48 protein-coding genes (2 of these 48 cut by a window edge) are annotated in these 57,671 nt (G+C 73.8%); 32 read left to right on the top strand and 16 right to left on the bottom strand.

All coding sequences use genetic code 11. The features are described from left to right. From paaC to ACIG47_RS18015, 6 genes are all read left to right on the top strand, one after another. Nucleotides 1–494, top strand: partial view of a 1,2-phenylacetyl-CoA epoxidase subunit PaaC gene (paaC, locus tag ACIG47_RS17990; RefSeq protein WP_397432387.1) — the 3' portion only. The gene continues 442 nt to the left of window position 1, outside the view; the window shows 494 of its 936 coding nt (coding positions 443–936); its start codon lies beyond the left edge, outside the window; its stop codon occupies nt 492–494. A gap of 68 nt (nt 495–562) precedes the next feature. Then, nucleotides 563–1,105 (top strand): 1,2-phenylacetyl-CoA epoxidase subunit PaaD, encoded by a 543-nt coding sequence (gene paaD / locus ACIG47_RS17995; protein WP_397432536.1) that lies wholly within the window; start codon nt 563–565, stop codon nt 1,103–1,105. Nucleotide 1,106: 1 nt separating this feature from the next. Then, a complete protein-coding gene (paaE, locus tag ACIG47_RS18000; protein ID WP_397432388.1) occupies nt 1,107–2,192 on the top strand; it encodes a 1,2-phenylacetyl-CoA epoxidase subunit PaaE in 1,086 nt (361 codons plus the stop codon). After that, entirely contained in the window at nt 2,189–2,932 is a 744-nt protein-coding gene (locus tag ACIG47_RS18005; RefSeq protein ID WP_397432390.1) for an enoyl-CoA hydratase/isomerase family protein, read from the top strand. Before paaE ends, ACIG47_RS18005 begins: the two co-directional genes overlap by 4 nt. Beyond that, entirely contained in the window at nt 2,929–3,831 is a 903-nt protein-coding gene (locus tag ACIG47_RS18010) for a 3-hydroxyacyl-CoA dehydrogenase family protein (RefSeq protein ID WP_397432391.1), read from the top strand. Before ACIG47_RS18005 ends, ACIG47_RS18010 begins: the two co-directional genes overlap by 4 nt. A gap of 29 nt (nt 3,832–3,860) precedes the next feature. Further along, a complete protein-coding gene (locus tag ACIG47_RS18015) occupies nt 3,861–4,652 on the top strand; it encodes an enoyl-CoA hydratase/isomerase family protein (protein ID WP_397432392.1) in 792 nt (263 codons plus the stop codon). An 86-nt stretch (nt 4,653–4,738) separates the two neighbouring features. Here ACIG47_RS18015 and ACIG47_RS18020 read toward each other — a convergent pair whose 3' ends face one another. Next, complete coding sequence (locus ACIG47_RS18020) at nt 4,739–4,888, bottom strand: hypothetical protein (RefSeq protein WP_397432394.1); 150 nt, start codon at nt 4,886–4,888, stop codon at nt 4,739–4,741. A gap of 278 nt (nt 4,889–5,166) precedes the next feature. Continuing rightward, nucleotides 5,167–6,201: an acetylxylan esterase gene (locus ACIG47_RS18025; protein WP_397432395.1), complete on the bottom strand. Its 1,035-nt coding sequence runs from the start codon at nt 6,199–6,201 to the stop codon at nt 5,167–5,169. Nucleotides 6,202–6,282: 81 nt separating this feature from the next. On the opposite strand from ACIG47_RS18025, the gene ACIG47_RS18030 reads away from it, so the two are divergent. Then, nucleotides 6,283–7,074, top strand: a complete 792-nt coding sequence (locus ACIG47_RS18030; protein WP_397432397.1) for a DeoR/GlpR family DNA-binding transcription regulator — start codon at nt 6,283–6,285, stop codon at nt 7,072–7,074. 49 nt (nt 7,075–7,123) lie between these two features. On the opposite strand, the gene ACIG47_RS18035 is transcribed toward ACIG47_RS18030, so the two are convergent. The 7 genes from ACIG47_RS18035 to ACIG47_RS18065 form a co-directional block, all read right to left on the bottom strand. Beyond that, entirely contained in the window at nt 7,124–7,978 is an 855-nt protein-coding gene (locus tag ACIG47_RS18035; protein WP_397432398.1) for a LacI family DNA-binding transcriptional regulator, read from the bottom strand. Between the two features lie 89 nt (nt 7,979–8,067). Continuing rightward, nucleotides 8,068–10,350 carry an FAD-dependent oxidoreductase gene (locus ACIG47_RS18040; RefSeq protein ID WP_397432399.1) on the bottom strand — a complete coding sequence of 761 codons (2,283 nt, stop codon included), beginning with the start codon at nt 10,348–10,350 and terminating at the stop codon, nt 8,068–8,070. A 78-nt stretch (nt 10,351–10,428) separates the two neighbouring features. After that, a complete protein-coding gene (locus ACIG47_RS18045; protein ID WP_397432400.1) occupies nt 10,429–12,288 on the bottom strand; it encodes a BNR-4 repeat-containing protein in 1,860 nt (619 codons plus the stop codon). A gap of 56 nt (nt 12,289–12,344) precedes the next feature. Continuing rightward, the gene (locus ACIG47_RS18050) at nt 12,345–13,661 is read right to left on the bottom strand and encodes an extracellular solute-binding protein (RefSeq protein WP_397432401.1); all 1,317 of its coding nucleotides are present in this window, start codon (nt 13,659–13,661) and stop codon (nt 12,345–12,347) included. A 77-nt stretch (nt 13,662–13,738) separates the two neighbouring features. Beyond that, on the bottom strand, nt 13,739–14,665 hold the full coding sequence (locus ACIG47_RS18055) for a carbohydrate ABC transporter permease (protein ID WP_397432402.1): 927 nt from the start codon (nt 14,663–14,665) through the stop codon (nt 13,739–13,741). Then, on the bottom strand, nt 14,662–15,588 hold the full coding sequence (locus ACIG47_RS18060) for a carbohydrate ABC transporter permease (RefSeq protein WP_397432403.1): 927 nt from the start codon (nt 15,586–15,588) through the stop codon (nt 14,662–14,664). The genes ACIG47_RS18055 and ACIG47_RS18060 overlap by 4 nt, the downstream gene beginning before the upstream one ends. Nucleotides 15,589–15,802: 214 nt before the next feature. Continuing rightward, nucleotides 15,803–17,119, bottom strand: a complete 1,317-nt coding sequence (locus tag ACIG47_RS18065; protein ID WP_397432405.1) for a cytochrome P450 — start codon at nt 17,117–17,119, stop codon at nt 15,803–15,805. Between the two features lie 170 nt (nt 17,120–17,289). On the opposite strand from ACIG47_RS18065, the gene ACIG47_RS18070 reads away from it, so the two are divergent. Next, nucleotides 17,290–18,489, top strand: a complete 1,200-nt coding sequence (locus ACIG47_RS18070; RefSeq protein WP_397432406.1) for a sulfotransferase family protein — start codon at nt 17,290–17,292, stop codon at nt 18,487–18,489. A gap of 87 nt (nt 18,490–18,576) precedes the next feature. Here ACIG47_RS18070 and serA read toward each other — a convergent pair whose 3' ends face one another. Both serA and ACIG47_RS18080 read right to left on the bottom strand, forming a co-directional pair. Beyond that, nucleotides 18,577–19,815 (bottom strand): phosphoglycerate dehydrogenase, encoded by a 1,239-nt coding sequence (serA, locus tag ACIG47_RS18075; protein WP_397412834.1) that lies wholly within the window; start codon nt 19,813–19,815, stop codon nt 18,577–18,579. A 109-nt stretch (nt 19,816–19,924) separates the two neighbouring features. After that, nucleotides 19,925–22,207 (bottom strand): HelD family protein, encoded by a 2,283-nt coding sequence (locus ACIG47_RS18080; RefSeq protein ID WP_397432408.1) that lies wholly within the window; start codon nt 22,205–22,207, stop codon nt 19,925–19,927. 122 nt (nt 22,208–22,329) lie between these two features. On the opposite strand from ACIG47_RS18080, the gene ACIG47_RS18085 reads away from it, so the two are divergent. The 5 genes from ACIG47_RS18085 to ACIG47_RS18105 all read left to right on the top strand — a co-directional run bounded on the left by ACIG47_RS18085 (nt 22,330) and on the right by ACIG47_RS18105 (nt 27,499). Then, nucleotides 22,330–23,712 carry a PP2C family protein-serine/threonine phosphatase gene (locus ACIG47_RS18085; RefSeq protein ID WP_397412832.1) on the top strand — a complete coding sequence of 461 codons (1,383 nt, stop codon included), beginning with the start codon at nt 22,330–22,332 and terminating at the stop codon, nt 23,710–23,712. Further along, a complete protein-coding gene (locus ACIG47_RS18090; RefSeq protein ID WP_397432410.1) occupies nt 23,709–25,358 on the top strand; it encodes an ATP-binding protein in 1,650 nt (549 codons plus the stop codon). The genes ACIG47_RS18085 and ACIG47_RS18090 overlap by 4 nt, the downstream gene beginning before the upstream one ends. Nucleotides 25,359–25,454: 96 nt before the next feature. Further along, the gene (locus ACIG47_RS18095; RefSeq protein ID WP_397413054.1) at nt 25,455–25,874 is read left to right on the top strand and encodes a response regulator; all 420 of its coding nucleotides are present in this window, start codon (nt 25,455–25,457) and stop codon (nt 25,872–25,874) included. Nucleotides 25,875–26,009: 135 nt separating this feature from the next. After that, nucleotides 26,010–26,939: a proteasome assembly chaperone family protein gene (locus ACIG47_RS18100; protein WP_397412830.1), complete on the top strand. Its 930-nt coding sequence runs from the start codon at nt 26,010–26,012 to the stop codon at nt 26,937–26,939. 356 nt (nt 26,940–27,295) lie between these two features. Further along, the gene (locus ACIG47_RS18105; protein WP_020016705.1) at nt 27,296–27,499 is read left to right on the top strand and encodes a cold-shock protein; all 204 of its coding nucleotides are present in this window, start codon (nt 27,296–27,298) and stop codon (nt 27,497–27,499) included. A 137-nt stretch (nt 27,500–27,636) separates the two neighbouring features. Here the strand turns inward: ACIG47_RS18105 and ACIG47_RS18110 are convergent, their stop codons facing one another. Then, entirely contained in the window at nt 27,637–28,563 is a 927-nt protein-coding gene (locus tag ACIG47_RS18110) for a spermidine synthase (RefSeq protein WP_397432411.1), read from the bottom strand. A gap of 100 nt (nt 28,564–28,663) precedes the next feature. Here ACIG47_RS18110 and ACIG47_RS18115 point away from each other — a divergent pair, with 100 nt between their 5' ends. The 3 genes from ACIG47_RS18115 to ACIG47_RS18125 all read left to right on the top strand — a co-directional run bounded on the left by ACIG47_RS18115 (nt 28,664) and on the right by ACIG47_RS18125 (nt 31,038). Further along, nucleotides 28,664–29,131: an SAV_6107 family HEPN domain-containing protein gene (locus ACIG47_RS18115; protein WP_397432412.1), complete on the top strand. Its 468-nt coding sequence runs from the start codon at nt 28,664–28,666 to the stop codon at nt 29,129–29,131. 130 nt (nt 29,132–29,261) lie between these two features. Next, on the top strand, nt 29,262–30,503 hold the full coding sequence (gene dinB, locus ACIG47_RS18120; protein WP_397412827.1) for a DNA polymerase IV: 1,242 nt from the start codon (nt 29,262–29,264) through the stop codon (nt 30,501–30,503). Between the two features lie 106 nt (nt 30,504–30,609). Continuing rightward, entirely contained in the window at nt 30,610–31,038 is a 429-nt protein-coding gene (locus ACIG47_RS18125; protein WP_397412826.1) for a DUF3040 domain-containing protein, read from the top strand. Between the two features lie 215 nt (nt 31,039–31,253). On the opposite strand, the gene ACIG47_RS18130 is transcribed toward ACIG47_RS18125, so the two are convergent. The 3 genes from ACIG47_RS18130 to ACIG47_RS18140 are packed head-to-tail and all read right to left on the bottom strand — an operon-like array spanning nt 31,254 to nt 35,936. Further along, nucleotides 31,254–33,545 (bottom strand): transglutaminaseTgpA domain-containing protein, encoded by a 2,292-nt coding sequence (locus ACIG47_RS18130; RefSeq protein ID WP_397432414.1) that lies wholly within the window; start codon nt 33,543–33,545, stop codon nt 31,254–31,256. Further along, nucleotides 33,542–34,867: a DUF58 domain-containing protein gene (locus ACIG47_RS18135; protein ID WP_397432415.1), complete on the bottom strand. Its 1,326-nt coding sequence runs from the start codon at nt 34,865–34,867 to the stop codon at nt 33,542–33,544. Before ACIG47_RS18135 ends, ACIG47_RS18130 begins: the two co-directional genes overlap by 4 nt. Before the next feature lie 19 nt (nt 34,868–34,886). Further along, nucleotides 34,887–35,936, bottom strand: coding sequence for an AAA family ATPase (locus tag ACIG47_RS18140; RefSeq protein WP_397412820.1), 1,050 nt, complete (start codon nt 35,934–35,936; stop codon nt 34,887–34,889). Nucleotides 35,937–36,338: 402 nt separating this feature from the next. On the opposite strand from ACIG47_RS18140, the gene mraZ reads away from it, so the two are divergent. The 4 genes from mraZ to ACIG47_RS18160 all read left to right on the top strand — a co-directional run bounded on the left by mraZ (nt 36,339) and on the right by ACIG47_RS18160 (nt 40,643). After that, the gene (gene mraZ / locus ACIG47_RS18145) at nt 36,339–36,809 is read left to right on the top strand and encodes a division/cell wall cluster transcriptional repressor MraZ (protein WP_142033846.1); all 471 of its coding nucleotides are present in this window, start codon (nt 36,339–36,341) and stop codon (nt 36,807–36,809) included. Between the two features lie 200 nt (nt 36,810–37,009). Further along, on the top strand, nt 37,010–38,056 hold the full coding sequence (rsmH, locus tag ACIG47_RS18150; RefSeq protein WP_397432416.1) for a 16S rRNA (cytosine(1402)-N(4))-methyltransferase RsmH: 1,047 nt from the start codon (nt 37,010–37,012) through the stop codon (nt 38,054–38,056). Beyond that, entirely contained in the window at nt 38,053–38,481 is a 429-nt protein-coding gene (locus ACIG47_RS18155) for a hypothetical protein (protein ID WP_397432417.1), read from the top strand. The genes rsmH and ACIG47_RS18155 overlap by 4 nt, the downstream gene beginning before the upstream one ends. Continuing rightward, a complete protein-coding gene (locus tag ACIG47_RS18160) occupies nt 38,478–40,643 on the top strand; it encodes a penicillin-binding transpeptidase domain-containing protein (RefSeq protein WP_397432418.1) in 2,166 nt (721 codons plus the stop codon). The genes ACIG47_RS18155 and ACIG47_RS18160 overlap by 4 nt, the downstream gene beginning before the upstream one ends. Nucleotides 40,644–40,691: 48 nt before the next feature. Here ACIG47_RS18160 and ACIG47_RS18165 read toward each other — a convergent pair whose 3' ends face one another. Then, the gene (locus tag ACIG47_RS18165) at nt 40,692–41,351 is read right to left on the bottom strand and encodes a TetR/AcrR family transcriptional regulator (RefSeq protein ID WP_397432419.1); all 660 of its coding nucleotides are present in this window, start codon (nt 41,349–41,351) and stop codon (nt 40,692–40,694) included. A gap of 90 nt (nt 41,352–41,441) precedes the next feature. Between ACIG47_RS18165 and ACIG47_RS18170 the strand changes: the two genes are divergently transcribed. The 12 genes from ACIG47_RS18170 to murG all read left to right on the top strand — a co-directional run. Continuing rightward, the gene (locus ACIG47_RS18170) at nt 41,442–44,048 is read left to right on the top strand and encodes a beta-glucosidase (protein ID WP_397432420.1); all 2,607 of its coding nucleotides are present in this window, start codon (nt 41,442–41,444) and stop codon (nt 44,046–44,048) included. Nucleotides 44,049–44,102: 54 nt separating this feature from the next. Next, on the top strand, nt 44,103–45,788 hold the full coding sequence (locus ACIG47_RS18175; protein WP_397412810.1) for an ABC transporter substrate-binding protein: 1,686 nt from the start codon (nt 44,103–44,105) through the stop codon (nt 45,786–45,788). Beyond that, nucleotides 45,788–46,903, top strand: a complete 1,116-nt coding sequence (locus tag ACIG47_RS18180; protein WP_397432421.1) for an ABC transporter ATP-binding protein — start codon at nt 45,788–45,790, stop codon at nt 46,901–46,903. Before ACIG47_RS18175 ends, ACIG47_RS18180 begins: the two co-directional genes overlap by 1 nt. Beyond that, nucleotides 46,900–47,883, top strand: coding sequence for an ABC transporter permease (locus ACIG47_RS18185; protein ID WP_397412806.1), 984 nt, complete (start codon nt 46,900–46,902; stop codon nt 47,881–47,883). The genes ACIG47_RS18180 and ACIG47_RS18185 overlap by 4 nt, the downstream gene beginning before the upstream one ends. Further along, nucleotides 47,880–48,797: an ABC transporter permease gene (locus tag ACIG47_RS18190; protein WP_397432423.1), complete on the top strand. Its 918-nt coding sequence runs from the start codon at nt 47,880–47,882 to the stop codon at nt 48,795–48,797. Before ACIG47_RS18185 ends, ACIG47_RS18190 begins: the two co-directional genes overlap by 4 nt. Beyond that, entirely contained in the window at nt 48,794–49,870 is a 1,077-nt protein-coding gene (locus tag ACIG47_RS18195; RefSeq protein ID WP_397432424.1) for an ABC transporter ATP-binding protein, read from the top strand. The genes ACIG47_RS18190 and ACIG47_RS18195 overlap by 4 nt, the downstream gene beginning before the upstream one ends. Nucleotides 49,871–50,116: 246 nt before the next feature. Beyond that, nucleotides 50,117–51,691, top strand: a complete 1,575-nt coding sequence (locus ACIG47_RS18200; protein WP_397432425.1) for a UDP-N-acetylmuramoyl-L-alanyl-D-glutamate--2,6-diaminopimelate ligase — start codon at nt 50,117–50,119, stop codon at nt 51,689–51,691. Nucleotides 51,692–51,751: 60 nt separating this feature from the next. Then, a complete protein-coding gene (gene murF, locus ACIG47_RS18205) occupies nt 51,752–53,206 on the top strand; it encodes a UDP-N-acetylmuramoyl-tripeptide--D-alanyl-D-alanine ligase (protein WP_397432426.1) in 1,455 nt (484 codons plus the stop codon). Next, on the top strand, nt 53,203–54,285 hold the full coding sequence (gene mraY, locus ACIG47_RS18210; protein WP_397412796.1) for a phospho-N-acetylmuramoyl-pentapeptide-transferase: 1,083 nt from the start codon (nt 53,203–53,205) through the stop codon (nt 54,283–54,285). The genes murF and mraY overlap by 4 nt, the downstream gene beginning before the upstream one ends. 5 nt (nt 54,286–54,290) lie before the next feature. After that, nucleotides 54,291–55,823 (top strand): UDP-N-acetylmuramoyl-L-alanine--D-glutamate ligase, encoded by a 1,533-nt coding sequence (gene murD, locus ACIG47_RS18215; RefSeq protein ID WP_397432537.1) that lies wholly within the window; start codon nt 54,291–54,293, stop codon nt 55,821–55,823. Then, complete coding sequence (locus ACIG47_RS18220; protein WP_397412794.1) at nt 55,789–57,021, top strand: FtsW/RodA/SpoVE family cell cycle protein; 1,233 nt, start codon at nt 55,789–55,791, stop codon at nt 57,019–57,021. Before murD ends, ACIG47_RS18220 begins: the two co-directional genes overlap by 35 nt. A gap of 94 nt (nt 57,022–57,115) precedes the next feature. Continuing rightward, nucleotides 57,116–57,671 carry the 5' portion of an undecaprenyldiphospho-muramoylpentapeptide beta-N-acetylglucosaminyltransferase gene (gene murG / locus ACIG47_RS18225; protein ID WP_397432427.1) on the top strand. The gene runs 605 nt beyond the window's last position, so 556 of the gene's 1,161 nt are visible here — the first part of the coding sequence; its start codon is at nt 57,116–57,118; its stop codon lies off the right edge, out of view.

Raw genomic sequence — 57,671 nt, forward strand, 5'->3', positions numbered from 1 at the left:
ACTTCGGGCACACCGTCGCCCGGATCCTGCTGTTCTCGGCCTGGCGGCTGGCCCTGTTCGAGGAGCTGTGCCGCAGCCGGGATGCCGTGCTCGCCGCCGTGGCCGCCAAGGGCGTCAAGGAGCTCACCTACCACCGGGACTTCGCCGCCCGCTGGTTCCTGACCCTGGCCCGAGGCACCGCCGAGTCCCGCCGGCGGCTGCTCGCCGGGCTCGACGCGCTCTGGCCGTACCGGGCCGAGCTGTTCGCGACGCACGACGTCGAGCGCGCGGTCGCGCGGGCCGGCGTCGGCGTCGACCCGGCGGGCCTCACCGCGCGCGTCGACGCGGTGCTCAGCCAGGTGCTGGCCGCCAGCGGCGTCGACCGGCCCGACGTGCCCGCGCTCGCGGGCGTGCTCGGTCGGACGGGCCGCGACGGCCGGCACACCGAGGCGCTCAGCCTGCTGCTCGCCGAGATGCAGTCGGTCGCCCGCGCGCACCCCGGAGGCCGGTGGTGACCGCCGCACCCGCGCGGCAGCGGCTGGCCGCCCCGCACCCGCCGGGGACCCTGCCGGTGGACCAGCCGGTGCACGGTCCGGCGCACAATCCGGCGCACAATCCGGCAGACCCCGGCGCGCTGACCCGCGCCCGCGCGGTCGCCGCCGCCGTCGTGGACCCGGAGCTGCCGATGCTCACCCTGCACGACCTCGGCGTCCTGCGGGACGTCGCGCTCGGTGACGACGGCGCCGTCGTCGCCGCGATCACCCCCACCTACTCGGGCTGCCCCGCCATGGCGACCATGCGCGACGACCTCCTGCACGAGCTGCACGCCGCGGGATTCGCCGACGCGCGGGTACGCGTCGTCCTCGAACCCGCCTGGACCACCGACTGGATCACCCCGGCCGGCCGGGCGGCGCTCGCGGACGCCGGGATCTCCCCGCCGGGCCGCGCACCCCGGCACGCCGGGCCGGTGCCGCTGCGCCTGGGCCCGCCTCGCCGCGCGGTGCGCTGCCCGCGCTGCGGGGCGGACGACGTCGAGGTCACGTCCGAGTTCGGCGCCACGGCGTGCCGGGCCCTGTACCGCTGCGGGTCGTGCCTGGAGCCGTTCGACCACGTGAAGGAGATCTGACGTGACCGCCACCCTGAGCCGCGCCGCCGCCGGGCGCACGGCCTTCCACACGCTCACCGTGCGCGACGTCGAACGGCTCACCGACGACGCGGCCGCCGTGACGTTCGACCTGCCCGCCGGCCTGCGGCACGTGTTCGACTTCGCCGCCGGCCAGTCCCTGACGCTGCGCCGGGTGGTCGACGGCGTCGAGCACCGCCGCACCTACTCGATCTGCGCGCCCGTCGGCAGCCCGCCGCGGATCGGCGTCCGCGAGGTGCCCGACGGGCTGTTCTCGGCCTGGCTCGTGCACGACGTGCGGCCCGGGGACCGGGTGGAGGTGCAGGCGCCGAGCGGCAGGTTCCGGGCCGACCCGGCGGCGGGCGGGCGGCACCTGTGCATCGCGGCGGGCTCGGGCATCACGCCGGTGCTCTCGATCGCGGCCACGCTGCTGCGCAACCCGGACGCCCGCGTGACCCTGCTCTACGGCAACCGCACGACCGCCTCGGTGATGTTCGCCGAGGAGCTGGCGGACCTCAAGGACGCCCACCACGACCGGCTCGACCTGGTCCACGTGCTGTCCCGGGAGCCGCGGGACGTCGACCTGTTCTCGGGCAGGCTCGACGCCGACCGCCTGCGTGCCCTGCTCACCCTCGTGGTGCCGGTCGGCGACGTGGACCACGTGTGGCTCTGCGGGCCGCTCGGCATGCAGGACGGGGCCCGGGCGGTGCTGGCCGAGCTCGGCGTCCCGGCCGACCGGGTGCACGTCGAGCTGTTCTGGGTCGACGAGCCGCCGCCGCAGCTACGGCACGCCGACCGCGTGGCCGACGGCGCCACGAGCCAGGTGACCGTGGTGCTCGACGGCCGGTCCACGACCAGCGCGATGCCGCGGGACACCCGGCTCCTCGACGCCGCGCAGGAGGTCCGTGCCGACCTGCCGTTCGCGTGCAAGGGCGGGGTCTGTGGCACCTGCCGGGCGCGCGTGCGCGAGGGCGAGGTGGACATGGTGCGCAACTACGCGCTGGAGGAGTCCGAGGTGGCTGCCGGGTTCGTGCTCACCTGCCAGTCGTTCCCCGTGAGCGACGAGGTCGTCGTGGACTTCGACGCATGAGCGCGCCCCTGCTGGTCGAGGAGCACGACGACCGGGTGGTGCTGCGCCTGAACCGGCCCGAGGTCCGCAACGCCATCGACCGCGCCACGGTCGAGGCCCTGCACGCCGCCTGCGCCCTGCTGGAGGCCACGCCGCGGGTGGCGCTCGTGGTGGGCTCCGGCGGCACCTTCGCCGCGGGCGCCGACATCGCGGAGCTGCGCGAACGACGCCGGGAGGATGCCCTGGCGGGGATCAACTCCGGGGTCTTCGAGCGGGTCCGCCGGCTGCCGATGCCCGTGGTCGCCCTCGTCGACGGGTACGCCCTCGGCGGCGGCGCGGAGCTCGCCTACGCGTGCGACTTCCGGATCGGCACCCCGGCGACCAGGATCGGCAACCCCGAGCCGGGCCTCGGCATCCTCGCCGCCGCCGGGGCGGCCTGGCGGCTCGCGGAGCTCGTCGGGGAGCCGCTCGCCAAGGAGGTGCTGCTGGCAGGGCGCGTGCTCGATGCGCAGGAGGCCCTCGCCGTCCGGCTCCTCAATGAGGTGGTGGACGCCGACGACCTGGAACCGGCCGGGCACCGGCTCGCCGACCGGATCACCGCGCAGGCACCGCTCGCCGTGCGGCTGACCAAGTCCGTGCTGGACGCGCCCCGCGCCGCCCACCCCCTGATCGACGACGTCGCCCAGGCGGTGCTGTTCGAGACCCAGGACAAGGCGGACCGGATGACGGCGTTCCTCGACCGGCGCAGGGGGCGGCCATGACCGGGGTCCCGGAGGGAGCGGCGCCCGGTCCGGCGGCTGCGGCCGCGCCGTCTGCTCCGCAGCCTGCCTCGGTGGTGGCCGTCCCGGACGCCGTCGGCGTGTACGGCGGCGGGCGCATGGGCGGCGGCATCGCCCATGCGTTCGCGGTGGCGGGCGCCACCGTGACCGTCGTCGAGAGCGACGACGCCGCGGCGCGGTCGGCGCGCGAGCGCATCGAGCGGAGCCTCGCCCGGGCGGTCGCCGAGGGCGCGACGGTCGCGGGCGGGTTCGGCGTCGTGGTGGACGACGCCGCACTGGCCGGCTGCGCGCTGGTGGTCGAGGCCGTGCCCGAGGTGGCCGGCCTCAAGCGTGACGTGCTGGCGCGGGCGGCCGCGGCGGCCCCCGGCGCGGCGTTCGCCACCAACACGAGCTCGCTGTCGATCGATGCGCTGGCCGACGCCCTGCCGGACCCCTCCCGCCTGGTGGGCCTGCACTTCTTCAACCCCGTCCCGGTCAGCTCCCTGGTCGAGGTGGTGGTCGGACGGCGCACCGCGCCCGGCCTCGTCGCCCGGGCCCGGGACTGGGTCGCGGGCCTGGGCCGGACGGCGATCACCGTCCAGGACTCACCGGGCTTCGCGAGCAGCCGGCTCGGGGTGGCGCTCGCCCTGGAGGCGATGCGCATGCTGGAGGAGGGCGTGGCCGACGCCGCCGACATCGACACCGCGATGACCCTGGGCTACCGGCACCCGGTGGGTCCGCTGCGCACCACCGACCTCGTGGGGCTCGACGTGCGGCTGCACATCGCCGAGCACCTCGAACGCGAGCTGGGGCCCCGGTTCGCGCCGCCCCGGGTGCTCCGCGACAAGGTCGCCGCGGGGGAGCTGGGCCGCAAGACCGGGCAGGGGTTCTACCCGTGGTGACACCCGGCACCGATCGTGAAGGAGGAACGATGAGCGACGCTCCCGTCGTCGTCGACCGCGTGGACGCGGTGGCGACGATCACGCTGGACGACCCCGCGCACCGCAACGCCCTGACCGTCGCGGCCAAGGAGGCCCTGCGCGCCGCCGTCGCGGACGTCGCCGCCGACGACGCGGTGCGCGCCGTCGTGCTCGCCGGGACCACGCGGGCGTTCTGCCTGGGCCAGGACCTGGGCGAGCACGCCGCTGCCCTGGCCGACGGGGCGGAGGCGGCCTTCTCCACGGTCCGCGAGCACTACTCGCCCGTCGTGCGCGACCTGCTGACCATGCCCAAGCCGGTGCTGGCCGCCGTGGCCGGAACCTGCGCGGGGGCCGGACTGGGCCTCGCGCTCGCGTGCGACCACCGGGTCTTCGCGACCGGCGTGCGGCTGGCGACCGCGTTCACGGGGATCGGGCTGACCTTCGACACCGGCCTGTCGGTCACGCTGCCGCGCGCCGTCGGGGACGCCCGGGCCAAGGAGCTCGTCCTGTTCGGCCGCACGTTCACCGCCGAGGAGGCCGTCGCCTGGGGTATCGCCGGCGAGATCGTCGAGCCGGACGAGGTGCTGCCCCGGGCCACCGCGCTGGCCCGGCAGCTCGCCGAAGGACCGACCACGGCGTTCGCGCAGACCAAGCGCCTGCTCGCCCGGGCCCCGGGCCTGAGCCTGGACGACGCCCTCGCGGCCGAGGCGGTGGCCCAGACCCGGTGCGGCGCCACGTCCGACCACACGGGTGCGGTCGCATCGTTCCTGACCCGCGAGCCCCCCACCTTCACGGGCCGCTGACCCTCTCGCGGCGCCCGCCCGACGCCCTCCCTGCCTGGCCGAACGTAGGGATGGTCGGCCCATGGGCCCTCATCGACCGACGATCCCTACGTTCGGCGGGGGCTGGAGGGTGCCGGGCCGACGCCGGTCATCGCCGGGCCGACGCCGGTCATCGCCGGGCCGACGCCGGTCATCGCCGGGCCGTCGCCGGTCATCGCCGGGCCGTCGCCGGTCATCGCCGGGCCGTCGCCGGTCATCGCCGGGCCGTCGCCGGGCCGTCGCCGGCCGTCGTCGGCCGTCGCCGACCGTTGCCGACCGGCGTCGGGCCGGCGTCGTGGAGTGTTGAGTGCGGGAGTAGGTGCGTTCTGAGCGCCCGGAGTGCTACCAGGTCCGCGTTCGCCGCCGGCGGCTGGGTGAGGCCGGTGGGTGGGGCCCGTCGGTGAGGCCCGTCGGTGAGGCCGGTGGGTGAGGCCGGTGGGTGAGGCCGGTGGGTGAGGCCCGTCGGTGAGGCCCGTGGGTGGGGCCGGTGGGCCGGTCAGGTCGGGAGGGTGCGGGCGATGTGGGCGCGGGTCGCGGCGAACGCCGCCGCCTGCTCCCGGGACTGGCCGGGGTACTCGGCATGGCCCGCCGTGTGGATCGCCAGCTCCAGGTTCGCCCCCGCGGCCCGGCCCACCCCGTTCGCCACCGCGAACTGTCCTGGCGGCGGCACGTGCGTGTCCCACGCCGCGCACTCGACGCGGGTGGGCACGCGCAGGTGCGTGGCGGCCACCGACGCGTCGTGGAACGCCAGCACCTCGCGTGCCTCCGGGTGGTCCGCGACGTGGTGGCGCACGGCCTCGCCGCTGCCCGTGCACGGCATCGTCAGGCGCAGGTCGTGCTGGCCGAACGTCGGCACCTCGAGCGTGGCGCCCACGAACCGGTCGTCCCACGGCACGGCCAGCGCCCCGATGCCGCCGCCGAAGCTCGTGCCGACGAAGTACAGCGGCAGGTTGCCCAAGGTCCCGTCTTGCCGGGCCAGCAGGTCCAGCAGGGCGGTCCCCGCGTGCCAGAGGTCCACGGCGGACCGCCCGACGGCGTACGTCTCCACCGCCTCGATGCCGTGCAGCACGTGCCGCGAGCTGGTGTCGGGCGCCCCGACACCGGCGTTCAGAGCACCGAGCCCGCGCGCGACCGGGAAGATGACGGCGGCGTCGTGCGGCACCCGTTCGAAGGTCGGGGCGTCCCGCCCGCCGTACCCGTGGCTGTGCACCACGCCCACGCGGGGCCGTGCGCCCACCGGCACCGCGACCCAGGCCCGCAGGCGCAGCCCGCCGTCGGCGGTGTAGATCACCACGGAGACGTCGTGCGTGGACCGGCGAGCCCCACCCGCCGCCTCGACCACCACGTCGGACGGCACCTCCCGCGCCCGGGCGTACCAGGACCGCCACAGCTCGGCGAACCCGTCCGGCTCGGCGGCGGGCACCACGGCGAGCAGCGCGTCGCGGTCGTACCCGTAGGTGCCGTCGAGGGGGCTGCCCGGGAACCACCGGTCGTAGGGGCTCGGCAGGGGCGGGGGTGCGGCAGGGGTCACGTCGGGTTTCCTTCGGCGGGTACGGCGGTGGCCGACGGCGCGGCTCGTGTCACACTGAGCCGGTCGTCGAAAGGGGTAGGTGTGCTGGTCGCTGAGCGCAGGGCGCGGATCGTCGACGAGGTGGCCCGCCGGGGCGCCGCGAGCATCGCGGAGCTCGCCGACGAGCTCGGCGTGAGCGCGATGACGGTCCGCCGCGACATCGAGGTGCTCGCGGACCACGGGAAGCTGGACCGGGTGCGGGGCGGTGCCACGGCGCGGCCGGACGAGACGGTGCGCCAGGACCGCGGGTTCGTGGCCCGCGTGCACCAGCAGGTCGCCCAGAAGCGGGCGATCGCGCGGCACGCGGCGGCCCTGGTGGAGCCGGGTATGGCGGTCGGCCTCTCCGGCGGCACGACGGCGTGGGTGCTCGCGCAGGAGCTCCGCGACGTCGCGGAGCTGACCGTGGTGACCAACTCGCTGCCGGTCGCCGAGGTGTTCCGGCGTCCTGACCGGTCCGACGAGCCGTACACGCAGTCCGTGGTGCTGACCGGCGGCGTCCGGACGCCGTCCGACTCCCTGGTGGGCCCGGTGGCCGTGCGGTCGCTGGAGCACCTGCACCTGGACATCGCGTTCCTCGGCGCGCACGGCATCGACCTGCACGCCGGCCTGACCACGCCGAACCTCCTGGAGGCCGAGACCGACCGCGCGCTGCTCGCGGCGGGTGGCGCCGCCGTCGTGCTGGCCGACCACTCCAAGTGGGGCGTCGTGGGGCTGACCACCGTGGTGGACCTGCGCGACGTGCGCCACCTCGTGGTCGACGACGGGCTGGACGAGGCGGCCCGCGCGACGCTCGCCGAGCAGGTGGGCGAGCTCCAGGTCGTGCCGGTGGACTGAGCCCGGGCGTGCCCGGGAGGCCGGCCGTGCGGCACGGCCCGCCGGGGCCTCACCGGGCCGTGCTGGCCCGGGGCACCACCCGCGCCCCGACCACCACGTGCTCCACGGGCAGGTTGCCGCCGGGCGGGGTGGCGATCTGCCGTTCGAGCTCGCTCAGCGCGCGCTCGACCAGCGCCTCCTTGTCGGGGGCGACCGACGTCAGGGCGGGCACCGTGAACCGCGCGCCGCGCACGTCGTCGATGCCGACCACGGCCACGTCGCCGGGCACCGACCGCCCGCCGGCCTCCAGCGCGACCAGCGCGCCGAAGGCAACGGAGTCGTTCGCGCAGACCAGGCCGTCGAACGCGACCCCCCGGCGCAGCAGGTCGGCGACCGCCCGCAGGCCCTCGTCCGGCGTGAACGCGTCGAGCTGCGCCACCAGGTCCGGGTCCTGCGCCAGCCCCAGGGCTGCGACGGCGTCCCGGTAGCCCGTGTACCGCCGGTCGGCGGCGTCGGACGGGCGCGCGTCCCGGGTGCCCACGTACGCGACCCGGGCGCAGCCGACCTGGGCCAGGTGCTCGGCCGCGGCGTAGGACGCCGCGCGGTTGTCGATGGTGACGTGCGTGAACGGGCTGACCAGGATGTGCTCGCCCAGCAGCACGAGGGGGCCGGGCGTGGCGCGGCGGGTCAGGTCGGCCACCGACAGCGCGCGGGGGATGTGGATCAGCCCATCCGTCGCGGGCAGGCCGATGCCGTTGGCGACGTTGACCTCGCGCTCGTGGTCGCCGGCGGTCTGCTGGATGAGCACCGACAGGCCACGCTGGTCCGCGCGCCGCACCAGCAGCGCCGTCAGCTCGGCGAAGTACGGCTCCTCCAGGTCCGGCACGGCGAGCGCCACGATCCCGGTGCGCTCTTTCCTGTGCACGACCGACAGCGTAGTGGTGCCCGCCCGGCGGCGGGGGACCGGCGACACCGCGGGCGCGGCGCGCAGGGTCCTGTCGTTCCCGGTCGGCATCACCGCTCCTGGACCCGGAACGCGACCACGCGGGCCTGCTCGGCACCGTTGGTGGCGCCGACCACGAGGCGGGCGGAGCGGACGGCGCCGAGGTCGTCCGGCAGGGGGTGCACGCGCAGCCGCTGCCGGTTGCCGGTCACGGCCGCGACGGTGACCCAGTCCGGCCCGTCGTGCGGCAGCACCTCGACGCGGTAGTCCTTCACCAGCGTGGGCAGGATCTCGTGGGGGGTGCGGTGGTGGTGCAGCGTGTTGAGCTCGACGTCGAGGTCGTCGTCGAGCACGACCCGCACCTCGCCCGGGGTCACGGGCTCGTCCCAGTCCAGGCGCAGCCACTCCTCGCGGCCGGGGGACAGGGGCGCCGAGGCCCACATGTTCGGCCCGCCGTGGTTGCGGTGGTAGCCCGACGTCGCCCGCTCGGGCGCGAGCGCGTGCGTCTCGGGGGCGGTCCGGAAGACGACGGACCGGCCGCGCAGCGGCTTGGTGGGCCACTGCACGAGCAGCTCGTCGGTGCTGATCTGCACGTTCTGGTCGTCGCTGTCGACGCGGTGCACCAGGGTGAGCACCCCGGGCGGCAGGGTGGCCGTGGTGTGCACGGCCAGGTCGGGGTTGGCGCGGAGCACCACCACGGCGTTCTGCGGCACCTCCGGGGCGAACGGCACGTGGGCCGTGACCCAGCGGTGGTCACCGGCGGGCACGACGACGTCGGTCGCCGACTCCAGGTGCGCGGGCACCACGTTCTGCTTCTTGCCGGTGGAGTACACCTCCACCCGGAGCGTCGTGTCGTTCCGGGCCGAGACGAGCAGGTCCACGCTGTCCAGGCGCGGGTGCACGGGCAGCGCGATGCCCAGGTCGACGTCGAGGTCGTGCACGTCGAAGTCGTCGTACGGGTCGCCCGTCGTGGCGGCCACCGGGGCGGCGACGGTCGTGGTGGTGCTCGACGCCGTCACGCGGGCGCGCCGGGCCAGGTCCCGCTCGTCGGCGTTCGCGACGCCGACCAGGGGAGCGTCCCAGGCCAGCAGCGTCTGGCGCAGCTCGTCCAGGTGGTCGGTGTACACGCCGCGCGGCGTGGTGCCGTGCTCGACGCACAGGGCCGCCGCGGTGCCCGCGGCCTGGCCCATGGCGCCGCAGGTGGCCATGACGCGCGCGGCGCCGAACGCGATGTGCGTGGCCGAGACGTCACGGCCCGCGAACAGCATGTTCTCCACGTTCACGGAGTACAGGGACCGGTAGGGGATCTCGAAGACGCCGTCGGAGAAGCGCTGCAGGGCCCCGGCACCCGTGGCGTACATGCCCTGTGCGGGGTGCAGGTCGATGGACCAGCCGCCGAACGCGACGCCGTCGGCGAACTCGGTCTGGCCCACGATGTCGCCCTGGTGCAGCGTGTAGTCACCCACGAACCGGCGGTACTCGCGCTTGCCGGGCACGTTGCCGATCCACTCGAGGGTCAGGTTGTCGGCGTCGAACTTCCCGGAGTTCTTGATGTGGTCCCAGATGCCGAGGATGACGCCGCGCAGCTCGTCGCGGATCCGCTCGTTGTCGTCGACCGTGTCGAGCTCGCCGCCCCACTCGATCCACCAGTAGTGCGCGCCGGAGTCGCCGCTGCGGATGATGCGGTGCTCGGGGATGGGGGTGCCCGAGATGTCGATGGCGCTCTCCGGCGCCACGTACTTCACCGGGTGCCCCAGGTCCTTGGTGTAGAACAGCAGCGTCGAGCCGAGGAACTCGCGCACCGCCTCCGGCGGCGCCCACTCCTCGCCGAACTCGGCATGGCTCTCCTTGCCGAGCCGGTACCGGGCCCCGGCGAGGTGGCCCACGAGCCCGTCGCCGGTGCAGTCCAGGAAGACCGGCGCGGTGAACGTCGTCAGGATCTCCGACGCCATGGTCCAGCCGGTCACCGACTCGATACGCCGGGCGTCGTCGGGCCCGGTGGCGCGCACCTCGCGGACGTCGGTGTTCAGGAACAGCCGGATGTTCTGCTCGCGACGCACGGTGTCCAGCACGACGTCGTCCCAGTAGACCGGGTTCCCCTCGGGGTTGCGGTACTGGTTCTCCACGTACATCTCGCCGATGATCCCGGTCTCCCGGGCCCATCGCTGGTTGCCGTGCGCGGTCGCCCCGCACACCCACACCCGCACCTCGGACGACGAGTTGCCGCCGAGCACCGGCCGGTTGTTGATCAGCACGACCTGCCGGCCCGTCCGGGCGGCCGCGACGGCGGCACAGACGCCGGCGAGGCCCCCTCCGACGACGACGATGTCGGCTTCTACCGTCTGGGTGCGCATGTTCTCCTTGTTTCCTCAGTGCTGGTCAAGAGTGCTGGTGGGTGTGCGGGGCGGGGTGGGGCAGGCGTGGGGCAGGGACTAGCCGTCGACGGCCAGGGCCTCGACCTCGTAGACCCGCGCGACGTCGGTGGCCGACGCCGACGGGTCGGTGACCAGCAGCCGCACCTGGTCGGCCGTGGCGGCGGGGAAGGTGAGGGTGACGGTGCCCTGCGTGCTGCCGCTGACCTGGCCCACCGGGACCCAGCCGTCGGCCGTGTGCAGCTCGACGGAGAAGGCGCGCAGCACGTCGGCCGTGCCGGTGGCCTTGCTGTAGCCGCTGCGCACGCGGACCGTGTCGACGGCCGTGGGCGTGCCCCAGTCGGCGGTCAGCACCGGCTGGGTGTCCTCCAGGGCGGAGATCCAGCGGCTGGCGTCCGTGCAGGAGCCGTCCACCGCGAGCTCGCCGCCGGTGTCGGCGCGCAGCGTCGAGGACACGGTCACGTCCGCGCCCCGGGCCACGTTGACCCGGGTGGCCTCCCCGCGCAGGTCCGCCACGACGTCGGCGGCGGTGCCGCCCTCGGGCGTGCCGGCCGTGCGGGGCAGCGCGGCGTGGAACAGCAGCCCGGCGCTGGGGACCGTCAGGTACATCGCGTCCGTGCCGGTCGGCCCGGTGACGGCGCTCAGCCGCTGGGCACCCGTCTGCGGCTCGCCGACCGTACCGAACCGCCAGGTGCTCTCGCCCCGCACCTGCTCGGCGCGCACGACGGCGCTGCGCTGGCCCGTCACGCAGGAGGTGGTCTCCACCACCGCGTACACCCGCGTGGTGGCGCCCGCCGACGTCGTCTCGATGGCCGCCGACGTCTCGACGCCCGGCCCGAGCCCGGCCAGGTCGAGCACGGTCTCGCGCTGCCAGGCGGCGCCGTCCCAGCGGGCGTACCGGACGTCGTAGCCGTCGAACGCGGTGACGCCCTCGGTGCGGAACCGGTAGGCGATGCCGTCCAGCTCGTCACCGTGCACGGCGAGCTTCGCGGTCTGCAGGGCCGGCCAGTACGAGCCGATGTCCTCGCCCGCGGTGTACGGCTGGTAGATCACGGCGCCCGGCGTCGACGGCGTGATCGGGGTGGCGAGAGCGGCGCCCGTGACGTCGCGGAACGAGCCGTCGGCCGGGTCGTACACGGCGTACGAGCCCAGGTGCCGTGACGGGTCGGCGGGCCAGGGCCCCCACTCCCACAGCACGTGCACGCGGCCGTCCGTGCCCACCTTGAGGTCGTCCGGGTAGAACGAGTGGCTCTGCGCGTCGGCGACCACCGCGACGCGCGACCACGTTCCGGCCGAGGTGTCGAAGCGGTACAGGTTGCCCGTCCGGGCCTGCCGCTGGTCCGCACCCGCCCGGGCCATGACGTAGACGTCGCCGTCCGCGCCGCGGGCGGTCACCGGGTAGGTGATGGCGAGGTCCTGGTCCGGCATCTGCGCCGAGACGTCCACCAGCGAGGTGACGTCGCCCGGCGTCGTGGTGCGGAAGTAGTTCCACTGCTCGTGGTGCATGGAGACGAACGCGTGCACGTGTCCGTCGCCGTCCACCACGATCGAGGGCTGGTTGTGGCCGTTGTCGTCCGCGAACGTGGCGCAGCTGCCGTCGGCCGTCCGCAGGCAGCCGTCGGTCCAGTCGCCGTCCGCACCGCGCGCGGCCACGTGCACCTCGTGCGTGGCGGCCGTGGGACCGGGCGCGTTGTAGGCGACGTAGGTGACGCCGCCGACCACGTCGAGCGGCTTCCACCAGCCCGCCTGGTTGGACGAGTCGACGGTGAAGGGCAGCTGGTCGACCTGCGCCGCGTGCCGGGCCGCGGCCGCCGGGACGGGCGCGGCGGCGGCCGGCACGGGCAGGGCGGCGCCGAGGGTCACGGCCGCCGCGAGGGCGGCCGTGACGGCACGGGGACCGGGGTGGTGCTGTCGTCGCATGGTTCCTCCTTGAACCGTGGGGGTGACTGCGGGAACGAACACGTGTCGCGGCGCCGTCAGCCGACGAGCTTCTGAGCGGCCTCGCCGGCCTTCGCCATCGCGGCCTTCGGCTCCGCGCTGCCCACCAGCACCGCCTGGACCTGCTCGGCGATGACCGTCTCGATCTGGGCGTACTGCGGGTAGACCCAGAACGGGTTGGTGGTGGCGGTGGCGGTGATCCGCTCGGCGAACTGCGCGCCGAACGCGTCGTCCGCCACCTCCGGCAGCGCCAGCGCCGACTCGGTGGCCGGCGGCAGACCGCGCGCCGCGAAGTACTGCTTCGCGACCTCGACGTCCGACGTCATCCACTTCGCGAAGTCGGCTGCGGTCTCCGCGCCGTCCCCCTGGACGACGGCGACGGCGCCGCCCCAGACCAGCGCGCGCGGGGTGTCGCCCGCGGCGAGCACGGGACGCGACCAGGCCGTGAGCTTGTCCGCGAGCTTCTTGTCGGGCGACTCGGTGACCACTGCGTCCCGGCCGACGATCGCGTCGTCGTAGATCGCGGCGCGGCCCTGGGCGAACAGCGACCGCGCGTCGAACCGGTCGACGTCGGGCGCGATGAGGCCCTGGTCGTAGAGCGACTTGTACCAGGTGACGGCCTCGACGCTCGCGTCGTCGCCGATCGTCACCGTGTCGCCGTCCAGCAGCGGGCTGCCGAACGTCTCCATCCAGATCAGCACGTCCTTGAGCTGTGCCGCCTTCGTGGACGCCGCGTAGGGGACCACGCCGCCGCCGAGCTTCTTGAGGTCCTTGAGCGCGGCCTCGAACTCGTCGATCGTCGCGGGCACGTCGCCGATCCCGGCCTGCTCCAGCAGGCCCGAGTTGGCGATGAGACCGATCGCGCCGATGTTCCACGGCAGCCCGTACTGCACGCCGTCGAACCGCGACGCCGTGAGCCCCGCCTGCGTGTAGTCGGCGCCCTGGGCGAGCGGGCCCAGGTCCTGCAGCTTGCCGAGCGCGGCCAGCGAGCCGAGCCACGCGACGTCCACGTGCACGGCGCCGGTCACCTGGCCGCCCTTGACCTGGAGCGTGAGCTGGCTGATGTACTCGTTGTACGGGTAGGAGACCTCGCGGACCGTGACGTCGTTCGTCTCGGAGTACTGGCCCAGCAGCTCGCGGATCGCCGGGGCGGCCGTCTCCTCGGTCAGCGACCAGGAGGCGAAGCTGAAGTCGGTCTTCGCCCCGGCGGCCGCGGTGCTCGCGGCCTGGGGCGCGGCGGGGCCGGCCTCGGGCACGCAGGCGGCCAGCGTGAGCGTACCGGCGCCGAGGCCGAGCAGCTGCAGCAGGCGGCGGCGGGACAGGGTGGTGGTGTCGAGGGCGGGGTGAGCGGGCATGGGAATCCTCCACGATGAGGGGTCGGGCATACGGGGACTACGGGCCGGGACTCCGGCGGTGGTGCCGCCGGGCGCCGTCAGCCCTTGACTGCGCCGGCGGTGAGGCCGCCGACCAGGTACTTCTGCAGGGCGATGAAGGCGATGGCCACCGGCAGCGAGACCACCAGGGACGCGGCCATGAGCTCGGGCCAGGCGGTGGACGCCTCGCCCACGAACGTGTTCACGAGGCCCGGCGGCAGGGTCTGCTTCTCGGGGCCGGCGAGCGTGAGGGCGAAGATGAAGTCGTTCCAGCCGCGCACGAAGGCGAACAGCCCGGCGGCGATGAGGCCCGGGGCCGACAGCGGCAGCACGATCGAGTGGATGATCCGCAGCCGCGAGGCGCCGTCGACGCGTGCGGCCTCGACGAGCTCGTCGGGGATGGTGTCGAAGAACCCCTTGAGCATCCACACGCACAGCGGCAGCGTGAACGTGGTGAAGCTCAGCACCAGGGCGGTGTAGGTGTTGAGCAGGCCGTACGCGCTGAACAGCGAGTAGAGCGTCACCAGCAGCAGCGCCTGGGGGAACATCTGCGAGGCGAGCACGAAGTACATGAGCGACCGGCGCCCGCGGTAGCGGAGCTTGGAGAACGAGTAGCCCATGTACGCCGAGACCAGCACCGAGAGCACGGCGGTGAGCACCGACACCAGCAGGCTGTTGCGCAGGTAGACGAACAGCTGCTCGTTGCCGGCCAGCGCGGCGAAGGCGTCGAGCGTCGGCGCCGCGGGGAACAGCCGGGGCGGGTAGGCGAAGACCTGGTCGCGCGGGGTGAGCGCGGTGGCGAGCAGCCAGTACACCGGCAGCAGGGCGAACCCGCCGAAGACCACCACGGTGGACCACGCGGCGATGCGCACGCCGCGCCGCTCGGAACGCAGGGGGCTGCGCCGCACCGGGCGGGGCGGGGGCGTGGTGGCGTCCTGGCCGGCCGGCGCAGGGGCGGGGGTGCGGGTCGGCGTCAGCGCGCTCACTTCGCCTCTCCCTTCTCCGAGAAGCGGATGTACACGACGACGAGGCCCATCAGCAGGACCATCCAGAGCAGCCCGAGCGCGCCGGCGTGCCCGAGGTCGAACCCGTGGAAGGCGGTCTCGTAGACGGCGGTCGCGAACGTCTGCGTGGCGCCGGCGGGCCCGCCGCCGGTGAGCACGTAGATGATGTCGAAGTGCTGGAAGTTCCAGATGAGCTCCAGCAGCAGCACCAGGCCGACGATGCCCTTGACCTGGGGCAGCGTGATCGAGAAGAAGCGGCGCACGGTGCCGGCGCCGTCCATCTCCGCGGCCTCGTGCAGCTCGCGCGGCACCGTCTGCAGGCCGGCCAGCAGCATGACCATCATCCAGGGGAAGGACTGCCAGGTCTTGGCCACCACCACGGCCGTCATCGCGGTACCGGGCTGGGCGAGCCAGGGCACGGCGCCGTCGATGAGGCCGACCGCCTCCAGGAGCGCGTTCAGCACGCCGTAGTTGGCGTTGAAGATCCACATCCACAGGAACGACACGACGACGCCGGGCACCAGCCAGGGGATGAGCATGAGGCCGCGCAGCACCTTGGCGCCGCGGATGCGGGTGTTCAGGGCCAGCGCCAGCGCGAAGCCGATGACGAACGGGAAGACCGTCGTGCCGACCGTGAAGACCAGGGTCTGCCACAGCAGGCGCGGGAAGTCGCCGGTCAGGACGTCGACGATGTTCGCCAGGCCGACGAACGTGCGGCCGGGGACGACCAGGCTCTGCTCGAAGAACGCCGTCACCAGTGCCGCGACGAGCGGGTACAGCACCACGCCGAGCAGCAGGGCGCCGCCGGGCAGGAGCAGGAGCAGGGCGAACTGGCCGTCGCTGAGCCGCCGTGGTGGCGAATGTGAAGTAGTGTGCTGAAGAGTTTCAAACTGTGAAGCTGACATCGCTGATGTTCCTCGTCGTCGAGGGCGGACTGCCGGGTGCGAGCGCAACAATGGCTGACTCTGTGCGGTTCTGTCAATCGGCGCGCCAGATCTCACCGAGGTGCGAGCCGCGAAAGATCACAACTAATAACAGAAGTGATCACAGAATGGTGGCGCGGAACAACCCGGCAGTCGGCGCTCAGCCGGCAGATGTCCTGGTCAGCGTGGTGCGGCGTCAGCGACCGAGCGGGGAGCCCACCGGGTCGTCGTCCTCGGCGTCGGCGCCCCAGCTCCCGTACGGGGGCTGCTGCCGCGGGGAGGGGAACGTCACGGGCAGGCGCGCCGGGAAGCGCATCCACGGGCTGGTGGCCCACTCGACCCGGTCGGGGTCGCCGACCAGCGTCAGCTGCAGGCGCTGCAGCAGCTCGGCCACCGCGATGCGGGCGACGACCCGGCCCAGGCGCGGGGCGGGGCAGCGGTGCGCACCCGCACCGAACGACAGGTAGGCCCGGTTGCCCACGGTCTCCCACGGGTCGTCGGACTGCACCAGCGGGTCGTGGTTGGCCGCGTGCACGGCCACGACCACCGGGTCGCCGCGCTCGATGAGCTTGCCGTCGACCACCACGTCGCGCACCGCGAACCGGGGCATGAGGTTCGGGTTGGTCGTCGAGCGCCACAGCACCTCGTCGAGGGCGTCGTCGATGTGCAGCCGGCCTCCCGAGACCCGGTGGGAGAAGCGCGGGTCGCTCAGGATCAGCACCAGGGTCTGTGCCACCCAGGCCATGAGCGACTCCGTCGCCGCCGCCGTGATGGCCGTCAGCGTCTGCGCGCGCTCGAGGTCGTTCTCGAAGTTCTCGTGCACCGACAGCACGCCGGCGATGTCCCGCGTGCCGCGCTCGCGGCTGTACGCGATGTGCCCCGTGACGATCTCGCGCAGCTCGTCGGTCAGCGCGCGGGCATCGGCTCCGGCCTCGAAGATCGCCCGGGTGATCTCCTGCAGCCGCTGCGCCTGACCCGGTTCCAGGCCGTCCAGCTCGGACAGCACCAGGAACGGGACGACGGCGGCGTACTCGGCCACCAGGTCGGCGCGGCCGCGGTCCTCGAACCGGTCGATGAGCATGCCGCACAGCCGGCGGGTGATGGCGCCGGCCCGGGCCTCGTCGACCTGCTCCAGCGCGTCGTCCACGGGTGGGCGCAGCCGGGCGTGCTTGGCGCCGTCGGCGTCCGCGAGGGTGGGCTTCGGCGCCTGGGCGAGCACCAGGTGCAGGCCCGACCCCGGCCCGAGCAGGCCCTTGCCGTGACCGTTCCAGATCGACGGGTCCTTGATGAAGGTGTGGTCGTCGCGCAGCATCCCGACCGCCGCCGCGTGCCCCAGCACCAGCCAGCCCGGCACGCCGGGCTCCAGGTCGATCGGGGCGATCGATCCCCAGCGCTCACGGAGCTGCTCGTACACCGCGTTCGCGTCGGGCGACGACGTCGTCGCCACGAGCGGGGTGCGTTCGGCGACGTCGCTCAGCCGCACGGGCCGCGGTACCGATGATGCTGGGGTCACGGTTCTCCTCTCGGCGGCGGCCGCGCCCGGCGCATGTGACGCCGGGTACGAGCCTCCGCTCGGGATGCTAACGGACGATCGCTCCGCGGTGACCGACGGCCCAGGTCACGATCCGGAATGACCCTCCTGGCAGCTTGTCGGCACCGGGCGGTATGGGCAGGATGAGCGCCATGCCCCAGGCCACACCCCTGCTCAGACTGCTCAACCTGCTGCTCACCCCCGGGATGCGCACCCGCAAGGACCCCGACGCCGTCTTCGACGGCATCCTGGCCGAGGTGCAGCGCGGACGCGTCCCGCTGACCGAGGCCGACCTCGCGGCCGTCGACGGCCTGCGCCTGCTGCTGGCCGACCACGCGGCCAACCCCGACCTCAGCGGCCTCGGCTGGATGAGCACCCAGGACCAGATCCGGGACCGGCTCCGCAACCGTGCGGTGGTCCGCGACGCCCAGGCGCAGCGCCCCGAGGTGCTCCAGGAGCCGGTGACGGCGCCCGTGTTCGTCGTGGGCCTGCCACGCACCGGCACCACGCTCACGTACAACCTGATCGCCCGGCACCCCGGCAACCGGGGTCCGAAGCTGTGGGAGATGACCAACCTGGGCCTCCCGCTGCCCGAGGCCGAGCGCGCGAAGGTGATCGAGAAGACCCGCAAGCGGTTCGCGACCGTCGGCAAGGTCAGTCCCGCCTGGGCGCACCTGCACCCCCTGGTCGCCGAGAGCGAGGAGGAGGACTTCATGCTGCGCGCGCACACCGAGATGTACGCGACGTGGGGTCCCGCGCCCCGGTACCTGGAGTGGGTGGCGCAGGCCGACCTCACCGAGGACTACCGGTTCCTGCGGGACGCCCTGCAGGTCATCGCCGCCGGCGAGGCGCCGGACCGGTGGGTGCTCAAGCACCCGATGAACCTGTGGCGCATGCCCGAGATCCTCCGGGCCTTCCCGGACGCGCGGTTCGTGTGGACCCACCGTGCGCCCGGTGCGGCCGTCGCCTCCGGCTGCTCGATGGCCGAGGCGACCCACACGATGTACGTCAAGCCCGGCCGCATCGACCTGGAGCGCATCGGCCAGGAGTGGCTGGACATCTCCGCCGGCGGCGTGGAACGGGCGCTGGCGCTGCGCGAGCAGCTCCCGGCGGACGCGGTGATCGACGTCGTGTACGACGACCTGGTGGCCCGGCCCGAGGCCGTGCTGCGCGGGGTGTTCGACCGGCTGGACCTGACGTGGACGCCGGCCGACGCCGCCAACCTCGCTGCCGCGACCGACCGGACGGGCCACCGCCCGCACGCGTACACGCTGGACCGCTACGGCCTGACCGAGTCGCAGGTAGCCGAGGCGTTCGCGGCGTACGACATCCCGACCGCGTCTCGCTCCTGAACCTCGTCGAGTGCGGGATGTTCGCCCTTCTTCGTGTGCCAGAAGGGCGAACATCCCGCACTCGACGGGCAGGCAGGGCGGGTTGGATCAGCGGGCCGCCGGGCCCGGCGGGAACTCCGGCCGGTCGAACGCGTCGCGGATGCGCAGGCGGATCGTCGTGTCCAGGGCCTGGAGCTTCTTGGAGGCGCCGCGCTCGGTCACGTCCGAGATGTCGGTGACCACGTAGCCGATGTCGCCGCGCGTGGCGAGCATCTGGCCCTCGATGTTCGCGCCGTGGTCGGCGAAGATCTGGTTCACCGTGGCCAGCACGCCCGGCACGTTGCGGTGCAGCAGCTTGATGCGGCCCACGCCCGTGTGCTCGAGCTGGAGGTTGGGCAGGTTGACGCTGAGCATCGTCGAGCCGGTGGTCACGTAGTCGCTGAGCTTCTTGGCGACGAACTGCCCGATCGCCTCCTGCGCTTCCTCGGTGGAGCCGCCCACGTGCGGCGTGAGGATCACGTTCGGCAGCCCGCGCAGCACCGACTCGAACGAGTCGCCGCGCTTCTTGGGCTCGGTCGGGAAGACGTCCACCGCGGCGCCGGACAGGTGCCCGGAGGTGATGTGCTCGGCCAGCGAGTCGACGTCCACCACGAACCCGCGGCACAGGTTGAGGAAGATCGCGCCCTGCTTCATGCGCGCGAACTGCTTGGCACCGAACAGCCCCGCGTTGCCGGACCGCCCGTCCACGTGCAGCGTCACGACGTCGGCGGCCTCCAGGAGCTCGTCGAGCGTCTCGGCGCGGCGCGCGTTGCCGAGCGCCAGCTTCTCCGCGGTGTCGTAGAAGATCACCGACATGCCGAGGTTCTCGGCGAGCACGGAGAGCTGCGAGCCGATGTTGCCGTAGCCGACGATGCCCAGGGTACGGCCGCGCACCTCGTGCGAACCCTCGGCGGACTTGTCCCAGACGCCGTCGTGCAGCGCGCGGTCGCGCTCCGTCATGCGGCGCGTCAGCGAGATGATCTCGGCGATCGCCAGCTCCACCACCGACCGGGTGTTGGAGAACGGCGCGTTGAACACGGCGACGCCGCGGTTGGCGGCCGCCGTGAGGTTGATCTGGTTGGTGCCGATGCTGAAGGCGCCCACACCGACGAGGTCGGTCGCCTCCGTCAGCACCCGCGCGGTCACCTCGGTCTTGGACCGGATGCCGAGGAGCTGGACGCCGTCGAGCGCGGAGATCAGCTCGTCCTCGTCCAGGGCTCCCTTGCGGTAGTCGACCTCGTAACCGGCCGACTCGAGGATCGGCACGGAGGTCGGGTGGACGTTCTCGAGGAGGAGGGCTCGCTGCACGGACCCATGGTGCGCCAGGGGGGCCGGATGCACCAAGCGGACCCCGCCGACGTCCCGCCTGCTGGGACGAGGACGGGGCGGCGGGCGGGCGGGCGCCCACCCGCCGCCGTCAGAACCCCTCGGGCAGCGCCCGGGCGTGCACCACGACCAGGCGCTGGGTGGGCCGCGTCATCGCCACGTAGAGGTCGCTCGTCCCGCCCGGGCCCTCCGCGATCGCCGCGGGCTCCACCAGCACCACGGCGTCGAACTCCAGGCCCTTCGTCTCGCGCGGCGTCAGCACCGTGACCTGGGCGTCCTCCGGCCGCTGCGCGGCCAGCCGAGCCGCCTCCTGCGCGCCGACGACGGCGGGCAGCGCCTCGGCCAGCGCCCCCGCCAGCCGTGCCACGCCGTCCGACGGCACGACGACGGCGACGCGGCCGGCGTCGGGCCCCACGAACTCCTTGGCGAGGCGGACGGCCTCGGCGACCACCGCGTCGTCGTCCGGCAGCGCGCCGGGGCCCGCGGGCGTGCGCACGGTCGTGAGCGAACCCTCCACGTCGCGCGCCGCGCGCAGGTCGGAGACGGGCAGGCTCGCGGCGCGCGCCACCCGCTGTGCGGTGTCGGCGACGGTCGCCGGCGTGCGGTAGGACACGGTGAGCTCGGCCAGCCGCCACCCGTCGCGCAGCAGCGGCGTGAGCATGCGGTCCCAGCTCCGCGCGCCCGCGGCGGACGAGGTCTGCGCCACGTCGCCCACGACGGTCATCGACCGGGTCGGCACCCGGCGCACCAGCGCGCGCCAGGCCATGGGGGAGAGCTCCTGGGCCTCGTCGACCACCACGTGCCCGTACGTCCAGCTGCGGTCGGCGGCGGCGCGCTCGGCCGTCGTGAGCGACGGCCCGCCCGCCGCGAACCGGGCCGCGAGCGTCTCGGCGTCCACCAGGCCCGCGTAGTCCCCGAGCATGGACCGGGTGGCGTCCAGGGACTGCTGCGCGTACCGGCGGGCCTGCTCGTCGGCGGCGTCCCGCGCGCGGGCCTCCGCCCGCGCCACGGAGTCGTCCTCGCCCAGCAGCTCGTACGCCTCGTCGAGGATCGGCACGTCGGACTCGGTCCACGGAGCGCCCGGCTCGCGCAGCAGCAGGCGCCGCTCGCGGGCGGTCAGCTCGGGCGCGGCCTCGGCCAGCCGGTGCGGCTTGGCGTACAGGTCGGTGACGAGCTTCTCCGGCGAGATCGGCAGCCAGGCGATGTTCAGCGCCACGCGGACGGCGCGGTCCGAGCGCAGGTCCTCCAGCACGGCCGCCCGGTCCTCGCCGGCGATCGGGTCGCCCGAGAAGTCGCGGTACTGGTCGGCCAGGCGCTCCAGCATGTCGCGCACGAACGTGGCGCGCGCCAGGTTGTGCGGCTTGTGCGTGCGGCGCGCCTTGGCGATGGCGTCGCTGACGTCGCGGGGCCGGATCACGAAGTCGTGCCCCTCGACCCGGACGGCGACCTCCTGCTGCGGCACGCGCTCGCGGGCGCGCACCGCCCGCCGGATCACCTTGCGCCACAGGAGCAGGCCCTTGAGCCGGGCCACCTGCCCCTCGTCGACGGCGGTCGCCCGGATGCCGGGGATCAGGTCGCCGATCGTCGTGGACACCACGCCGGTCTCGCCCAGCGACGGCAGCACCTGGTCGATGTAGCGCAGGAACGCGCTGGACGGGCCCACCACCAGCACGCCCGACCGCTCCAGCAGGCGCCGGTGGGCGTACAGGAGGTAGGCGGCGCGGTGCAGCGCCACCGCCGTCTTGCCGGTGCCCGGCCCGCCCTGCACCACCAGGGCGCCGGTCAGGTCGGACCGGATGATGCGGTCCTGCTCCGCCTGGATGGTCGCGACGATGTCCGTCATGCGGCCCGTGCGGCCCTGGGCCATGGCCGCCAGCAGGGCGCCCTCGCCGGACAGCGCGTCGGCGTCGATCTCGGCGTCGAGGTCCAGCACCTCGTCCTCCAGGCCCGTCACCGACCGGCCCTTGGTCACCAGGTGCCGTCGCCGGCGCACGTCGCCCGGGTGCAGCGCGGTGGCCCGGTAGAACGCCTCCGCGGCCGGCGCGCGCCAGTCGGTCAGCATCGAGCGGTGCTCGGCGTCGGTCAGGCCGATGCGCCCCACGTACCGGGTCACCGTGCCGTCCTCGGACCCCTCCACGAGGTCGAGGCGCCCGAACACCAGGCGGTCCTCGACGGCGTCGAGCTGGGCCGCGCGGTCCTCGTAGAGCGTGGCGAAGGCGTCGCGCTCGCTGCGGTTCTGGTGCGTGCCGACCGCACCGGCCAGCCGGACGTCCCGCAGACGGTCGGCGGTGGTGCCGCGCAGGGTGTCCAGCCGGGCGTACATCGTGTCGACGACCTCTTGCTCGTGGGCGAGCTCGCCCGCGATTCCCGTCACGCCCTACCTCCGTGCCTCACCAGCGAAAATGCGTCGGTCGCGATCAACCGGCCAACCATTATCGCGCACCGCTCGGCGGCCCGCGCTGACACGGCGTCATCTCGCTGGATAGGATCGCCGCCATGGCACTGGGCGGGGTGGGATCTGCGGGGCCCACGAGGGGCTCCGCCTCCCCGGCGCGCCTGTCCCGGATCGACGGCCCCATCTCCGTCCTCCTGGTGGAGGACGACGACGCGGACGCGTTCCTCGTGGCCGAGCTGCTGGCCGACGCCGACGTCGAGGCCGACCTGCGCGCGGACCTGCACCGCGCCCGCTCGATCGACGAGGCCCTGAACATCCTGTCCATGGTCGCGGTGGACTGCCTGCTGCTCGACCTGGGCCTGCCCGACGGCGACGGGCTGGATGCCCTCCGCCGCGTCATCGAGGGCATCGAGGTGCTGCCGGAGCAGCCGGCCGTCGTGGTGCTGACGGGCAACACCGCGCACGACCTGGGCGCGGCGGCGGTCGCCAACGGCGCCGACGACTACCTGGTCAAGGCCGACGTCGACGGCGACGCGCTGGCCCGCTGCCTGCGGTACGCGACGCTGCGGCGCCGGTCGGCCGCGCAGCAGATCGCACTGTTCCGCAGCGAGGTGCGCGCGGCGGAGACCACGCGGCTGGAGCGCGCGCTGCTGCCCAAGGAGCTGGTCACCGACGAGCGGGTCTCCGTCATGGTGGGCTACCTGCCCGGCGGCAACGGCCTGCTCGGGGGCGACTTCTTCGACACCGTCGAGCGCCCGGACGGCACGCTCGTGACGGTGATCGGCGACGTCGCCGGCCACGGCCCGGACGAGGCGGCGCTCGGCGCCGCGATGCGGACCGCGTGGCGCACCCTCGTGCTCGCGGACACCGCGCCCCCCGACGTGCTGCCGCTGCTGGAGCGGGTGCTGCTGGCGGAGCGCGGCCGGCCCGAGGTGTTCGTGACCATCTGCCAGATGGTGATCTCGCCGGACCGCCGGCGCATGGACGTCTACCTCGCCGGGCACCCGCCGCCCCTGCTCGTGGTGCCCCGGGTGGCCGACGGCGCGGCCGTGCTCGTCTCCCACCGGTGCGAGGAGCTGCCGGCGGCCCAGCGCGGCCGCGCCCTGGGCATCCCCGTGGACGGCGGCTGGGTGCCGCACACCGTCGAGCTGCCCGAGGTGTGGACGGCGGTGCTGTACACGGACGGCCTCGTCGAGGCGGCGGTCGGTGCCGACCCGAAGGGCACCCCGGTGCTGCCGCCCAGCGCGCAGGGGCGGATGCCGCGCCTGGGGGCGCACGGGCTGCGCTCCGTCGTGGAGCGGGAGATGGACAAGGGCACGGACGAGGTCGTGACCCGCGTGCTGCGCCGGGTGCGCGAGCTGCACGGCGGCCCGCTCGTCGACGACGCGGCGCTGCTCTTCGTCGGCTGGGCCGGCGCGGGCGCCACGGAGCCCGGCGAGCGCACCTCGACGCTCGCCGACTCGGTGGAGTGGTCGCGCGCATGACCCTGGTGCCCGACGAACACCGGTTCACCGGTGTGTCCATGCGCCGCCGGCTCGCCCGGCTCCTGGGGGCGGTGGCGGCCATGCTCATGATCGCGCTCGCGGTGGCCGTGCTCGCCCTGGTCCAGTCCCGCGGCCTGGACGCCCGCGCGGACGGCCCCTACTACCGGGCCCTGGTCGACGGCGAGCGCGCGTCGCTCGCGCTGGCGGACGCCGATGCGTCGCTGCGCGCCTACCGGGCCACCTGCGACGACGCCGCGCTCGAACCGTGGACCCGGGCGGTCGGCGCGAGCGGCCGCATCATGCTCCTGGCCGACGTCGAGCGGCGCGAGCTGGCGGGCGACGCCGAGGTGATCCGCGCCTACGAGGAGGCCGCGCGCCGTACGGACCAGTGGTTCACGCAGTACGCCGAGCCGGTGGTCGCGGCCGTCGCCGCGGCGCCGGCCGGGCAGGTGGACTGCCGGATGGAGCTGATCGGCACGGCGCCGCCGTCGGCCGAGGGTGAGGCGCTCTACGAGAGCGCCCGGACCGCCCTCGTCCACTACCTGGCCGAGCTGGGCGCGCAGCGCGACGAGATCGTGGCCACCCGGGCGGTCTGGGAGCACCTGCTGCTGGGCGCGGTGGCGACCCTCGTGCTCGTCGTGGTGCTCATGGGCACGATGATGTGGCTCGCCCTGGAGGGCTGGGTGATCCGGCCCCTGACGGAGCTGACCGCGGCCGTGCGCGTGGTGAGCAGCGGCGGGATCCGGCGGGAGATCCGGCCCGCCGGCACGGGCGAGGTGGCCCTGCTCGCCATGCACGTGGAGACCATGCGCCGCGACCTGGTGCACCAGGTGGAGGAGATCCGGCTCTCGCACCAGGAGGTCGAGAACGCGCACACCCTGCTCAGCGAGAAGACGCGCGAGCTGGAGCGGTCCAACCGCGACCTGGAGCAGTTCGCGTACGTGGCCTCGCACGACCTGCAGGAGCCGCTGCGCAAGGTGGCGAGCTTCACGCAGCTCCTGCAGAAGCGGTACGGCGGCGCGCTCGACGAGCGCGCCGACCAGTACATCGAGTTCGCCGTCGACGGCGCCAAGCGCATGCAGGGGCTCATCAAGGACCTGCTGAGCTTCTCCCGGGTGGGCCGCACCGGCGTGCCGCGCGAGGACGTGGACCTGGAGGGCGTGCTGGTGGCCGCGCTGGCCGAGCTCTCCGACCGGATCGCGGAGACGGGTGCCGAGATCGACCACGACCCGATGCCGGAGGTGCACGGCGAGCGGGCCCTGCTCCAGCAGCTCTTCGTGAACCTGGTCGGCAACTCGCTGAAGTTCCGCGACCCGCAGCGCCCGCCCGTCGTGCGGATCGAGGTGCGCAGCATGCGCGCGCACTGGGAGATCTCGGTGGTGGACAACGGCATCGGCATCGACGCGCAGCACGCGGAGAAGGTGTTCGTGATCTTCCAGCGGCTGCACTCGCGCGAGCAGTACGCGGGCAGCGGCATCGGCCTGTCGCTCGTGAAGCGGATCGTGGAGTACCACAAGGGCCGCATCTGGATCGAGCCGGCGGCCGGCGGCGGCACCATCGTGCGGTTCACGCTGGCCCGCCGGCAGGGCCAGCCCGGCCCAGGGCGCCTTTCGACCGAACGCGCGCAGTCGACTACGCTCGGCTGAGACGGCCTGATCAGGGCCGACGGCGGGCCGCGACGACGGTGCCCGGCGCTGCCGAGACAGAAGAAGACAGGTACGTGCGTGAGCGGCAACAAGGTGATGGAGATCCTCCTCGTGGAGGATGATCCGGGCGACGTCCTCATGACCCGGGAAGCGTTCGAGGACCACCGCGTCCCGAACAACGTCTCGGTGGTCGGCGACGGCGTGAGCGCGCTCGAGTTCCTCCGCAAGCAGGGACCGTACGCCCAGGCCCCGACGCCGGACCTGGTGCTGCTCGACCTCAACCTGCCGAAGATGGACGGCATGGAGGTGCTCGCGGTCGCGAAGGGCGACCCGATGCTGCGGCACATCCCCGTGGTGGTGCTGACCACGTCGGACGCGCAGGAGGACGTGGTGGGCTCGTACTCGCTGCACGCCAACGCGTACGTGACCAAGCCCGTCGACTTCGAGCAGTTCATCGCCGCGGTCCGGCAGATCGACGACTTCTTCGTCTCCGTCGTGCGGCTGCCCGGCCGATAAGGTTCCCCGCGACGCCGAGGGCGTAACGGGAAGAGAGCGGACGCTCCCGGCGTTGGACGTAGACGGGCACCTGGTCGTACCTGAACCGGCCGTACCTGGTGCCCGCCGAACACTCCGACGAGCGAGGGAGCGCACGTGCTTGACCCCCAGGGCATCTACGACGTCGACGAGGCAGCGGTCGGGCGCACGCTGGGTCGCAGCGTGCCCGGCAGCACCGACGGGCCAGTCCTCCTGCACGCCGTCCGCGGGTTCGTGGACGCGGGCAGCGCGGGCGACATCGCCGTCGAGCACCTCATCGACGAGTTCCGTGTCGAGCGCCTGGTGACGTTCGACGTCGACCAGCTGCTCGACTACCGCTCCAAGCGAGCGACCATGATCTTCGACTCCGACCGCTGGGCGGACTACCAGGCGCCCTACCTGGCGATCGACCACCTGACCGACGCGGAGGGCACGGGCTTCCTGCTGCTGCACGGCGCGGAGCCCGACCTGCAGTGGGAGCGCGTCGTCGCGGCGGTGATCCAGCTCGTCGAGCGGTTCGGCGTGAGCCTCGTGGTGGGCATCCAGGGCATCCCCATGGGGCTGCCGCACACCCGCCCGCTGTCGCTGACCGCGCACGCCACGCGCCCCGCGCTGGTGGCCGACTACACGTCGTGGTTCGGCAGCGTGAAGGTGCCGGGCTCGCTGGCCGCGCTGCTGGAGTACCGGCTGGGCGAGGCCGGCCGCGACGCGCTGGGCTTCACGGTCCACGTGCCGCACTACCTCGCGCAGTCGCAGTACCCGCCGGCGACTGTGGTCGCGCTCCAGCACACGGAGCGGGCCACAGGCCTGGACCTGGCGATCCCGGCGCTGGAGGAAGCCGCGACCGACGCGAAGATCGAGGTCGAGAAGCAGGTCGCCGAGTCGGCCGAGGTCGCGGCCGTGGTCAAGGCGCTGGAGGAGCAGTACGACGCGTTCGCCCGGTCGGTGGGCCGTCCGAGCCTGCTCGCCGAGACGACGCCCATCCCCAGCGCGGACGAGCTGGGGGCGGAGTTCGAGCGATTCCTCGCTCAGCAGAACGGCGACTGAGCCGGAGGCGCAGCGCAGGGTGCGGGCCGAGGGACGAGGCACGCGCCCGGAGCGGAACCGCAGGCTCAGGCGCCAGAGAGTAGGGACTGAGCCGCAGCGCAACCGCAGGCCGAGCCGCCGGAAGCGGGAGCTGAGCCCGCGGGACCGGGCGCGTGGGGCGGACCGGTGTGTCATAGCTGCGGCAGAAATGTGCGTGTTCCGTGGCACATTTGAGTGGTCCGTGCCACACTGGCGCACGTTGCAGTGACGTACCAAGGCCACGTCCGCCGTGTCGTGAGCAAGTCGGGAAAGCATTGCGGCGCGGGGGCGGGCAACGGGCCCGCCGTCGGATCCCGGACGGAAGGTCGAAGGACAGCATGGCGCAGGGTTCTGTGAAGTGGTTCAACGCGGAGAAGGGGTACGGGTTCATCGCCCAGGACGGCGGCGGCGCCGACGTCTTCGTGCACTACTCCGCGATCCAGTCCAACGGTTACCGGTCGCTCGAGGAGGCCCAGCGGGTCGAGTTCGAGATCACGCAGGGCCCCAAGGGTCCGCAGGCGGAAGCTGTCGTTCCGCTCTGAGGTAGCTGACGAGAAGGGCCGTGCTCCGCGTGGGGCACGGCCCTTCTTCACGTCCGGGCTGCACGTCCGGCCGACCGCCCGATGGCGGCTGTTCGGCTGGCGCGCCCGTGCGGGCCGTCCGTGTGCGTACCGGCCGCTCAGCCGGTGGCAGGCGTGTCCAGGGGAGCCGCGGTGCCCGCGAAGGCGGCGGCGTCCTCGCCCGCCAGGAGGGTCGCCGGGACGGCCAGGGAGCGCAGCGCGCGCGCCAGCCGGGGGTCGTGCAGGTCCGGGGTGGCCGGGCCGTCCTGCGAGTCGTCGCGGGCGGTGTCCTCGGGTATCGCGCGGACGGCCGCGAGGACCAGGTTGCCGTACCGGCGGCCCTTGAGGATCGCGGGCTCGGCGACGGCGGCGAGCCGGCCCTGCGCCGCGGCACCGGGGCCGAAGGCCGCGGCGAGGCTCGCCACCTCGCGCCGGGCGGTGGTCAGCGGCGGCCGGTCCGCGCAGTTGAGGAGCAGCATCCCGCCCGGCCGGAGCACGCGGTGCGCCTGCGCGGCGAAGCCCGTGCCCACGAGGTGCGCGGGTGTGCGGTCGCCCGCGAAGACGTCCCGGACCACCACGTCGTAGGACGCGTCGTGCGCCGAGGCGAGGGCGACCCCGGCGTCCTCGGCGCGCAGCCGCAGCAGGGGCGAGCGGGGCAGCGCGAACCACTCGCGGACGAGCTCCAGGAGGCGGGCGTCGAGGTCGACGCCGAGCTGGCGGGAACCAGGTCGCTCGTGCTCCACGTGCCGGGCGAAGGCGCTCCCGGCCGCCCCGAGGTGCAGCACGCGGAGCGGTCCGGGCGGCAGGAGCGCCACGAAGGCGGCCATCTGCTGCATGTACTCGAAGTCGAGAAAACCGGGGTCGGCGAGGTCGAGGCTGGAGCTCGGCACGCCGTTGACGTGCAGCGTCACGCGCTGAGGGAAGTCCGGGTCGCGCACCACCTCGGCCGTGCCGGTGCTGATCGGCACCTCCCCGTCGGGCAGCTCGCCGGGGAGTGTCAGTGGTGCGGAGGAGGATGGGCGGCGTCGGGTGGAGCGGCGGGCCATGAGGACAGTGTCTCCCGGGTCGGCGGGTCGCTTGACAGGATAGAACGTATGTTCGATAGTGTCGTTCAAGGGGTTCGATCGGAGGTTCGAGATGGGCACCATGCACTCTCAGGGCGCGCGCAACGTGGTCTCCGCGCGGATGCTCGAGCCGCGTGCGGTTCCGCCGGGGGTCAGCGCGCTGCTGCGCAAGGCGGACGCGGAGCTGGCCGAGGCCGCGCGCTCGACCGACCCGGGGGACCGGTTCGTGCACGCGCACCTCTCGGCGATCCGCTCGGCCGCCGCGGTGGTCGCGCTGCGTGGCCGCCCGTCGGCGCGTTCCGGCGCCCGCACGGTCTGGGACATGCTCGCGCACGCCGAGCCGGAGCTCGCGGCGTGGTCCGGGTACTTCGCGTCCGGGGCGCCCCTGCGCGCTGCGGTCGACGCCGGCCGGCCCGAACGGGTGGCGCCTGCGCGCGCCGACGAGCTGCTCGCGTGCGCAGAGGACTTCCGCGACGAGGTGGCGATGCTCGTGGACCCGGACGCGGGGTTCTCGACGCAGCGCCTGACCCTGGTGCCCGAGGCGTCGTGACGCGCGCCGCGTTCCGGCGCCGGGGCTGTCCCGTGCCGGGACGTGCGGCAGTGAGTACGTTCAGCAGTGGGTGCTCGGCAAGGGGTACCAGGAATCGAGCGCCGGATGACGGCAAGGACGGAGCACGTCGGTGAGCAAGGGGCCGCGGTCGGCGGCGGCGAGACGCGACTGGGGGTCGGACGAGTCCGGCTGTTCGGTGCTGCACCTGGACATGGATGCGTTCTTCGCGTCCTGCGAGCTGGCGCGGCGGCCCGAGCTGCGGGGCCTGCCGGTCATCGTCGGCGGGCAGGAGCGGGGCGTGGTCCTGGCCGCGACGTACGAGGCGCGGGCGTTCGGCGTGCGCTCCGCGATGCCGATGACCAGGGCGCGCCTGCTGTGCCCGCAGGCCACGATCGTGCAGCCCGACCACGCCCTGTACCGCGACGTGTCGAGGTCGGTCATGGGGATGCTCCAGGAGGTCACGCCCCTGGTCGAGCAGATCAGCGTGGACGAGGCCTTCCTGGATGTCAGCGGCGCCCGGCGGCGGCTGGGTGCGCCCACGGTGATCGGGGCCGAGCTGCGCCGCCGGATCCAGGCCGAGCACGGCGTCACGGCCTCGGTCGGCATCGCGCGGAACAAGTTCGTGGCGAAGCTGGCCTCGACGCACGCCAAGCCCGACGGTCTGATGCTCGTGCCCGCGGAGGCCACCGTCGACTTCCTGCACACGCTGCCGGTCGGTGCCCTGTGGGGCGTGGGGGAGAAGACGGAGAAGGCCCTGGCGGCCTGGGGCGTCACCACGGTGCGGGAGCTCGCGCACACCGACCTGCCGAGCCTGCAGGCCGCCGTGGGGCGGGTCAGCGGGGCGCACCTGTACGACCTCGCGTGGGGCCGGGACCCGCGTCCCGTGGTGCCCGAGCAGCGCGAGCACAGCATCGGCGCCGAGACGACGTTCGGCACGGACCAGGACGACGCCGCGGCGGTCAGCCGGCGCGTGCTGGAGCTGTCCGACAGGGTCGCGGCCCGGCTGCGCCACCAGGGCGTGCTGGCGCGCACGGTGTCGGTGAAGGTCCGGTCCAGCGACTTCGCGACGTTCAGCCGATCGCGAACGCTGGACGGTCCCACGGACGTCGCCCGGGAGATCTACCTCGTCGCGCGCGAGCTCGTCGCCGGGGTGGACCTGGGTGGGCTTCCGGTCCGGCTCGTGGGCGTCCGGGGCGAGAACTTGTTGCGGCGTGACGGTTCCGCGCGCCAGCCGACGCTGGAGGAAGCGGTCGATCCGCGCTCCGGAGCACAGCGTGACGCGGAGGTCGCGCTCGACGCGGTGCGGGAGAAGTTCGGGCGAACGGCGATTGACCTGGGTGTACATCACAAGAACAGCACGCATCGATACTGATCTGCCCCTATAGTCGCTGGTATGCCCGGGATGTCGACTACCAACGACGGCCGGGTCGTCCTATCCTGGAAGGGACACTGTTCCTTTGCGAGATCCGGGGGTCTCGATGCCTCTGTCCGAGTACGAGCAGCGGGTGCTGGAGCAGATGGAGCGTGCTCTGACGTCAGACGACCCGCGGCTGGCGAACACGCTCCAGTCCACGGGCCGCGGTAACGCGCTGCGTTATGTGCTGTCCGGGGCCGGCGTCGTCGTCGGCCTGCTCCTTCTGGTCGTCGGTGCGGCGACGTCGCGGACCTGGCTCGGGGCCATCGGCTTCGTGCTGATGTTCGCGGGTGTGGTCTTCGCGTTCCTCGGACCGCGCAAGAAGCCGCAGGAGGGCCCGGTCGGTGTCGTCGGCGAAGACGGCACGGTCCAGCCGCCACCGGGGAGGGCCGGTCGGCCCCGTAAGCGGCAGGGCGGGGGCGGGCGTTCCGGCGGCTTCCTCGCCCGTCTGGAGGAGCGCTGGGAGAACCGGCGCAACGAGGGCGGCCGCTAGGCGGCCGTCGCCGGCGGTCCCGTGGGACTGGCGGTACACGATCCGCGACGGTACGACCGGCGTCGTGGAGACACCACAGGAGCCGGGCCCCGAGGGGCCCGGCTCCTGTCTTGTGCCCGTGCTCCCGTCCTGGCGGTGCGCCTCCAGGGCGCCCCGGTCCAGGGGAGCCCCGGGGCCATGGGCGCCCCCCGGCCCGGAGACGCCCCCGAGGACCGTCAGCGGGCCGGCGTGAGCACGGCCGCCAGGGCCGCCGTGAGGGCCGTGGTCAGCTCCTCCAGCTCCGCCGCGGTCGGCGGGGTGGAGTGGCGGGCGTAGCGCTCCTGCTCGGCGGCGTCGGCCAGGGCGGTGAGCCGCTCGGTGACGTCGTCGGGCAGAGGGGTGCCCGTGCGCGCGCGCACCTCGTCCGCGATGGACGCCGGTGCCTGGCGCAGGGTGACGGACGGGCCGAGCCGTACGTCCTGCTCGGCGAGCAGGGCCAGGACGCGGGACCAGGCGAGCTCCGGGTCGAGCACCTCCGGCTCGGTGCGCCGGCGCAGCAGCAGCCACGCGGCGCCGCCGAGCACGCCGAGGGCGAGCACACCGGCCACCACCCAGGTCCAGCCGGGCAGCGTCCGGTCGGACACGGCGTCGCCCGTCGAGGTGCCGGCCGTGGCGGCGGGGTCCGACTCCTCGGGAGCCTGAGTCGGCTGCTGCGACGGCACCTCGGGGGCCCGGCTGGCCGACGGCGCGGTGCTGGGCAGGCTGCCGGCGTCCGGGTTCGCGTACGCGGGCAGCGGGCCGGTCTGCACCTGCGGCGTCGGCTCGAAGCGCACCCAGCCCACGGACGGGAAGTAGATCTCCGGCCAGGCGTGCGAGTCCTGGCCGGTCACCCGGTACCCGCCCTGGCCGTCGGGCCGCCCGGGCAGCCAGCCGACACCGATCCGCGCCGGGATGTCGAGCGTGCGCGCCATGATCATCATCGACAGGGCGTACTGCGTGCAGTAGCCCTCCTTGTCCTGCAGGAAGTCCCAAACGGTGTCGGACGATCCCCGGTAGTCGGCGTCCGGGTCGTAGACGAAGCCCGCCCCCGAGCGCAGGTGGTTCTGCAGTGCGACCACGGCGTCGAAGCGGGTGGGCGCGTCGCCGACGATCTGCTCCGCGTACCGGGCGATGTCCGCGCGGTGCTCGGTGTCCGGCACCTCCGTGTAGCCCGCGGAGCGCGGGTCCCCGGACGTCGGGACGGACCGCAGCAGGTCCGGGGTGAGCTGCCGGTCGACGATGTCGACGCGGTAGGCGGAGCCGGGCTGGGTGCCCTCGGAACCCCGCACCTCGTCGCGGATCGCGTCGTAGGCCCAGTCGCCGTCGGCGTCGACCGACCGGGGTTCGAGCGGCAGCGGCAGCTCGACGCCGGTGAGCTGCCCGATCTCGATGGCGATCCGACGGCTCTCACCGCTCGCACCCTCGCCGGGCGGGGCGAGCAGGGTCGACCGGTCGAACTCCGCCAGGCCGCCCGTCGGCGCGTTCCGGTGGGTCTGCACGCCGTCGAACGCCGTGAGCGTCATGACCCGCAGGGGGCCGACCGAGGTGTCCTCGGGCACCGTGTACCGCAGGACGGTGCTGTCGGAGCGTGCGCTCAGGGGCTGGCGCATGTCGAGCTCGGAGGACAGCTCGACCGTGTCGGACGGCGTGGAGATGAGCTGGCTCCAGGAGCCCGCCAGGGCGGGCAGGGAGGCCGTGCCCGTCGCGACGCCGAGCGACGCGGCGGCGACCGCCGCGGCGGTCGCCGCCGTGATCCACGACCGGAACCGCTGCGCGCGCCGCACGGCTGCCGAGTCGGAGCCGGCGTGCCGGCCCGGCGTGACGCCCGTCGGGTCGACCGTCAGGAGCAGGAGCATCGCGGTGACGCTGACCGCGAAGACGCCCCACGGCACCTCGCCGATGAGCGTGAGGGGCGGCGTCCACAGGAGCAGCAGCGGGATGCCGGCGAAGCCCGGCATCCGGGCACCGGCGAGCGAGTCGACCACGAGCAGCACCAGGAGCGTGCCGCCCACGGCGACCATGCTGATGGCCTCGTCCGGGCCGACCGGTGCGACCTGCGTGCTCATCGTCTCGGTGGCCTGACGGAACCGTTCGAGGACCCGGTCCAGGGCGTCCGGGCCCACGAACGGCTCGAACCGCTGGCCCGGCCCGCCGTAGCGGGCCAGGAGGAACCAGAAGGCGACGACGGCGCCCGCCGCCGTCGCGACGAACGAGGCGCTGCCCGACGCGCGGTCGGCGGCCCGGTCGGCGCTCGGCCCCTGGCCGGCGGCGCGGCGGACGGCCGCGCGGTCCACGGCGTTGCGGATCAGGAAGTACCGCACGAGGGCGCTGGTCGCCGACACGAGGACGACGCCGGTCGTGCCGACGGTGAGCCACGGCCCGGGGTCGATGACGAGGGTCAGCGCGTGCATGGACGCGATGACGGCGATCGCGACGAGCACCGTGGAGGCGACGGTACGGACCAGGGGTCCGCGGTGGGCCGGGATCACAGGGCACGCTCCGCGAGCAGGGCCCAGGCACGCTCCGGGTCGGTGCGGGACCGGGTGGTGCTGACGTGCCAGCCCGAGGTGCGCAGCTCGGCGGAGGTCTCGTCCAGCTCGTGCTGGAACCCCGCTCCCCGGGGCTCCACCAGGAGCGCCCAGCAGGTGCCCTCGGCGCCGAGGGCGGCGAGGCTGTGCCGGGCCTCGGGGTCGTGCGGGCCGAGCACCGCGATGACGATCTCCCCGGCGGTACGAGCCAGCCGGAGTGCCCGGGCGGTGGTGCCGGTCGCGTGGTGGCCCTCGGCACTGCCGCGGTGCCCGCGGATGTCGACGCAGGTGTCCAGCAGGGCCGCCCGGCTCGCCCGGGTGCTCGCGAACCGCGCGCTCTCCAGCGTCGGGGCCACGGACGTCGTGACCAGGCGGGTCGGGTGCCCGGCGTCGAGGAAGGACGTGGCGATCGAGGCCGCGAGCTCCACGGCCCACTCGCCGTCGTCGGTGGCGACGGCGCGGCGCGACCCGCCGGCCTCCTGCCAGTGGGGCAGCAGCGAACGGTCGAGCAGGACGGTGACCGGCCGCACGCCGGCGCTCTCGTCGGCCCGGACCATGAGCTGACCCCGCCGGGCGGCGCTCGCCCAGTGCACGCGGCGCGGGTCGTCGCCGGCGACGTACTCGCGCAGCACGGAGTCGTCCGTCGACTGCAGGCGCGCGCCCGTGGCCGAGTGGTCGACGTCGCCCACCGAGCGGGTGCGCACGGCCAGCTCGACGGTGCGCGGCCACACCGGGACGTGGGTGGCGCTGCCCAGGGGCTGGGTGGCGCGGACCAGTCCGAAGACGTCCGTGCGGGTGGTCAGGAGCGGGCCGAGCGACCAGCGTCCGCGCCGCGTCGGGGTGAGCGAGTAGTGCACCGAGATGCGGTCGGCCCGCGCCGAGACCCGGGCACGGATGCCCTGGTGCCCGGCGAGCTCGTGCGCCGCCTGCTCGGAGAGCCGCAGCCGGGACAGGCGCTCGTACGCGGCGCCGCTGGCCTGGTGGGCGGCGACCAGCAGGCTGACGTCCGCCGTCCGGTCCCGGACCACGGGGTTGGGGGTCACGACCCGGGTCACGCGCAGCGCGCCGCGCCCGGACTCCAGCCGCTGGGTACCGATGGCCACCCCGGCCACCCCGACGGCGAGCAGCGCCGCCGCCCCCAGCCCGACGAGGTCGGGCAGGGCGAGCACCAGCCCGAGGGGGACCAGGCCGGCGCCCAGGGCGGTGGCCCCGATGCCGCGGGGAGTCAGCCGGACCCGGCTGATCCGGACGAGCGTGTCGCGCCACGCCGTGCGAGAGGTCATGCGATCGCCGCCCGGCCGCTCAGAACTGACGCCGGTCGGCAGGCTCGAGGGCCGGGACCGGGGTGCGCTGCACGATCTCGTCCACGACGGACTCCGGCGTCACCCCGCCGAGCCGGGCCTCGGTGGTGAGGATGAGGCGGTGGGCCAGCACGGGGCGGGCGAGGCGCTGGACGTCGTCGGGCAGCACGTGGTCGCGGCCGGCCATCGCGGCGATCGCCTTCGCCGCCCGCAGGAGCTGGAGCGAGGCGCGCGGCGAGGCGCCCAGGCGCAGGCCCGGGTGCTCACGTGTCGCGCCGACCAGGCCCACCACGTAGCGCTTGACCGACGGCGACGCGTACAGGGACCGCACGAGCTGCGCGAAGCGCACCATCGACTGGCCGTCGGTGACGGCCTGGAGGTGCGCCAGCGGCGTGGTGGCCTCCTGGCGGTCGAGCATCAGGATCTCGGCAGCGGGGTCGGGGTAGCCGACGGTGATGCGGGCCATGAAGCGGTCGCGCTGCGCCTCGGGCAGGGGGTAGGTGCCCTCCATCTCGACCGGGTTCTGCGTGGCGACCACGAGGAACGGCCGGGGGAGCTGGTGGGTGGTGCCGTCGACGGTGGTCTGGCCCTCCTCCATGCACTCCAGCAGGGCCGACTGGGTCTTGGGCGAGGCGCGGTTGATCTCGTCGCCGATGACGATGTTGCTGAACACCGGGCCGGGCCGGAACTCGAACTCGTGGCTGCCGGTGCGGAAGATGTTGACGCCCGTGAGGTCGCTGGGGAGCAGGTCGGGCGTGAACTGGATGCGGCCCACGTGGCAGTCGATGCTGCGGGCGATCGCCTTGGCGAGCGTGGTCTTGCCGACGCCGGGGACGTCCTCGACGAGGAGGTGGCCCTCGGCCAGGAGGACGGCGAGCGTGATGTCGGCCAGCCCGGGCCGGCCCGTCACGACCGACTCGACGGCTCCGCGGACGCGGGCCATGGTTTCGACCAGCTCGTCCAGCGCGCCCGGTCCGGGCGCTGCCTGGGTGCCTGGCCCGCCGCCGAACTGTGGTTCCGCGAGGCCGGGCGTGGCGGGTTCCGTGTGCACAGGGAGAGACCTCCATCGGGCCGGGTAGTCAGGCCGTGTCTGGCGCGCGAGCGCGCTGTCTGGGGACGCGGGCGGCTGACGTTCGCCCGGCTGGTCCAGCGTAGTAGAGATGTAAAGCACTCTGTTGTCTGCGTCACGCGGTCTTCACAGTTCCTGGAACGGCTTTTGGCCCGGTGCCGCAGCGCCGCTGCCAGGGCCGGGGAGGCCCGGGGGAGTGCGGCTCCCGGCCGGGGGACTCCGACATTCCACGCCACGCCGGACATGAATTCCCTCCACTTGCTCTTTACCTCTTTGACCTGCGCATTGAGGGCTGGTGGGTAGTTCTCCCCACGGTTTTTCCGAGTGTGGTGGTGGAAAGTGGAGTAGCGTGGAGCATGCGGGAGCGAAAGGAGGTGCTGGCCCATGACTGCGATGGCCGAAGGTTTCGCGGGTCTGGGTCTGCTCCTCGGGACGTACACCCCGAAGCTGGACGAGAAGGGCCGACTGATCCTTCCCGCCAAGTTCCGGGGGCGTCTGTCCAGCGGTCTGGTCATGACCAAAGGGCAGGAGCGGTGCCTCTTTCTTCTCCCGATGGACGAGTTCCAGCAGATCTACACCCAGATCCGGCAGGCGCCGGTGACGAGCAAGGCTGCACGGGACTACACGCGAAACTTCCTGGCGGGAGCGAGCGACGAAGTACCGGACAAGCAGGGCCGGGTCTCCATCCCGACACACCTGCGCGAGTACGCCGGCCTGGACCGCGAGGTGGTCGTGATCGGGGTCGGCACCCGCGTGGAGGTGTGGGACGCGCAGGCCTGGGCCACCTACCAGGAGCAGACCGAACCCGACTACATCGACCAGGCCGAGGAGATCTTCCCCGGGCTGAGCTTCTAGACAGGCTTCCAGACAGGCGTGCAGGGCGAGGCGGACGGCCGTACGGCCAGGCCTCCTCCCGCAGGATCCGGCGCACTTCCCCGCCGCCGGAACCGTGCGGAGGGAGACCCGGCCGGACGGCCCGGCCGGACCCGGCGGCCGCAGGACAGGACGTACGGCAGGACACCACGCAGCAGGGCAGAGCAGGAGAGGAGGCACCGATGAACGCGACCGACGACCGTCCCGGACCCGTCGGCGGCGATGCCGCCGACCGTCACCTTCCGGTGCTGCTCCAGCGCTGCGTCGACCTGCTCGCCCCCGCGCTCACCGAGCCCGGCTCGGTCCTCGTGGACTGCACGCTCGGCATGGGCGGCCACACTGAGGCCGTGCTCGACCAGGTGCCGACCGCGCGCGTCATCGGCATCGACCGCGACCCGCAGGCCCTCGCGCTCGCGGGTGCCCGGCTGGCCCGGTTCGGCGACCGGTTCACGCCGGTGCACGCGGTGTACGACGAGATCACCGAGGTGGTCGACGAGCACGCCGGCGGCGCCGTCCAGGGCGTGCTCATGGACCTCGGGGTGTCCTCGTTGCAGCTCGACGAGACCGAACGCGGCTTCGCCTACGCCCAGGACGCCCCGCTCGACATGCGCATGGACCCCACCCGGGGCCTGACGGCGGCGGACGTGCTCAATACCTACGACGAGCGCGACCTGGCGCGGATCCTGCGCGAGTACGGCGAGGAGCGGTTCGCGGGCAAGATCGCCCGGGCCGTCGTCCGACGCCGGGCCGAGCGGGAGTGGGACCGCAGCGGCGAGCTCGTGGACCTGCTGCGGGCCACGATCCCGGCTGCGACCCGCAAGACCGGCGGTCACCCGGCCAAGCGCACCTTCCAGGCGCTGCGGATCGAGGTGAACGGCGAGCTCGAGGTGCTGGAACGCGCCGTGCCCGCCGCGATCGAGGCGCTCGCCGTGGACGGCCGGATCGTCGTCGAGTCGTACCAGTCGCTGGAGGACAGGATCGTCAAGCGCGCCATCGCGCGGGGCACCACGTCGTCCGCACCGTCAGGGCTGCCCGTCGAACCCGAGACGCACAAGCCCTATCTCGAGGCGCTCACCCGGGGCGCGGAGGAGGCCGACGCGCAGGAGCTGGAGCGCAACCCGCGCTCCGCGTCCGTGCGCCTGCGCGCCGCACGGCGCCTGCGCCCCACGCCCGAGCACCTGATGGACCGCACCACCCAGCACCACACCGCGAAGGAGGACCGCCGATGAGCGCCGTGAACGCTGCGACGGCCCGCGCCGCCCGTCCCGTCGAGCAGCCCCGCACCCGCCGGGCCCCGTTGACCGCGATCTCCGGGGGTGCCGCACAGCGCGGCCGCCGCCTGGACATCGTCCGGGCCCCGTTGCACGCCAAGAGCCGCGTGCCGTTCTTCGTGCTGTGCGCCACCCTGATGATCGTGTCGCTGGTGGCGGTGCTCGTGCTGAACACCACTCTCGCGCGGGGTTCGTACGAGATGGCGCAGCTCCAGAGCGACGTCGCGCAGACCGCCCAGGACGTGCAGGGCCTCCAGGAGGACCTGCGGGCCGCCGAGACCGGCCTGCCGGACAAGGCCCGCAGCCTGGGGATGGTCCCGGCCGAGAACCCCACCATGGTCAGTATCCGTACCGGCAAGGTGGTGAAGGGCGCGAACCAGTGACGCGGCCGACGTCGGACCCGGGCCGGCAGCGCACCCCGACGGGGCGCGCTGCCGGCTCCCGTTCCGCGCAGCCGCGTGCCGGGCAGCAGCGTGCGGGTCAGCCGCGGACCGCGCAGCCGCGCGGGCAGGGCGCGCCCCGCCAGGGCGCGGCGTCGCCGCGCAAGCCGGCCAAGAACCAGCCACGCACGACTCAGCAACGCAAGCCCGAGCCCCGCAAGCCCGAGCCCCGCAAGCCCGAGCCCCGCAAGGCCCAGCCCCGCAAGGCCCAGCCCCGTGCGACCAGCACACGGCTGGGCTTTCAGGCGCCCGGCGGCACCAGGCCGACCGCCAAGGCGACCACCAAGGCGCCCGCCACCCAGACCCGCCCCGCCCGCTCCCGGGTGGCCCGCCCGCTGCCGCCGAGCCCGGGGCGACCGGAGCTGCGGCAACGCTGGCTGGTGGGCATCGCCGCGGTGGTGGTGCTCGTGTTCCTGGTGCGGCTGGTCCACGTGCAGATCATCGAGGGGCCGAGCCTCGCGGCGGACGCCGAGCAGCGCCGGACGGCGACGGCCGTCACGCCTGCCCACCGTGGCGACATCACGGACGCGAACGGCGTCGTGCTCGCGACGTCGGTGGACCGGTACACGGTGATCGGCGACCCCAAGGCGATCAAGGACTTCCGCGGTTCCGGCCGCCCGACCGTGGACGGCAAGGAGGTGGAGGACGGCGCCCTGGGCATCGCCCAGCTCCTGGCGCCGATCCTCGACGTGCCCAAGAACGAGCTCGCGGCCCGGCTGGTGGGCGAGTCCCGGTACGAGGTGCTGGCCAAGAACGTGGTGCCCGAGGTGCAGCGCGCGATCGCCGACCTGGGGATCCGGGCCTACGTGCGGACCGACCTGACCTCCCGGCGCACCTACCCGTCGGGCACGGTGGCGGGGTCGCTCGTGGGTTTCGTGAACGACGAGCAGGTCGGTCAGGGCGGTATCGAGGCGGCGTACGACGACCTCCTGGCCGGCACCGCCGGATCGGACACGTACGAGCGCAGCCTCGACGGCCTGCGCATCCCGACGGCGGGCCAGGAGTCGGTCCCGGCGGTGCCGGGCGACGACGTCCAGCTCTCCCTGGTGCACGACATCCAGTGGAAGGCGCAGGACGCCGTCGACGAGGCGCAGCGCGCCACGGGCGCGGAGTACGGCATCGCGATCGTGCAGGACGTGCGCACGGGCGAGCTCGTCGCGCTCGCCGACTCGGGCTCCGTGAACCCGAACGACCGCTCGACGGCCGCGGTCGCCCAGGGCTCGCGCGCCGTGAAGGACGTCTTCGACCCGGGCTCCACCGGCAAGGTGATCACCATGGCGGCGGCGCTGGAGGCGGGCCACTGGACGCCCGACAGCCAGTTCGTGGTGCCGTACAGCTTCACGACGCCGAACGGCCAGACCTTCCACGACTCGCACCAGCACCCCACGCAGCGGCTCACGCTCACGGGCGTGCTGGCGCAGTCGTCGAACACCGGCACCGTGCAGGTCGGTGAGAAGATCCCGCTGCAGGAGCGGCAGGACTACCTGGAGAAGTTCGGCTTCGGGCAGCCGACCGGCCTGGGCCTGCCGGGCGAGTCGGTGGGCCTCATGCCGCCCGACGACGTCGCGGACTGGGACGGCCGCACCCAGTACACCGTGCTGTTCGGCCAGGGCCTGTCCGTGAACGCGATGCAGGCCACCAGCGTGTTCTCGACGGTGGCCAACGGCGGCGTGCGGATGACGCCGACGCTCTTCGAGGGGTCGACCAGCCCCGACGGCACCACGACGCCGGCCGAGCGCGCGCCGGGGGAGCGGGTGATCTCCGAGGAGACCGCCGACACGCTCCTGCAGATGATGGAGACCGTCACGGAGGAGGGCGGTACGGGCGTGAACGCGGCCGTGCCGGGGTACCGCGTCGCGGGCAAGACGGGTACGGCCCAGATGCCCGCGGGGAACGGCTGGACCTACATGGCCTCGTTCATCGGCGTGGCCCCGGCCGACGACCCGCGGTACACGGTCGCCGTGTTCCTCAAGAGCCCGCACAGCTCGATCTTCGGCGGTGACGTCGCGGCCCCGGTGTTCAGCGACATCATGGGGTTCACGCTGCAGAAGATGGACGTGCCGCCGAGCACCACGCAGGGCAAGCGGCTCAAGACCGAGTGGTGACGACCGGGCGGTGACGGCTGAGTGGTGACGACCGGGCGGTGACGCGGGTCAGGCGCCCGTGATCCGCACGGGGCCGCCCAGCGTGGCCGTCAGGATCGACTCGATGGCGAAGCCGGTGGCGGACGCGAGGTCCACGGCCTCCGGGTCGAGCAGCCACTGGAGCTGAAGGCCGTCCATGACGGCGATCACCGCGGCGGCGGCGCGCTCGGGCTCGCCCTCGGGCAGGGTCACGGAGCGCTCCTCCGCCACGGCGCGGACGGCCTGCGCGATCTCGCCGCGCAGCACCGTGAACCGCTCCGCGACCCAGGTGGAGGCGGGGTGCCCGTCGGTCACCGACTCCCCGGTGAGCACCGCGTACGCCTGCACGATGCCGCGCCGGTCGGCGTTCAGGCGCGCGGTGGTCACCAGGTGCCGGAACAGGTCCATGCCGCCGGGGATGTGCTTGCCCTCCAGGTGCTGCACGTCCACGCGGTCGCGGTACTCCAGCACTGCCCACAGCAGCTTGTCCTTGCTGCCGAAGTGGTGCAGCACGCCGGCGTGGGTGATCCCGACCTGGGCGGCGACGTCGCCGAGGGAGCCCTGGTGATAGCCCTTCGAGCCGAACACCCGCGTGGCCGCGGCGAGGATCTCCTCGCGGCGGTGGGCCCGGTTCGGTCGCTTGCCCTGTGCCGCAGCCTGCCCGGCAGCCTGCTCCGTCGCGTCTGACATGCCCTCACGATACGGGGTGAACGGGCTTACTAACCAGTAAGTAAGTGTGATTGAATGCGGGCAGCCGTCCACCGCCGAACGGAGTCGCACGTGTCATCGCAGGCTGCAACCGCGCAAGCCGTCGCCCCCGAGCCCGAGCTGCTCGACCTCCTCCAGGAGCTGTCCGCCGAGGAGAAGGTGTCGCTCGTCGTGGGCGCGTCCATGTGGGCGACGACGGCGGTGCCCCGCCTCGGGCTCGAGCCCGTGGTGATGTCCGACGGCCCCGTGGGCGTGCGCGGACCGGACGGCGGCACCTCGGCGATGTTTCCCGCGCCGTCGGCGCTCGCGGCCACGTGGGACCTCGGCCTGGCCGCGCGGGCGGGGGCGCTGTTCGCCGCCGAGGCGCGCCGGCACGGCGTCGACGTCGTGCTCGCCCCGCAGGTCAACCTGCAGCGCACCCCCGTGGGCGGCCGGCACTTCGAGTGCTACTCCGAGGACCCGCACCTGACGGCCGAGATCGCGGTGGCCCTCGTCGGTGCCGCGCAGGCGCACGGCGTCGGCATGTGCGTCAAGCACTACGTGGCCAACGACTCGGAGACCGAGCGCACCCGCTACCTCGCGCGCCTCGACGAGCGGACCCTCCGCGAGGTCTACCTGGCACCGTTCGAGCGGCTCGTGCGGGACGTCAACCCGTGGTCGGTGATGGGCGCCTACAACGGCGCCGACACGCAGGGCGTCGCGGCGCCGCTCCTGGAGCACCGCCCGCTCGTGGTCGACCTCCTCAAGGAGGAGTGGGGCTACGACGGCCTGTTCGTCAGCGACTGGGTGGCCACGCAGTCCGTGGCGCCCGCGGTGCGCGGCGGCCTGGACCTGCAGATGCCCGGGCCCGACGGCGCCTGGGGCGACGGCCTGCTGGACGCCGTCCGCTCCGGCGAGGTGGCCGAGTCCGAGCTCGACGACAAGGTGCTGCGCCTGCTGCGCCTGGCCCGGCGCACGGGGCGGCTCACGCTCCCCGACCCGGGGGCCACGCCGCACGCGACCATCGCGGCCGCCGTCGCCCAGGGGGCGGGCCTCGCCGCGCAGGGTCCGGGGCCCGGTGCACCGGAGGGTGCGCCCGCGGCGTCGGCGGTGCTGCTGCGCGAGCTCGCGGCCCGCTCCGTGGTGATGCTCAAGGACGACGCCGGCCTGGTGCCGCTGGTGCAGGACGCGGCCCGGCCGCTGCGCGTCGCGCTGCTGGGCCCCGCGGCCGTCGAGCCGTTCTTCCAGGGCGGCGGCTCCTCGTTCGTGCGCCCCGACCGGCTCACCTACCCCGCCGACGAGCTGCGCGCCGCGCTGCCGCCCGGCTCGCAGGTGACGCTGCTGGCCGGCGCGCGTGCCCTGCGCAACCCGCCGGAGCTCGACATCGACCGCTGCACGGACCCGGTCACCGGCGAACCCGGCCTGCGCGTGACGCTCCTGGCCGCCGACGGCAGCGTCCTGACGGAGCACACCACCACGACGTGGACCGGCTGGCTCCAGGACGTGCGGCCCGACGCCGACGCCGTCCGCCTGCGCGCCACCGTGCGGCTCGACGAGCCCGGCGGGCACGAGCTCGGCGTGGGCACCGTCGGCATCCACCGGGTGCTGGTGGACGGGGCCGAGGTCGCGGCCGGCGCCACCCGGGTGGACGAGGACGTCGTGCTCTCCTCCGGGCACAACCACCCGATCGCGGCGCTCGCGCCGGTGAGCGGCGCCGCCGACCTCGACGCGACCCTCCAGGTGGTGCACGCCGTGGGCTACGGGCACTTCGTCCGCGCCGCGCTGGTGCACCGGCTGCCCGGCCCCTCGGCCGAGGACGACCTCGCCGCCGCCGTCGAGGCCGCTGCGGCGGCCGACGTTGCCGTCGTGCTGGTCGGTACCACCGCCGAGGTCGAGTCCGAGGGCTACGACCGGCCCGACCTGGACCTGCCGGGGAACCAGGACGAGCTCGTGCGTCGCGTGGCGGCCGTCAACCCGCGCACCGTCGTGGTGGTCAACGCGGGCGCGCCCGTGCTGCTCCCGTGGCTGGCCGACGTGCCCACCGTGCTGTGGGGCTGGCTCCCGGGCCAGGAGGCCGGCACCGCGCTCGCCGACGTCCTGACCGGCCTCACCGAGCCGTCCGGCCGCCTGCCGTGGACGCTGCCCGCCCGCCACGAGGACGTCCCCGTGCCGCACGCCCGGCCCGTGGCCGGCGTCGTCGAGTACGCCGAGGGCACCGACGTGGGCTACCGGGCCTGGGAGCGCCGGCTGGACGCCGGGCCGGACGCCCCCGCCCCGGCCGCGCCCTTCGGGCACGGCCTCGGCTGGACCACCTGGGAGTACGAGGACGCCGTGCTCGCCCGGGGCGAGGCCCACGACGCCCCCGCGACCCTCACCGTCTACGCGACGGTCCGGAACACGGGCCGGCGCGCGGGCCGCGAGGTGGTCCAGGTGTACGTCGAGGCGCCCGACGGCGGTCCCCGCCGCCCCGTGCGCTGGCTCGGCGGCTTCGCGGTCGCCGACGTCCCGGCCATGAGCAGCGTCACCGTGCCCGTCCCGGTCTCGCCCCGCGCGCTGCAGGTGTGGGACCCGCAGGCCCGGGGCTGGACCACGCCGCCGGGCACCTACCGGCTGCGCACCGGCAGGTCCGTGGCCGACCTGCGCCTGACCAACGACCTGACCGTCCGGCCCGGGGACGCCCCCGGAACCGGAGCCCAGTAACGACAACCACCCATCCGTCCCGCGCACTGCGGGAGGAGTGCAAGGAGGCACACCGTGAGTTTTCGCGTGAGGAATCGCAGGCCCGTCGCAGCGGCGGCAGCCGCGGCGGCCATCGCGCTGCTGGTCACCGCCTGCGGCGGCGGTGGCGGCGGCGGTACCACCACCGCGGGCGGCGGGGGACAGACCCTGACCGTCGGCATGCCGAACGGCGTCCAGACCGAGAACCACAGCCCGTTCGCCACCGGCTCGTCGGCGCTCTCGCTCGGCTACGCGTTCACGATCTACGAGCCGCTGATGATGCGTAACCAGGCCCGCCCCTCCGAGGAGCCGGAGCCCTGGCTCGCGCAGAGCGTGGAGTGGAACGAGGACTTCACGCAGGCCGTCATCACGCCCCGCGAGGGCGTCACCTGGTCGGACGGCGAGGAGTTCACCGCCGAGGACGTCGCGTTCTCCATCCAGCTGCGCAAGGACTTCGAGGCGCTCAATGCCGCGGCCCTGCCCTACGACACGATCGAGACCGACGGCAGCACCGTCACCGTCACGTTCACCGCCGGGCAGTTCGTCAACCAGTCCAAGCTGTACGACCTCGTGATGGTGCCCGAGCACATCTGGGCCGACGTCGAGGACCCGACCACCGACACCAACCTTGACCCGGTGGGCACCGGCCCGTACACGCTGGAGTCCTGGACGCCGCAGGCCGCCACCGTCGTGGCCCGCGACGACTACTGGGGCGGCGAGCCGGCCGTCCCCGAGATCCGGTACTCGTCGTACAACGACAACAACGCCCTGACCACCGCCCTGACCACCGGTGAGGCGCAGTGGGGCTGGACGTTCATCGCCGACTTCGAGAACGTCTACATCGCCCAGGACCCGGAGCACTACCACCAGTACGCCGCCGGTGGCCTCGGCATCGACGTGCTCTACCTGAACAACGAGACCAAGCCGTTCGACGACAAGGCGTTCCGGCAGGCCCTCAACATGGTCATCGACCGCCAGGAGCTCGTCGACGTCGCCACCTCGGGCGTCAATCCCGCCCTGACCAGCGTCACCGGCCTGCCGCTGCCCGCCGGCGAGGAGTTCCTCTCCGACGAGTACGCCGGCCAGGAGTACGCCGTCGATGTCGAGGGCGCCCGCGCCCTCCTGGAGGACGCCGGCTACACCTGGGAGGGCGAGCAGCTCGTGGACCCCGACGGCGAGGACGTCACCTTCGAGCTCGTCAACCCGGCCGGCTGGAACGACTACCTGACCGCGCTGGACCTCATCAAGAACTCGGCGGCCGAGCTCGGTGCCACCGCCACCGTCAACCCCGTCAACCAGGACGGCTGGTTCGCCGACGTCATCCCCGGCGGCGACTTCCAGGCCACCCTGCACTGGACCGACGGCGGCGCCACCCCCTGGGACATGTACTCCGACATCATGGACGGCGCCCACTACGAGAAGCTCGGCGACCCGGCCACCTGGAACTTCGGCCGCTTCCAGAACGACGAGGCCACCGAGGCGCTCGCGGCCTACGCCGCGGCCCCCGACGACGCCACGCGCGCCGAGGCACTCGCCACCATCCAGAAGGTGTTCGTCGAGGAGGTGCCGGGCATCGCGATCTGGACCCGCCCGGCCACCGCGCAGTACTCGACGCAGAACTACGTGGGCTGGCCCTCCGAGGAGGACCCCTACAACCAGCCCCAGCCCACGGGGGTGCAGGCCGCCCAGATCCTGATGAACCTCGAGCCTGCGGACGGCTGATGAGCGAGAGCACACCGGTGCTGGCCGCGCACGGCCTCACCAAGCACTTCCGAGCGGGGCAATTCCGGGCGGGCGGACGTCGCGTCAGCGGCCGTTCGCCCGCCCGGGCGATCCACGCCGTGGACGGCGTGGACCTCGAGCTCCACCGCGGCCAGGTCCTGGCCGTGGTGGGCGAGTCGGGGTCCGGCAAGTCCACGGTCGCCCGCCTCCTGGCCGGGCTGATCCCCATCACCGCCGGTCGCGTGCTGCTGGAGGGCACCGACGTCCGGCTGCGGGGGCGGCGGGCCTTTCGCGCGTACGTGCGACGCGTGCAGATGATCTTCCAGGACCCGTTCGCCTCCCTGAACCCGGTGCACCCCGTGCGCTACACGCTCACCCGCGCGCTGCGGCTGCACCGCAGCCAGTCCACGGGCGGGCGCCTCCGGGGCGCCGAGCTGGAGACGGCCCTGACCGAGCTGCTGGAGCGCGTGCACCTCACGCCCGCGGCGCGGTACGTCGACAAGTTCCCGCACGAGCTGTCCGGCGGGCAGCGGCAGCGCATCGCCATCGCGCGGGCGCTGGCCGCGGAGCCCGAGGTGCTGCTCGCCGACGAGCCCGTCTCGATGCTGGACGTCTCCATCCGGCTCGGCATCCTCAACCTGCTGGCCGACCTGCGCGACCGGCTCGGCATCGCCGTCCTGTACATCACGCACGACATCGCCTCGGCGCGCTACTTCGCCGACCGCACCACCGTGCTGTACGCGGGGCAGGTCATGGAGACCGGCGACAGCGAGTCGGTCACCCAGGAGCCGCTGCACCCCTACACGCGGCTCCTCATCGCCTCGGCGCCCGACCCCGACGACCTCGCCGGGACCGGCGCCGCCGCCGTGCGCGAGCAGGGCACCGGCGGCGAGCCGCCGAGCCTCGTGGACCCGCCGCCCGGCTGCCGGTTCGCTCCGCGCTGCCCGTACGCGACCGACCTGTGCCGCACCGAGACACCCGAGCTGATCGAGGTCGCCCCCGGGCGGTCCGCCGCGTGCTGGGGGTACTCCGAGCGGGCGGGACGGCCCGACGTCGGGTCCGCCGTCGGCCACGCTGCCGGCAACCTGACCGGGGACGGGGAGGCGGCCGCATGAGGTTCCTGCTGCGCCGCGTCGCCTTCTACGCGCTGACCGCGTGGGCCGCGATCACCATCAACTTCTTCATCCCGCGCATGCTGCCGGGTGACCCCGTCACGGCCCTGCTGGGCCGCATGCAGGGCCGGATCGACAGCAACGCCGAGCACTCGCTCCGGGTCCTGTTCGGGCTCGACCAGGACACCAGCCTGTGGCAGCAGTACGTCGACTACTGGGGCCTGCTGCTGCGCGGCGACCTGGGCCTGTCCTTCACGCACTTCCCGACCCCGGTGTCCGAGATCGTGAACCAGTCGCTGCCGTGGACCGTGGGTCTGGTCGGGGTCGCCACGATCATCGCGTTCGTCATCGGCTCGCTCATCGGCACGTTCCTCGGCTGGCGCCGCGGCACCTGGGCCGACGGGCTGCTGCCCGTGGCGACGTTCTTCCAGGCCGTGCCGTACTTCTGGCTGGGCCTGATCACGATCGCGGTGCTGTCGGTCAACCTGGGCTGGTTCCCGTCCAGCGGCAGCTACGACCGCGGGCTGGTGCCCGCGTTCACCGGCGAGTTCATCGGCTCGGTCGTCTACTACGGGTTCCTGCCCGCGTTGACCGTCGTGCTCTCCTCCGTGGCGGGCTGGGTGCTCGGCATGCGCAACATGATGGTGACCGTCTCGTCGGAGGACTACGTCACCGTCGCGCACGCCAAGGGCCTGGCCGAGCGGCAGGTCATGCTCGGCTACGCCGCCCGCAACGCGGTGCTGCCGCAGGTCTCCAGCTTCGCGCTGTCCCTCGGCTTCGTCGTGGGCGGCACGCTCATCATGGAGATGGTCTTCTCCTACCAGGGCATCGGCTACACGCTCTACCAGGCTGTCTCCACCCACGACTACCCGCTGATGCAGGGCTGCTTCCTGGTCATCACCCTGTCCGTCCTCGTGGCGAACATGGTGGCCGACCTCGCCTACACCCTGCTCGACCCCCGCACCCGGACGGAGGACCGATGAGGAACCAGCTGCTGTTCCTGCGCAACGGCAAGGTCGTCACCGGCCTGGCCATCCTCGGGTTCTTCACGCTGCTGGCCCTGCTGGGCCCGTGGATCAGCCCGTACGACCCCAACCAGGTCAGCGACGCGCTGCTCAGCCCGCCCTCGGGCGCGCACTGGCTCGGCACCGACCACACGGGGCGCGACATCCTGTCCCAGATCATCGTCGGCGCCCGCGGGGTGCTCGTCGTCGGCCTGGTCGCCGGGGTGAGCGCCACCGTCGTGGGCGTGCTCGTGGGCGTGACCGCCGGGTTCGTCGGCGGGGTGGGCGACGAGTCGCTGTCCGCGCTGTCGAACATGTTCCTGGTCATCCCGCAGCTGCCGCTGATCATCCTGATCGCCGCGCAGCTCCCGTCCGCGGGCGGGCTCACCGTCGCGCTGGTCATCGGGGCGACCGGCTGGGCGTGGGGCGCCCGGGTCATGCGCGCCCAGACGCTGTCCCTGCGCAAGCGGGACTTCGTCGAGGCGGCCCGGGCCAACGGGGAGCGCACCTGGCGCCTCGTCCTGGCCGAGGTGCTGCCCAACCTGACCGCCGTGATCGCCTCCGGGTTCGTGGGCACCGTGACGTTCGCGGTGCTGTCCCAGGTCACCCTGTCGTTCATCGGCATCACGCCGGTGAGCGAGTGGAACTGGGGCACCATCCTGTTCTGGGCGCAGAACAACCTGGCGCTGCAGCGCGGCGCCTGGTGGTGGTTCGTGCCGGCCGGGGCGTGCATCGCGCTGCTCGGCATGGCGCTGACCCTGGTCAACTTCGGTATCGACGAGATCGTCAACCCCCGCCTGCGGTCCACCGGCCTGCACGCGCGCTCGCTGCGCCGCCGGGGCATCCGGCCGCGCGTGGGGTTCACCCCGGTGGTGCGGGAGGCACGGACATGAGCACCCAGACAGGTACGACGCCGGCGGCCGCCGCGCCCGTGGCGCCGTCCGAGCCGGTCCTGGAGGTCCGCGACCTCAGCGTCGACTACGGGTTCGGCGGCGACCCCACCCACGTGCTGCGCGAGGTCTCCCTCACGCTGCACCGCGGCGAGGTGCTGGGCCTGGCGGGCGAGTCGGGCTGCGGCAAGTCGACCCTCGCGTACGCGGCCACGCGGCTGCTGCCGCCACCCGGCCTCATCACGGGTGGCGAGGTGTGGCTCACGAACCGCGACGGCGAGCGCGCGGACCTGCTGGCCCTGTCCGACGCCGAGCTGCGCGCCGCCCGCTGGCGCGACATCGCCATCGTGTTCCAGGGCGCCATGAGCTCGCTGAACCCGGTGTTCCGCATCGAGAAGCAGATCGTCGACGGCATCCTCGCGCACCGGCCCCGGCTGCGGCGCGAGGAGGCCCGGGAGCGGGCCGCGGAGCTGCTGCGCCTGGTCGGCATCTCCGTCGACCGGCTGCGGGCCTACCCGCACCAGCTCTCCGGCGGCATGCGGCAGCGCGTCATGATCGCCATGGCGCTCGCCCTGGAACCCCAGGTGCTGATCATGGACGAGCCCACCACGGCCCTCGACGTGGTCATGCAGCGCCAGATCCTGGAACAGGTGATGGAGCTGCGCGAGCGGCTCGGCTTCTCCGTGGTGCTCATCACGCACGACGTCTCCCTGCTCGTGGAGGTCGCCGACCGGATCGCCGTCATGTACGCGGGCGAGATCGTGGAGACCGCGGCCGCGCGGGACGTGTACACCCGCCCGCGGCACCCGTACTCGGCGGGTCTGCTGGGCTCGTTCCCGCCCCTGCACGGGCCGCGGCGCGAGCTGACCGGCATCCCGGGCGCCCCGCCGGACCTGTCGCGGCGCGAGCCCGGCTGCCCGTTCGCCCCGCGCTGCCCGCACGCCATGGACGTGTGCCGCACCGAGCTGCCCGTGCTGGGCCGCACGGCACAGGGCGAGGACGGCCGTCTGGTGGCCTGCCACCTGCACGCGTCCGCGCAGGAGGGCACGGTCCTGCCGCCGCTGCTGGCGCGGTGACCTCCGTCTCGCCGTGAGACCGGGACGGGTCCGCGCGCGGGTAGGCCGCGGGGAAAGCGCTGGTGCCGAGAGCGTGTTGCTGTGCGTCGACAACGTCTACGCGCAGCAACACCTCTGCGCGGGAGACCTTCGCCCGGCCACCGCCCCGCTCCGCACGGCCCACGTGACCCGGACCATCACACAACCACCACCCGGCCCCGGCATCGCGGACGAGACCCCGGCCCTGGAAGCGGTAGGTTCTTCTCCGTGACATCCCCGTTCGACCGGATCCGCCCGGCCGCCACGACAGCGCGCCAGGTCGCGGACCTCGCCGTCGCCTTCGGCCTCACCATCGCCCCAGGTCAACCCGCAGATGCCGCGGTGACCTGCGTGGCCTCGGACAACCGGGTGGTCCGGCCGGGAGACCTGTTCGTGGCGCTCCCCGGAGCCCGCGCGCACGGCGCCCAGTTCGCCGCCGACGCCGTCGCCCGGGGTGCGGCCGCGATCCTCACCGACGCGCGCGGGGCGGAGCAGGCAGCAGACCTCGGCGTCCCGGTCGTCGTCGCGGACGACCCCCGCGCGATCCTCGGCCAGGTCGCCGCCTGGGTGCTCGGCAACCCCGCCGAGGACCTGATGACCTTCGGCGTCACGGGCACCAACGGCAAGACCACCACCACCTACCAGCTCGACCACCTGCTGCGGGCCCTGGGCTGGACGGGCGGCCTCATCGGCACCGTCGAGACCCGCTCCGGCGACCGCGTCATCCCGAGCACCCTCACCACCCCCGAGGCCGCCGACCTGCAGGCCCTGCTCGCCGCCATGCGCGAGGACCACGTGCGCACGCTCGCCATGGAGGTCTCGTCCCACGCCCTGGCCCAGCACCGCGTCGACGGCGTCGTGTTCGGCGTCGCCGGGTTCACCAACCTGACCCAGGACCACCTCGACTTCCACGGCGACTTCGAGACGTACTTCGCCGCCAAGGCCGAGCTGTTCACCCCGGCCCACGCGCGCCGCGGCGTCGTCACCGTCGACGACACCTGGGGCGAGCGCATGGCCGCCGAGGCGCGGATCCCCGTCGCCACCCTGACCACCCGGCCGGGCAAGGCGGCCGACTGGACGGTCACCGACGTCGCGCCGTCCGGCACCGGCTCCGCCTTCACCCTGACCCACCGCGACGGCCGCACCCTGCGCACCTCGACCTCCCTGCCCGGCGGGTACAACGTCGCCAACGCGGCGCTCGCCGTCGCGATGGTGCTGGAGGGCGGCTCGGACGTCCGCGACGTCGCCGAGGCGCTCGCCGCCGCCGACGGCCTGAGCGCCACGGTGCCGGGCCGCATGGAGGTGCTCGCCACCGCGCCGCGCGTCGTCGTCGACTTCGCGCACAACACGGAGGCCCTGGAGCTCGCCCTGGCCGCCCTGCGCCCGACGACGGCGGGCCGGCTCGCCGTCGTCTTCGGCGCCACGGGCGACCGCGACCCCGGCAAGCGGCCGTTCATGGGCGCGGCGGCGGTGCGCGGCGCCGACGTCGTCTACGTGACGGACGACGACCCGCACGACGAGGACCCCGCGAAGGTCCGGGCCGAGGTGCTCGCGGGCGCGCGCCCGCACGGCGCGCCGGGCGGGGACGCCGCCGCGGCGGACCCGGCCTCGCGTACCGTGGAGGTCCACGAGGTCGCCCCGCGCGCGGACGCCGTCCGTGCGGCGATCCTCGCGGCCGGCGTGGACGACACGGTGCTGGTCGCGGGTCGCGGGCACGAGACGATCCAGGAGATCGCCGGCGTGGACCACGTGCTCGACGACCGCGTCGAGGCGCGCGCGGCGCTGGCGGCCAGGAACCCGTAGCACCCCGCGGTACATGTGTGACCCCAGCAGGACCCCCAGGCACGAGAGGACGACACAGGCATGATCGAGCTGACTGCGGCGCAGGTCGCCGCAGCCACCGGCGGGAGGCTGCACGCCGACCCGGACGTGACGGTCACGGGGGCGGTGATCATCGACTCGCGCGCCGCGGGACCCGGTGCGCTCTTCGTGGCGCTGCCGGGCGAGCGGGTGGACGGGCACGACTTCGCGGCCGCCGCGGTGGCCGCGGGCGCCGTCCTGGTGCTGGCCTCCCGTGCGCTGGACGGCGTGCCGACCGTCGTGGTGGACGACCCCCGGGCCGCCCTCGGCGACCTCGCGCGGCACGTCCTGGCGACCGTCCGGGAGACGGCCGCCGACCTGCGCGTGGTGGCGGTGACCGGTTCGGTCGGCAAGACCACCACCAAGGACCTGCTGGGCCAGCTCCTGACCCCCGAGGCGGGCGACGCACCCGACGCGATCATCGTGCCCTCCGGCTCCTTCAACAACGAGATAGGCCTGCCGCTCACCGTCCTGCGGGTCACCCCCGCCACGCGGTACCTCGTGCTGGAGATGGGCGCCGACGGCGTGGGCAACATCGCCTACCTCACGGGCATCGCGCCGCCCGACGTCGGCATCGTGCTCCGGGTCGGCGTCGCGCACATCGGCCCCTTCGGTGGCGTCGAGGCCATCGCGAAGACCAAGGGCGAGATGGTCGAGGGCGTCGTCGAGGGCGGCACCGTCGTCCTCAACGCCGACGACCAGCGCGTCGCGGCCATGGCCGACCGGGCCGCACCCGGCACCGTGCTGCGGACGTTCGGCACCATCCCGTCCGCCGACGTCCGCGCCGAGGACGTCACCGTCGACGAGGCGGGCCGGGCCCGCTTCACGCTCCGCGTCGCGGGCGGTGGCGACGTCGGCGAGCAGCACGCCCAGGTCGCCCTGAGCCTCGTGGGCCCGCACCACGTGACCAACGCGCTCGCGGCGGCGACGGTCGCCCTGCGCCTCGGCGTGGCGATCGGCGACGTGGCGGAGCGGCTCTCGGCGGCCACGCCCCGCAGCCCGCACCGCATGGCGGTCACCGAGCGGCCCGACGGCGTCACCGTCGTCGACGACGCCTACAACGCCAACCCCGACTCGATGAAGGCCGGCCTGCGCACGCTCGCGGTGCTCGCGGGCCGCACCCGCCGCTCCGTGGCGGTCCTGGGGGAGATGCGTGAGCTCGGTGACGGCGCGCGCGCCGCCCACGACGAGATCGGCCGCCTCGTGGTACGGCTGAACATCAAGCAGCTCGTCGTCGTCGGCCAGGGTGCGTACCACATCCACGAGGGCGCCATGCAGGAGGGGTCCTGGGGGTCGGAGTCGGTCTTCGTGCCCGACCTGGACGCCGCCAAGGCCCTGCTGGACGAGCTGCTGGAGCCCGGCGACGTCGTGCTCGTGAAGTCGTCGCTCGGCTCCGGGCTCTGGGAGCTCGGCGACCACCTGTCGATGGTCAACACCGCTAAGGACAACAACAAGTGATCGCGATCCTGGTCAGCGCCGCGGTGGCGCTGCTCGTGGCCCTGCTGGGCACACCGGTCTTCATCCGGTTCCTGGTCCACAAGAACTACGGCCAGTTCGTGCGCGAGGACGGTCCCACGGGCCACTTCACCAAGCGCGGTACGCCGACCATGGGCGGCGTCGTCATGATCGGGGCCACCCTGATCGGCGTCGCGGCCTCGATGCTCGTGTCGCAGCGCCTGCCGAGCGTCTCGGCGCTGCTGGCGCTGTACCTCATGGCGGGCCTGGGCCTGGTCGGGTTCCTCGACGACTTCACCAAGATCCGCAAGCAGCGCTCGCTCGGCCTGACGGCGCGCGCCAAGCTGATCGGCCAGGGCGTGGTCGGCATCTCGTTCGCGGTGCTCGCGCTGCAGTTCCCCAATGAGAACTCGCGCACCCCGGCGTCCACCAAGATCTCGTTCCTGCGCGACACCGAGTTCGACCTCGCGTTCGCGGGGGCCACCGTGGGACTGATCCTGTTCGTGATCTGGGCCAACCTGCTGGTCTCCGCGTGGTCCAACGCGGTGAACCTCACCGACGGCCTGGACGGGCTGGCCACCGGCGTCTCGATCATCACGTTCGGCGCCTACGTGCTGGTCGGCATCTGGCAGCTCAACCAGTCGTGCCAGTACCTGGCCACGGCCGGGCCGCGCTGCTACGAGGTGCGCGACCCGCAGGACCTCGCCATCGTCGCCGCCGCCGTCACGGGCGCGTGCGTCGGCTTCCTGTGGTGGAACGCCAACCCCGCCAAGATCTTCATGGGTGACACGGGCTCGCTCGCCCTGGGCGGCGCGCTGGCCGGCCTGTCGATCCTGAGCCGCACCGAGTTGCTGGCCGTGCTGCTCGGCGGCATGTTCGTGCTCATCGTCTCGTCCGTGGTGATCCAGGTCAGCTTCTTCAAGATGACCGGCCGGCGCGTGTTCAAGATGGCGCCGCTCCAGCACCACTTCGAGCTGTCGGGCTGGGGAGAGGTCACCATCGTGATCCGGTTCTGGCTCATCGCCGGCCTGCTCGCCGGCCTGGGCATGGGCATCTTCTACGCCGAGTGGGTCGCGTCGTGACCGAGGTGCCCGGCACGGCCCCGCAGGCCCGGTCGGACCAGGACACCTACGGCGTGGTCGAGCCGCGCGTCCCGCTCGCCGAGGCCCGCGTGGTCCTCGCCGGCCTGGGCGTCACCGGCCGCGCGCTGCGCGGGGTGCTGGAGTCCCGGGTCGCCTCCCTGGTCACCGTGGACGACCGCGCGTCCGACGCCGACCACGGGGCGCTCGACGCCGACGCCGCCGCCGCGGTGCTGGCCGCCGCCGACCTGCTGGTCGCCTCCCCGGGCTTCCCGCCCCACCACCCCGTGGTCGCCGCGGCGCTGGCGGCGGGCGTGCCCGTGTGGAGCGAGGTCGAGCTCGCGTGGCGCCTGCGCGTCCACCGTCTGGGCACCGACCAGCCGGCGCCGTGGCTGGGCGTCACGGGATCCAACGGCAAGACCACCACCGTCGAGATGCTCGCCGCGATCCTGCGGGCCGCGGGCCTGCGCACCGCCGCCGTCGGGAACGTGGGCCGGTCCCTCGTCGAGGCCGCCCTGGACCCCGCGCTCGACGTGCTCGCCGTGGAGCTGTCCAGCTTCCAGCTCCACTTCACGCACACGATGTCGCTGCAGGCGGGCGCCGTGCTCAACGTCGCCGCCGACCACCTGGACTGGCACGGCTCGCTCGACGCGTACGCCCGGGACAAGGGGCGGATCTACGAGCGGGCGCAGGTGGCCTGCGTCTACAACGTGGCCGACCCGCGCACCGAGGAGCTGGTGCGCGAGGCCGACGTGGTCGAGGGCGCCCGCGCCGTGGGCTTCGCGGTCGGCAGCCCGAGCCCCGGCGACCTCGGCCTGGTCGACGACGTGCTCGTGGACCGCGCCTTCCACGCCGCCGCCGACGACCCGGACCGGCGCCGGAGCGCCGCCGAGCTCGGCACCCTGGCCGACCTCGCCCAGCTCGGTGACCAGGCCGGCGTCGTGCCCACGCACGTCGTGGCGGACGCGCTGGCCGCGGCCGCGCTGGCCCGTGCGCACGGCGTGCCTGCCGCGGCCGTCCGGGACGGCCTGCGATCCTTCGGCCCGAGCGAGCACCGCATCCAGCGCATCGCCCAGGCCGACGGCGTCACGTACGTCAACGACTCGAAGGCCACCAACGCGCACTCCGCCGCAGCCTCGCTCGCGGGCTTCGCCCACGGCACCGTGGTGTGGATCGCGGGCGGCCTGGCCAAGGGCGCCACGTTCGACGAGCTCGTGTCCGCGCGCGCGGACCGCATGCGGGCCGCCGTCGTGATCGGCGCGGACCCCGGCCCGCTGGCCGACACGCTGGCCCGACACGCGCCGAAGGTCCCGGTCGTCGTGATAGATCCCGGTGACACTGAGACCGTGATGCGCCGGGCGGTGACCGCCGCACGGGACCTGGCACAGCCGGGCGACACCGTGCTGCTGGCCCCGGCGGGCGCCTCGCAGGACCAGTTCGTCTCGTACGCCCACCGCGGTCAGGAGTTCGCCCGGGTGGTGCGGGAGCTCACAGGAGGGACCACCGATGGCCACGACGGGAACGAGCCGCCGCGCTCCTGAGCGTTCGTGGCTGGGCCAGTGGAACTCCAACGTCTCCAGCTACTACCTGCTGGTGGGCGCCACGGGCCTGCTGACCGTGATCGGCCTGATCATGGTGCTGTCCAGCTCCACCGTGACCTCCATCGCCGAGGGTGACTCGCCCTACGCCGCCTTCCTGGTGCAGGCGCAGTACGCGCTGATGGGCCTGCCCGTGCTGCTGGTGGCCGCCCACCTGCCGGTGCGCTGGTACAAGCGGCTGGCGGCCCCGGCGCTCCTGGTCGCCCTCGGGCTCCTCGTCGCGGTGATCTTCCTGGGCTCCATCCGCAACGGCCAGCAGAACTGGCTGGTGCTCGGACCGCTGTCCTTCCAGCCCTCGGAGCTGGCCAAGCTGGCGCTCGCCGTCTGGCTGGGCACCGTGCTCGGCCGCAAGCAGGCGCTCCTGGGGAGCTGGTCGCACGCGATCATGCCCGCCGTGCCCGGCGCCGTGACGGTCATGGGCCTGGTGCTCGCCGGCGGCGACCTGGGCACGGCCCTCGTGATGGGCCTCCTGGTGGCGGGCGCGTTCCTCGTGGCCGGCGTGCCCTGGTCCCTGCTGGGGCTCGGCAGCGCGATCGCGGCGTTCGTGGTCGGGTACGTGTTCATCCTGCAGCAGGGCTCCGGGGACCGGCTGGAGCGCATCATCGCGACCTACGGCGCCGAGTGCGACGAGGCCTCGGAGTGCTACCAGTCGCTGCACGGCCTGTTCGGGCTGGGCACCGGCGGCCTGTGGGGCGTGGGCCTGGGTGGCAGCCGCGAGAAGTGGAGCTACCTGCCAGAGGCGCACAACGACTTCATCTTCGCCGTGATCGGGGAGGAGCTGGGGCTGTTCGGCACGGTGCTGGTGCTGGCCCTGTTCGCGGTGCTCGGGCTCGCGATGAGCCGGGTGATCCGGCGGCACACCGACCCGTTCGTCAAGGTGGCCACGGCCGCGGTGGCGTGCTGGATCGTGGGTCAGGCGTTCGTGAACATCGGCGTGGTGATCGGCCTGCTGCCGGTGATCGGCGTGCCGCTGCCGCTGGTGTCGGCCGGCGGTTCGGCCCTGATCACCACGATGGCCGCCCTGGGCATGGTGATCTCGTTCGCCCGGACGGAGCCGGGGGCTGCCAAGGCGCTCGCGGCACGCGGTAGCGTCGTCCGCAAGTCACTGGCTGTGCTGGGCGGCGCGGTCCGGAGACGGTAGAAATGTGCACGGTGGCTTGTTCCGTGGCGAGATTCTGCCCGGCGGCCGCCGCCGAACCGCCCGGACGGTACGTCCGGGCGACGACGAGAAGGTGATGATGAGCTCAGCAGTGGTGTCGGTGGTACTCGCTGGCGGCGGTACCGCAGGACACGTGAACCCCCTGCTCGCGGTGGCCGACGAGGTGCGGCGCCGGGAGCCCGGCGCGCGCGTGCTCGCGCTCGGGACCACGACCGGCCTGGAGGCCGACCTCGTGCCCGCGCGTGGTTACGAGCTGCGGCCGATCCCGCGCGTGCCCATGCCCCGCCGCCCCAGCGCGGACCTGCTGCGGCTGCCGGGCCGGCTGGCCTCCGCGGTGCGGGCGGCCGAGGACGCGATCGACGAGATCGGCGCCCAGGCCGTCATCGGGTTCGGCGGGTACGTCGCCACCCCGGCCTATCTCGCCGCGCGGCGCAAGGACGTGCCGATCGTGATCCACGAGCAGAACGCCCGGCCGGGCCTGGCCAACAAGCTCGGTGCGCGGTGGGCGGCCCGCGTCGGCCTCACCTTCCCCGGTACGCCGCTGCGCGGCGGCGTCCTGACGGGCCTGCCGCTGCGTCAGGCCATCGCGGCCCTCGTGCAGGAGCGCGAGGCCGACGCCGCGGGCGTGCGCA

This window comes from Promicromonospora sp. NPDC052451, assembly GCF_044547525.1.
GTDB lineage: Bacteria > Actinomycetota > Actinomycetes > Actinomycetales > Cellulomonadaceae > Promicromonospora.

Excerpts from the sequence above, each read along its gene's own strand:
- ACIG47_RS18005 (WP_397432390.1), top strand. The coding sequence starts at position 2,189 with ATGAGCGCGCCCCTGCTGGTCGAGGAGCACGACGACCGGGTGGTGCTG.
- ACIG47_RS18010 (WP_397432391.1), top strand. The coding sequence starts at position 2,929 with ATGACCGGGGTCCCGGAGGGAGCGGCGCCCGGTCCGGCGGCTGCGGCC.
- ACIG47_RS18015 (WP_397432392.1), top strand. The coding sequence starts at position 3,861 with ATGAGCGACGCTCCCGTCGTCGTCGACCGCGTGGACGCGGTGGCGACG.
- ACIG47_RS18020 (WP_397432394.1), bottom strand. The coding sequence starts at position 4,888 with ATGACCGGCGACGGCCCGGCGATGACCGGCGACGGCCCGGCGATGACC.
- ACIG47_RS18040 (WP_397432399.1), bottom strand. The coding sequence starts at position 10,350 with ATGCGCACCCAGACGGTAGAAGCCGACATCGTCGTCGTCGGAGGGGGC.
- ACIG47_RS18045 (WP_397432400.1), bottom strand. The coding sequence starts at position 12,288 with ATGCGACGACAGCACCACCCCGGTCCCCGTGCCGTCACGGCCGCCCTC.
- ACIG47_RS18050 (WP_397432401.1), bottom strand. The coding sequence starts at position 13,661 with ATGCCCGCTCACCCCGCCCTCGACACCACCACCCTGTCCCGCCGCCGC.
- ACIG47_RS18060 (WP_397432403.1), bottom strand. The coding sequence starts at position 15,588 with ATGTCAGCTTCACAGTTTGAAACTCTTCAGCACACTACTTCACATTCG.
- ACIG47_RS18070 (WP_397432406.1), top strand. The coding sequence starts at position 17,290 with ATGCCCCAGGCCACACCCCTGCTCAGACTGCTCAACCTGCTGCTCACC.
- ACIG47_RS18085 (WP_397412832.1), top strand. The coding sequence starts at position 22,330 with ATGGCACTGGGCGGGGTGGGATCTGCGGGGCCCACGAGGGGCTCCGCC.
- ACIG47_RS18090 (WP_397432410.1), top strand. The coding sequence starts at position 23,709 with ATGACCCTGGTGCCCGACGAACACCGGTTCACCGGTGTGTCCATGCGC.
- ACIG47_RS18095 (WP_397413054.1), top strand. The coding sequence starts at position 25,455 with ATGGAGATCCTCCTCGTGGAGGATGATCCGGGCGACGTCCTCATGACC.
- ACIG47_RS18105 (WP_020016705.1), top strand. The coding sequence starts at position 27,296 with ATGGCGCAGGGTTCTGTGAAGTGGTTCAACGCGGAGAAGGGGTACGGG.
- ACIG47_RS18110 (WP_397432411.1), bottom strand. The coding sequence starts at position 28,563 with ATGGCCCGCCGCTCCACCCGACGCCGCCCATCCTCCTCCGCACCACTG.
- ACIG47_RS18115 (WP_397432412.1), top strand. The coding sequence starts at position 28,664 with ATGCACTCTCAGGGCGCGCGCAACGTGGTCTCCGCGCGGATGCTCGAG.
- ACIG47_RS18125 (WP_397412826.1), top strand. The coding sequence starts at position 30,610 with ATGCCTCTGTCCGAGTACGAGCAGCGGGTGCTGGAGCAGATGGAGCGT.
- ACIG47_RS18135 (WP_397432415.1), bottom strand. The coding sequence starts at position 34,867 with ATGACCTCTCGCACGGCGTGGCGCGACACGCTCGTCCGGATCAGCCGG.
- mraZ (WP_142033846.1), top strand. The coding sequence starts at position 36,339 with ATGACTGCGATGGCCGAAGGTTTCGCGGGTCTGGGTCTGCTCCTCGGG.
- rsmH (WP_397432416.1), top strand. The coding sequence starts at position 37,010 with ATGAACGCGACCGACGACCGTCCCGGACCCGTCGGCGGCGATGCCGCC.
- ACIG47_RS18155 (WP_397432417.1), top strand. The coding sequence starts at position 38,053 with ATGAGCGCCGTGAACGCTGCGACGGCCCGCGCCGCCCGTCCCGTCGAG.
- ACIG47_RS18165 (WP_397432419.1), bottom strand. The coding sequence starts at position 41,351 with ATGTCAGACGCGACGGAGCAGGCTGCCGGGCAGGCTGCGGCACAGGGC.
- ACIG47_RS18180 (WP_397432421.1), top strand. The coding sequence starts at position 45,788 with ATGAGCGAGAGCACACCGGTGCTGGCCGCGCACGGCCTCACCAAGCAC.
- ACIG47_RS18185 (WP_397412806.1), top strand. The coding sequence starts at position 46,900 with ATGAGGTTCCTGCTGCGCCGCGTCGCCTTCTACGCGCTGACCGCGTGG.
- ACIG47_RS18190 (WP_397432423.1), top strand. The coding sequence starts at position 47,880 with ATGAGGAACCAGCTGCTGTTCCTGCGCAACGGCAAGGTCGTCACCGGC.
- ACIG47_RS18195 (WP_397432424.1), top strand. The coding sequence starts at position 48,794 with ATGAGCACCCAGACAGGTACGACGCCGGCGGCCGCCGCGCCCGTGGCG.
- murF (WP_397432426.1), top strand. The coding sequence starts at position 51,752 with ATGATCGAGCTGACTGCGGCGCAGGTCGCCGCAGCCACCGGCGGGAGG.
- ACIG47_RS18220 (WP_397412794.1), top strand. The coding sequence starts at position 55,789 with ATGGCCACGACGGGAACGAGCCGCCGCGCTCCTGAGCGTTCGTGGCTG.